Source organism: Opitutia bacterium (genome assembly GCA_016217545.1).
Taxonomy (GTDB): Bacteria; Verrucomicrobiota; Verrucomicrobiia; order Opitutales; family Opitutaceae; genus Didemnitutus.
On sequence record JACRHT010000012.1, the window covers coordinates 230,687 to 288,357 of the forward strand.

Sequence of the window (57,671 nt, forward strand, 5' to 3'; positions counted from 1 at the left end):
CGTGGCGGGGCCTTCCCCTTGATACTTGTCACTTGCTACTTTGAACTTTCTCGCCCGCGGGTCGGGCAGCGCCGTCGCCTCCGGCGCGTCCTCCCAATCCGGCTTCGCGTCGATCAGCCGGAAGACGCGCTCCGCGCCGGCCATCGACACGAGCGCCTGGTTGTATTGGTTGCCGATGATCTGGATCGGCGCGAAGAACGTGTTCGCGAGCAGGAAGAACTTGATGAGCGTGTCCATCGCGAGGTCGCCGTGCAGCGCCCGCCAGCCGCCAAGCAGGAGCAGCGCCGAGATGAAGAACTGCGAGTTCAGCTCGAGCAGCGGCGTGAGGATCGCCGAGGTGCGGGCGAGCGCGATGTTGTAGCGCGCATGGTCGGCGAGCAGGCCGCGAAAGAGGCCGGCGTTCGTCTCCTGTCGCGCGAAGCCCTGCGTGACGCGGATGCCGTTGACCGACTCGGCCAGCGTCGCGGTCACGCGGCTGAAACTCTCCGACGCCGCGCGGCTGAGCAGCGAAAGCTTCGTGCGGAAATGCCGGTTGATGATCCAAATCACCGGCGCGAGCGCGAGGACGACGAGGAACATCTTCCAGTCGGTCCAAATCATCAGCGCCGCCGCGACGAGCATCTGGCCGGCCTGCACGGCGGAGACGAACAACACGTCCTGAATGCCGACGCGCACCGCTTCGACGTCCGACGTCACGCGACCGATGATGCGGCCGGCCTTCACGCGCGTGAAGAAGCTCAGCGGCATCGACATCACGCGTTGGAAAATCTCCGCGCGCAGCTGATTCACGACCGCCTCGCCGAGTTCGAGCGCGAAGCGTTGCCGGTAGTGGAACATCAGGTCGGTCACCAGCGCGAGCAGCACGTAGCCCGCGACCGCCCACAGCAGCGTGCCGCTCTCGTGCCGGGCGATCGGTCCGCCGATGATCACGGCCATCGTCCAAGTCAGCAGCGAGAGCTGCGCGGAGCGAGCGAGCGTGAGGGCGACGAGCCAGTTGCGCTTGGCCCGCTGGACGCGCGTGTAGGTCCAGAGGCGGCGAATGAGTCCCCACTCGAGCGGCTTGAATTGCTCGTCGTTCTCGTCGTCATCCTGGCGCCGGAGCACGAGGAAGTCGGCGGCGGGCGCGGGCTTCGGCGGTTTCATTTTCCGCCTCCCTTCGCCTCGCCGTCGTGCAACGCGCGCGAGTCGACCAGTTGCAGGTCGGCCACGCGCACATACGGGCCAGGCTGGCGCATCAACTCCTCGTGCGTGCCTCGCTGCACGATGCGGCCATTCTCGAGCACGATGATGAAGTCCGCGCGCCGCAGCGTGCTGAGCCGGTGCGCCACGATGAACGTCGTGCGCCCCGCGATGGCGCGGTCGAGCGCGGCGAAGATCTCGTGCTCCGTCTCCGGGTCGATCGCGGCTGTCGGGTCGTCGAGCAACAGGATCGCCGGCTCAAGCAGGATCGCGCGCGCGAGCGCGAGCCGCTGGCGCTGGCCGCCGGAGAGCGTGTTGCCGCTCTCGCCGAGCACGGTGTCGTAGCCTTGGGGCAAGGCGCTGATGAAGTCGTGCGCCGACGCGATGCGCGCCGCACGCTCGATCTGCTCGCGCGTCGCCTGCGGCTGGCCGAAGGCGATGTTGGCGGCCACGGTGTGGCTGAAGAGAAAGCTCTCCTGGAAAACGAGGCCGATGTTGCGCCGCAGTTCCTGCACGTCGAAGCGGCGCACGTCGGTGCCGTCGATCGTGACGCGTCCGGCGGTCGGATCGTAGAAGCGCGGGAGCAGGCTCATCAGCACGCTCTTGCCTGCGCCGGTGGCACCGAGGATCGCGACGCATTGGCCCGGCTGCACGTCGAGTTCGATGCCGTGCAGCACGAGGCGGCCGGGCTCGTAGCCGAAATAGACGTCCTCGAAACGCACGTGGCCGCGCACGCGCGTGGGTTTCACGGCGTCGGCGGGCGACTTGATTTCCACCGGCGCGTCGAGGATCTCGAACACGCGGCGCGCGCCGATGAGCGAGTTCTGCATCGAGTTCACGATGCCCGCGACGTTGTTCACCTGACCGGAAAACTGTTCGAGCAAGCCGGCGAACACGACGAGGCCGGTGCCGAACGCGAGATCGCCGCGGATGACGAGCCAGCCGCCGTAGCCGAGCAGGACGGCGATGTTCACGCGCGTCAGGAAACCGACCGCCGGCGAGAAGAGGCTCACGCGCCAGAAGATCGCGCGCTGCTGGTCGAGCACGGCGGTGTTGCGTCGCAGGAAGTCCGCACGGTTTTCCGCTTCGCGGCCGAAGGCTTTCACCACCGGCGCGCCCTGCACGCTTTCGGCGAGCGCGCGCACCATGTCGTCGGCGAGGTCGCGGTTCTTCGCGTAGAGCGGCAGCATGCGGCGCGTGAACACGGCCGAGAGCGTCCAGAGCAGCGGCGTGGTCGCGAGGCACGCGAGCGTGAGACCCGGCGCGAGATTCGCCATGTAGACGATGTAGACGCCGAGCGACACGAGCATGATCACGCTTTGCACCAACACCTGATCGAGGAACATGCGCACCGCCTGCACGTCGCCCGTGACGCGATTGATGATCGAGCCGGTGGAATTCTCGTCGAAGAAACGGAAGCTGAGCTGCTGGAGCTTGTCGTAGACGCGGCCGCGCAGCCACGGGACGATCTCCTGCTGCGTGAGATGGTTCACGCGCAGGGCGTAGGTGTAGTTGAGCAGCGAGCGAAGTCCGGCGAGCACGAGGATCGCGCCGGCGATGAGCGCGAGCACCGCCATCGGTTCCCACGGCGGCAGCGGCAGCCCAAACGGCAGGCTCGGCACCGGCGTGCCTTGCAGCACGTGGCGGATGTAGTCGATGCCGACGCCAGTCAGACTGAGGCCCGACACGCCGAGCGTCAGCAACACCAGCTGGATAGCCACGACGCCGAGCCACGGCGTGCGATAGTGCCACGCGAGGCCGAACAGGCGTCGCACAACGCGCCCGCTGCTCAGCGAGGGGCCGAGCGTCGGCGGCGATGATTCGGCAGTCGGAGGCATGGCGTGGACCTGCCAGCGTTGCCACGACGCGGCCGGGCGCAAACGCGGAGTGTGTTCAGTCCGCGCGCCAATTTTCCGGCCACAGGCGGGCGATGAAGTTGCCGATCACGCGGTCGAGTCGCGTGGCGAACACGAGCCAGACGACCGCGACGCCCACGATGCACCAAAAACCGAGCGAGGTGTAGACGTGCGTGATCTGCGTCTCGCGCCAGCCGTGTTCGCGCAGGATGTTCATGTCGCCGCCCGCGTCCTCCTCGCCGTTGACCATCGAGCCGTAGGGAATCGTCTCCTCGAAGCGCGCGATCTTCCGCCAGAGCAGCCAGACGTTCAGAAACGTGCTCGCGCCGAGAAACGCGCAGACATAGCGGCACACGCCCCAGCGGAACTTTTCGGGCAACTGCACGAAGAACAACCCCAGCATCGCCGCGCTGAGATAGAATTCCCCGCCGACGCCACCGAACGCCAGCCACAGCTCCCGACGATGCTCGGGCAACCGCCACGTCAGCCACGCCTGCAACGACACGAGCGCGACCGCGAGGAGCACCGGCCAGATCTTCCGCTCGCGCCAGCCCGCCCACGCGAGAACGCCGAGCAGGAACAACACGCCGAAGTAGACGAACGCCGAGCGCTCCTCGCCGTAATTCGTCCAACCTATCGGCAGCGGCAGCGCGCGATGACCGCTCAGCCACGCGACCGTCGCATGCCCGAATTCATGCACCCACACGTGGAACCCGCGCAGGAAAAAGCCGAGCGGGCTCGCGTTGACCGTCCAAGCCAGCGCGACGATCAGCGGCAGCGCGCCGACGTTGACGACCCACGAGTCGAACGAGAGGGGGTTGAACAGCGCGGCGCGTTCGTCGGGCGGCGGAGGAACATAAACCGGTCCCACAGGCGCGCGAGTCGCGGGAGGCTCCGCGTTCGGGGCCGGAGAGGCGGCAGCGGCGCGCCGGCGCAACTCGGTCGCGACCGCCTCATAGGCCGCGCGCAACTCCGCTTTCTGTTCCGGCGTGCCGGATTTGATCAGCGCGAACGAGCGCTGCAGGTGCGCTTTCTCCAGCGCGGAGAGCGTCGCGTCGGCGCCCACGCCCAGCAGGGCGCAACAGCGTTGGAATTCGCGCTCGTCCACGGCGCGCGACACCAACAGCGGCACGCGCGCGCGGCGAGAATTTTTCCGCGGGTTCGCAGTTCACAACGCCGCCGGAATCCTTCATCGCTGATGGTCCGTGAGAGACCCTGCGCACACCCGATCCGTCATGTTGCTGCTGCTCGCCGCGCTCTGCTGGAGCCTCGGCGGCGTGCTGCTGAAGTCCGTCAACTGGCCGCCGCTCGCGGTCGGCGGCGGGCGCGGGCTCGTCGCGGCGGTCTTCCTGCTCCTCGTGGTTGGCCACCGGAAACCGTTTCGTTGGGGCTGGCTGCCGCTCGTCACCGCCGTCGCCTATACCGCCTGCACCCTGCTGTTCGCCGCCGCGACCAAGCTCACCACCGCCGCGAACGCTATCCTGATCCAATATACCGCGCCGGCCTACGTCGCGTTGCTCGGTGCATGGCTGCTCAAGGAACGGCCGACGCGCTACGATTGGCTGACGATCGCCGTCGTGTTCGTCGGGCTGGCGATCTTCCTCTACGATGGCCTGCGCCTGAACGACGTGGCCGGCATCCTGCTCGCGATCGGGAGCGGCGTGGCCTTCTCGGTGATGATCGTGCTGCTGCGGCTGCAAAAGGACGGCTCGCCGATCGGCTCGATCATCCTCGGCAACTTCTTCGCCTTCCTCTGCGGCTTGCCCAGCATTCTCGGGGCGCCGTTGCCCGACACGCAGAGCTGGATCGCGCTGCTGCTCCTCGGCGTCGTGCAACTCGGCGTCGCCTACCTCATCTACACGAAGGCCATCAAGCACGTCACCGCGCTCGAAGCCGTCCTCATTCCCGTGATCGAACCGATCCTCAATCCCATCTGGGTCATGCTCGTGCTCGGCGAAAAACCCAGCGCTCTCGCCCTGTTCGGCGGCGCGATCGTGATCGGCGCCGTGACGTGGCGCGCGGTGTATTCGATCCGGCAGCCGCCGCCGGCGGTGCTGCCGGGTTGAGTGAACATGCCGCGCGGCATCCTCATTCTGTTGCTGCTCGCCATGGCCACCTCGTCGTCCGGCATGGAAAAGGAACGCGAGTGCGTCGTGTTGCTTCACGGCGTCGGCCTGTCGGGCTGGGTGATGCGTCCGCTCGAGCGCGCGCTCACGAAAGCCGGTTATCGCGTCATCAACCTCAGCTATCCCTCGCGAAGCATGCCGCTCGAGCAGATCGCGGGCGGGTTCCTGCCGGCGGAGTTGGAACGACACGGCGCGCTCGCCGCGCCACGACTGCACTTCGTCACGCACTCGATGGGCAGCATCGTCACGCGGCTCTATTTGCGCGATCGACGCCCGGGCAATCTCGGGCGCGTCGTCATGCTCGGCCCGCCGAACCACGGCAGCCCCGCGGCGGACCGCGCGGGCGGTAGTCGCTCGGCGCGCGCGGTCATGGGCGTGAACATGCCGCGCCTCGGCACGGGGCCCGACGGCGTCGTGCGCACGCTCGGTCCGGCCGACTACGAAGTCGGCATCATCGCCGGCACGCGGCTGATCAACCCACTTTTCCGCGGCGTGATGCCGCGTCCGCACGACGGCGTGGTCACGGTCGAATCGGCCAAGCTCGAAGGCATGCGGGACTTTCGCGCCGTGCCGTATTCGCACACCGGCATGCTCTGGCGGCGCGCCGTCATCGACGACGTCGTGGCCTTCCTCCAAGCCGGCCGGTTCCAGTCGCCGCCGACGGACAAACTGTCACCTAATAGGTGACAGTTTCCTCGGTCTCCAAAGCGTGGAACGCGCGCAGCCTGAGAGAAGTGTAACCTATTAGGTTACACTTCCGTTTTCGCCGGCGGGCGGAATTGGAGGAGCAGGTTCGCCGCCGTGATCAGGCCGCCACCGAGCAGCAGGCGCCACGTGAGCGTCTCGTTCGGATAGTCGAAGCCGCCCCACCGCGCGAACAGCGCGGGGAGAAACAGGGCCAGAACCGACGTGAAGATCGGTTCCGTGCAGTAGATCAGCCCGGCCTCCGTCGCCGTGATCGCGGGCTGGAAGCGGTTCATCAGGAGGAACGCCGCAATCGTGCACAGCGCCGTGAGAATCACGGTGAACGTCAGCCACGCGCCCGAGGTCCACGGCACGAGCAGCGCCCCGGCGGACGGCGCGGTGGCCGCCGTGAAAATGCCGAGGGCGACGGCTTGGGTCGCGAACATCAGCGTCGTGACCGGCCGCACGCGGTTGCCCGCGTAGCGCTTGTCCTCGAGCAGCAGGATCTGCCACATGAAGAACACCGACGAGAGCAGCGTCTCCGCCTCGCCACGCCCGAGGTGGAATTCGCGCAGGTTGAACTGCGCCAGCACCGCCACGCCCGCGAGCACGAGCGCGCACGCCGCCCACACGCTCGCGCCCGGCGAGCGCCGCGAACGGACGGCGAGCAGCACCGGAATCATGATCGCGTAGAATTGCGTGAGGAACGCCGACGTGGACGCACTGATGAATTGCAGGCCGTCGATCTGGAAGAACATCCCGAGCGACGCGGCGACCCCGAGTCGCAGGCCCTGCGCGCGCTCGCGCGCGGTCAGCGTGCGCAGCTGGCTCCACGAGATCAGCACCATGAACACCGCCCCGAGCAGGAAGCGCGGGGCGAGCGACATGCCGGTGATGAACCAGTTGCCGCTGCCGGGCAGGAGTTGCTCGTGTTGGAACGCGATCGCCTTGAGCAGCGGAAAGCTGAAGCCCCACAGAAAATTCGTGAGGAGCAGCATCAACAGCGCGGTCGTATGCGTGGCACGGGCGTTCATCGAGCGGAGCCGCGGAGCGTAGGCGCGGTCACCGGCACTCCAAGCGCAAAGCCGCGCTCAGGCTTTCAACACGCTCTGGAGCACCGCGTGGAAGAGCGGATCGCGCAGCGGCTTCTTCAACAGTGCGCGGAAACTCGTCCGCAACCCGTCGCGCACGGCGGCCGGCACGCTCACGGAGATGAGCCCGATGATCGGCGCATCGGCCAGGCCCGGGTGCGCCTCGAGCAGCGCGGGCCAGAGCGAGGCGTCGCGCGCGAGCACGTCGATCAACAACACGTCGTGCGCACGTTCGGCGGGGAGTTTCGTGAGATTCTCGAATGAGGTGACCTTGAGCCCCCAACCCTCCAGCAACGCCGCGTAATGCGCGCGGGCGCGGGAGTTCGCCGAGATCACCGTGATGCGTCGCGAGGGCAACTTGGGCAGCCCCTCGGTCTTTTCGAGCACGCGCACCTCGATGTGGAAGCGAAACTCCGACCCGGCGCCGGCGGCGCTCGAGACCTCGATGTCGCCGTCCATCAGACGCACCAAACTGCGGCTGATGGCGAGGCCGAGGCCCGCGCCGCCGTGTTTCCGCGTGGTGGACGCGTCCACTTGACTGAACGGCTGGAAGAGGCGGTCCTGCTTCTCCACCGCGATGCCGATGCCGGTGTCGCGCACCGCAAAATCGAGGCGCACGCGCTGGTCGCCGCCCGCCGCGACCGGCAGCGGCACGGCGCCGACCTCCACTTCCACTTCGCCGGCCGGCGTGAACTTGATGGCGTTGCCAATGAGGTTGACGAGGACCTGACGCAGCCGACCGGGATCGGCGAGCACGTGCGCCGGCACTTGCGGCGACACGGCGACGAGGAGTTCGAGGTGCTTGTCTGCCGCGCGCGTCGAAAGCAATTCGACCGCCTCCTCGACGATTTGCCGCGGCGCGCAGGCTTGCGGGTCGAGCTGCATGCGGCCGGCGTCAATGCGGGAGTAGTCGAGGAGCTCGTTGGTGAGGGCGAGGAGCGCCTCGCCGCTCTTGCGCACGGTCTCGACGTAGTCGCTTTGCTCGGTGGTGAGCGAGGTGTCCTGGAGGAGCGTGGCGAAACCGATGATGCCGTTCAGCGGCGTGCGCAACTCGTGGCTCATCATGGCGAGGAACTCGCCCTTGGCGCGATCCGCCGCCTCGGCTTGATCGCGAGCGACGCGCAACTCGTCCTCCACGCGCTTGCGATCGCTGATGTCGTCGAAGACCGCCACGAGGTTCGTCACGCCTCGCTCGCCGTCGCGGACCGGAGAGACCACCAGGCGCACGGTGAAGACCTCGCCATTGCGCCGGCGCATCAGCATTTCGCCCTGCCAGCGTTCGCCGGCGTGGAGGCGTCGCAGCAGTTCGTCGCGCTGGTGCTCGTCGGCGTCATTCGGCAACAGCAGCCGCGAGGGCTGACCGATCAGTTCCTCGCGCTGGTAACCGGTGATGGCGAGCAGGCCGTCGTTGGCGTATTCGATGATTCGGTCCGGGGTCGTGATGATCACCGCGGAGCTGCTCTGCTGAATCGCCGTCGAGAAGCGGCGGATCTCGCGGTTGAAATTCCGCTCGCGCACGCGGAACAGCCAGCCGCCGAGAGGCACGCCGAGCACGAGCACCACCAAGCCGAACGCGGAGAGCCGCGCCGTCCACAATTCGCGCTGCCAGCTCGACGCATCGACATCGATGCCGAGGATCGTCCGCGGTGCGCCGGGCGGCGGACGATCGCCGACGGGCGCGTAGGCCGTGACCCATTCGCCGAACGAATCGCGCAACGGCCCCTCGGTGGCTGGCTCGTAGTTGCGCAGGATTGCCTGCAGGCCCGGCGAATTCGGCGCCTCGGGATAGTCGTCGCCGGGTTTGGACATTTCCGGCGAGGTCTCCGGCTCGGAATCGGCGAGGAACACGACGCGGCCGGGACGATCCGTCGAACGGAAGAGATAGACGAAGCGGATGCCGGGACTGACTCCGCGCAACCGCATCAGCCGGTCCTTCACGGCGCGATACTCCGGGTGGTTCAAGTCCGCCGGCGTGCCGGAGAGCGCCGCCGTGTCCTCCGCAACGAACGCCACGGCGCAGTGCTGCGCGCGATCGACCATTTGCTGAAGCAGCGCGGAGCGGCGGCGTTCCGCGCCCCACCAAGCCACGCAAAGACCGAGCACCACGATCAGCAGCCATGCGGCGAGGACGCGGAAATTGGGCGGGGTGACGCGCACGGGAGGTCGGCGCGGAGCAAACTTCGCCGTCGCCGAGCTCGCAAAACAAAACCGCCGCGGATTGCTCCGCGGCGGTCGTGAAAGCGAGTTTCGCTCGAGGTTAGGACGAGACGTGCTTCGACACGAGCTTGGTCATGTCGAACATCGAGACCTGCGCCTTGCCACCGAAGACCGCCTTGAGGGCGTCGTCAGCGTTGATCATGCGCTTGTTCTTCTTGTCCTGGAGGCCGTTCTTCTTGATGTAGGCCCAGAGCTTCTTGGTCATTTCGGTGCGGGGAAGCGGCTTCGAGCCGACGACCGCGGCGAGGGTGGCGTCCGGAGTGACCGGGGCCATGAACTTAGCGTTGGGTTTGCGAGCAGATTTCTTTGCCATAGTGCCTCTCGTATTAGAACGCGTGCGGGGCGATGCAATGATTTTCTAGAGGGGAAATTGAGTTTTTTCAGAGGAGAACCCGCTTGAAATTCGACTGGCGGCCCGGCAAAGCGCCCGGCAATTTCGCGCGCCGATGCACTTCCCCGCCGAGCTTCCGTTCATCGAGACGCCGCGTCTCGCGCTGCGCCCGTTCGACCTGACCGACGCACCGCACGTGCAGCGTCTCGCCGGCGCGAAGGAGGTCGCGAACGCCACCGCGCTCATTCCTCATCCCTATCCGGACGGCGTGGCGGAGCAGTGGATCGCGACCCACACCGCCGAATGGGCGGCGCATCGCGGACTCTCGCTCGCTCTCACGCTGAAGCCGACTGGCGAACTCATCGGCGCGATCGGCCTCACCTTCGTGGAGACGCACGCGCGCGCCGAACTCGGCTACTGGATCGGCCTGCCGTTCTGGCATCACGGTTTCGCCACCGAGGCGGCGAGCGCGTTGGCGGATTTCGGCTTCCGCGTGATCGGCCTCAATCGGGTGCAGGCGCACCACTACGCGAGCAATCCCGCGTCCGGCCGCGTGCTGCTCAAGATCGGCATGCGGCGCGAGGGCACGAGCCCGAAGATGATGCTGAAGAACGGCCGCTACGAGGACGTGGTCTTCTACGGCGTGCTCCGGCGCGATTGGCCGGGCCTCGGCAGCGCCGCACCGTTCGGGACGGGTTGAGCCGGCGCCCGCCGACGTCCAGTTCCGCTCTTGCGGCGCTGCGGCGAAGGCGGCACTTTCGCCGCCGTTGGGTCAGTTGTTTGTGAGACTCCCCCGCCACGCAGAATCGTCACGCGCGCGCCCGCAGCGGGCTCCGGTGACGGTTTGAATCCCGGTCGTCGGGAACGAGCGGCAGCCAGCAGCACAGCCCGCAGCACACATGGAAAACACCAAACTCTACGTGGGGAACATCCCGTTCGCCACCACGGCGCAGGATCTCGAAGGCCTCCTCGGCCAAGCCGGCGCGGTCAGCGTGGTCGAGATCGTCTTCGATAAGTTCACTGGCCGCTCGCGCGGCTTCGCGTTCGTCACCATGGGCAGCGCGGAGGAAGCCCAGAAGGCGGTCGACCAGTTCAACAACTACGATCTCGGCGGTCGCAAACTCGCCGTGAACATCGCCCGCCCGCGCGAGGAACGCGCCCCGCGTGAAGGCGGCTTCGGCGGTGGTGGCGGTGGACGCGGTGGCTTCGGCGGCGGACGCGGCGGCCCGCGCCGCTTCGGTGGTGGTGGCGGCGGCTTTCGCGGTGGACGCGGGGGCGACCGCGGCGGTTTCCGCGAGCGCGAGTAAGCTCCGACCTGCCTCCACGATTTCGAGCCGAACCTCACTGGGGTTCGGCTTTTTTGCGCATCGGTCCGGGCCCGCGCCCCGACTGGCGGCGGCGGCACGGGCCGGTCGGCCAATCCGAAAAACTAAAACCAAGCTTGCGTGGAAACTCCCGATACGTTTCGAGTTTCCGCAGATTCCAATGCCTCCCCGTCTCCCCGAGCCTCCCGCCGCCCCCGTCGCCAACGCCTCCGAAGCGCGCGCCCGCATCGTGCGCACGGCCCGCGCGCACCTCTTCGCCCACGGCTACAGCACCTGGACGATGGACGACCTCGCCGCCGAACTCGGCATGAGCAAGAAGACGCTCTACCAGCATTTCCCCGCCAAGGAGGACCTCGGGCGCGCCGCGCTCGAGCAGTTCGCCGCCGAGGTCCGCGCCGAGGCCGACGCCATCATCGCCGACCGCAACCTTACCTTCGCGGAAAAGCTCCGCGGCTTCACCGGCGGCATGCACCAGCGGCTTTCGCAGCTCACGCCGCACATCATGCGCGACCTGCAACGCTCCGCGCCGGCGCTGCACGAGTTCACCTTCGAGATGCGCCGCAAAAACGTGCCCTACATCTTCGGCCGCCTCCTCGAGCAAGGGCAGCTCACCGGCAAGGTGCGCCCCGAACTCGACGCGCCCTTCGCCGCCGAATTTCTCCTCCACGCGATGCAGGGCATCATGCACCCCGCCACGCTCGAGCATCTTCACCTCGCACCCCACCAGGCGTTCGAGAAAGCCATGAGCCTCTACTTCGGCGGCCTCCTCACGCCCGCCGGCCGCAAAGACTATGAAAAATCGTTTTCCCGCTAAACTCGCCGTCCTCGCCCTCGGCGCGCTCCTGCTCGGCGCCTGCTCCCGCTCGGGTTCCGGCCGCTCCGGCGAACTCGTGTTGTCCGGCAACTTCGAGGTCGACGACGCCCAGCTCGGCTTCAAGACGCCGGGCCGCGTCATCGAGCGCTCCGTGCGCGAAGGCGACCGCGTCACCGCCGGTCAGCCGATCGCACGCCTCGACGACGCCGAGCAGCAATCCCAGCTCGCCCTCCGCCGCGCCGAACTCGCCGCCGCCGAAGCGCAGCTGGCCGAACTCGAAGCCGGCTCGCGTCCGCAGGAAATCGCCGCCGCCGCCGCCACCGTGCGCAGCGCCGAAGCTGACCGCGACCGCGTGCGCCTCGACTTCGCGCGCCAGGATGAACTGCGCAAGAAGCAGGTGATCTCCGATCGCGATTTCGAAGCCGCACAGGCGCAGCTGAAAGTCGCCGAGGCCAAGGCCGCCGAAGCCGCCGAACGCCTCAAGCTCATCCAGGAAGGCCCCCGCGCCGAGACGATCCGCCAGGCGCGCGCCCGCGCCGATCAGGCCCGCGCCGCCGTCGCGCTCGCCACGACGCAACTCGAGAACACGCGCCTCGTCTCGCCGCTCGCCGGCGTGGTGCTCTCGCACAACATCGAGCCGGGCGAGTTCGTTTCCGCCGGCACGCCGGTCGTCACCGTCGCCGAGACCGCGCACCTCTGGGTTCGCGCCTACGTGAATCAGCCCGACCTCGGCCGCGTCCGCCACGGTCAAAAAGTCGTCGTGCGCACCGACAGTTTTCCGGGCCGCGACTTCGAAGGCGTTGTCGGTTTCATCGCCTCCGAAGCCGAATTCACTCCGAAGACCGTGCAGACGCCGAAGGAGCGCGTGAAGCTCGTGTTCCGCCTCAAGGTCGACGTCGCGAATCCCAAGGACGAACTCAAGCCCGGCATGCCCGCGGACGTCATCCTGCCGCCCGCCAGCTGATCCGCTGTCTCGTCGCCGCATGTCCACCGCCGCCATCCACGCCCAAGGCCTGCGCCGCACGTTCGGCGAGCTCGTGGCCGTCGACGCCCTCGATCTCGAGGTCGCCGAAGGCGAGATCTTCGGCCTCGTCGGCCCCGACGGCGCAGGCAAGACCACGACGATGCGCATGCTCACCGGCATCCTCGCGCCCAGCGCGGGCGGAGCGACGGTCGCCGGCTGCGACGTCGTGCGCGAACGCGAACCGCTCAAGGAGCACATCGGTTACATGAGCCAGCGCTTCGGGCTCTACCCGGACCTGACGGTGGCCGAGAACATCGATTTCTACGCCGACATTTACACCGTGCCACAGGCCGCGCGCGCCGAGCGCACGGAGCGGCTGCTGGCCTTCAGCAATCTCACGCCGTTCAAGCACCGCCTCGCCGGCAATCTCTCCGGCGGCATGAAGCAAAAACTCGGGCTCGCCTGCGCGCTCATCCACACGCCGCGCGTGCTGTTCCTCGACGAGCCGACCAACGGCGTCGATCCGGTCTCGCGCCGCGATTTCTGGCGCATCCTTTACCAGCTCGTGCGCGACGGCGTGACGATCTTCGTCTCCACCGCCTACCTCGACGAGGCGGAGCGGTGCAACCGGCTCGCGCTCCTCCACGAGGGTCGCCTGCTCGGGCTCGGCACGCCGGACGAGATCAAGGCGATGATGCCCGGCGCGCTGCTGGAAATCCGCACCGCCGTCCCGCGCCGCGCCGCCGCGGTGCTGCGCGAGCAATTGCGCGAGGCCTCCGTCGGCCTCTTCGGCGACCGCGTGCATGTGGCCGCCCGCGATGCCACCGCGACCGAGGCGCACAGCCGGGAGTTGCTCGCCGCCGCCGGCCTCGCGGTGGAATCGATCCGCCCGATCGAGCCGTCGCTCGAAGACGTGTTCGTCGCCGTTCTGGCCCAGCGCACCGCCGCCGCGAAGCCATGACCGCCGCTCTCATCATCATTCTCCTGCTCACCCTGCTCGTCGCGACCGAGTCCGACGCCGATTGATCCGCATGCGCACCGCTCCCTCCAACGTTTCCGAGCCGATCGTCGAGGTCCAGAATCTCGAGAAGCACTTCGGCGCGTTCAAGGCGGTCGCGGGCGTGAGCTTCTCGGTCCGTCGCGGCGAGATCTTCGGCTTCCTCGGGCCCAACGGTGCGGGCAAATCCACCACCATCCGCCTGCTCTGCGGCCTGCTCACGCCGACGAAGGGCACGGGCACGGTCGCAGGCTTCGACATCGTGCGCGACACGGAGAAAATCCGCACGCGCATCGGCTACATGAGTCAGAAGTTTTCCCTCTACGACGAACTCACCGTCGAGGAGAACATCGACTTCTACAGCGGCATCTATCGTCTGCCGCGCGAGAAGAAGGCCGCGCGCAAGGACTGGGTGCTCGCGATGGCCGGCCTGCGCGAGCACCGCCACGCGCGCACCGCCGAGTTGTCCGGCGGCTGGAAACAACGCCTCGCGCTCGGCTGCGCCGTGTTGCACGAGCCGCCGATCCTGTTCCTCGACGAACCGACCTCCGGCGTCGATCCGAACAGCCGCCGCGCGTTCTGGGACCTGATCTACGCGCTCTCGGAGCAAGGCGTCACCGTGTTCGTGACGACGCATTACATGGAGGAATCGGAGTATTGCGACCGGCTCGGCGTCATCTACCGCGGCGAACTCATCGCGCTCGGCACGCCGCGCGAACTGAAGACGCGACACATGCCCGAAGCCGTGCTCGAGCTCGATTGCGACCGGCCAAACGACGCCATGCTCGTGCTCGAGCGTCTGCCGGCGGTGAAGGAAGTCGCGCTCTTCGGCAAAGGCCTGCACGCCGTCGCGCCCGACCCGCTCGCCGCCGAAGCCGCCATCCGCGAGGCGCTCGCGACGCACGGCTTCCGTCTCGGCCGACTGGAGCGCATCGTGCCGACGCTGGAGGACGTGTTCGTCTCGCTCATCGAGGCGCGCGACGCCGAGGCGGGCCGTCAACAGGAGGTCGCCCGATGAACCTGCGTCGTCTCTGGGCCGTCGCGCGGAAGGAAACGCTGCACATCCGCCGCGATCCGCGCAGCCTCATCCTCGCCGTCGGCATCCCGATGCTGATGCTGCTCATGTTCGGCTACGCGCTGACCCTCGACGTAGACCGCGTGCCGTTCGTCGTTTGGGACCAAGGACGCAGCGTGGAGAGCCGGGAGTTCACCGTGCGTTTCACCGCGACGCGCTACTTCGATTTCCGCGGCACGGTGAGCAGCTACGCGGAAGTCGAACGCGCGATCGACACCCGCGAAGCGATGCTCGCGCTCGTGCTGCCGCCGGATTTCGGCCAGAAAATTGCCGCCGGCCGCGCCGCGGGCGTGCAGGCCATCGTCGACGGCTCCGATTCGAACACGGCGGGCATCGTGCTCGGCTACACCTCCGCGATCACGACGACCTACAACCAGCAGGTCGCACTCGACCAGATCCGGCGCAGCACCGGCCTCGCGCCGACCGCCGCGCTCGATCTGCGCCCGCGCGTCTGGTTCAACGCCGACCTCGAGAGCCGCAATTTCATCGTGCCCGGCATCATGGCCGTGATCATGGGCTTGATCGCCGCGCTGCTCACGTCCCTGACCATCGCGCGCGAGTGGGAGCGCGGCACGATGGAGCAACTCATCTCCACGCCGGTGAAGCCCGCGGAGCTGATCCTCGGCAAACTCCTGCCCTACTCCGCCATCGGCCTGGCCAATCTCGCCATCTCGGTCGTGATGGCGGTGTTCCTCTTCCACGTGCCGCTGCGCGGCAGCGTCGTGCTGTTGTTCAGCGTCGGCATGGTGTTCGTCGTCGGCACGCTCGCGCAGGGCGTGCTCATCAGCACGATCGCGCGTCAGCAGCTGCTCGCCAGCCAGATGGCGATGATCTCGACGTTCCTGCCGGCGTTCCTGCTCTCGGGTTTCGCCTTCGCCATCGCGAACATGCCGCTGCCGGTGCAGGGCATCACTTACATCGTGCCCGCCCGGTATTTCGTGGCGCTCGTGAAAGGCATTTTCCTCCGCGGCGTCGGGCTGGAAATCCTCTGGGCCGACGCGGTTTTCCTGATCGTGTTCGCGGCGGTCGTCATCGGCGTCTCGATCCGCAAGACGCGCAAGGTCCTCGGCTGATATGTGGGAACGCATCCTCACCATCCTTCGCAAGGAGTTCCGCTCCGTGCTCCGCGATCCCAGGATGCGGCTCGTCATCATCGGCGTGCCGTTGATTCAGACACTGATCTTCGGCTACGCCGTGTCGCTCGACGTCCGGCACGTGAAACTCGTGGTCATCGACCGTGATGCGACGCCGGCGAGCCGCGAACTCGTGGCGCGCTTCACCGGCTCAGCCTACTTCGATGCGATCCGGCACACGCTCGACGAGAACGAAGGCCGCGCCTTGATCGACGCCGCCGACGCGTCCGCGATCCTGCAAATCAACGCCGGCTACCAGGAAAATCTCCGCGGTGGCCGGCTCGCGCCCGTGCAGTTGATCGTCGACGGCTCGGATTCCAACACCGCGCGCTTCGTCGTGAACTACGCGACGCAGATCGCCGCGGCCGCGAACACCGAGGTCGTCCTCGACCAAGCCCGCCGCCTCACCGGCCGCACGCTGACGACCGGCAAGGTCGACCTGCAGCCGCGCGCGTGGTTCAACGCCGACCTCGAGAGCCGCAACTTCTACGTCCCGGGCATCATCGCCATGCTCGTCATGCTCGTGGGCCTGATGCTCACCAGCATGGCCATCGTGCGCGAGAAGGAGGTCGGCACGATCGAGCAGGTCATGGTCACGCCGATCCGCCCGGTGGAGTTCATCCTCGGCAAGTGCGCGCCATTCGCCGTCGTCGGCTTCGTGAACACCGCGATGGTCACCGCCATCGCGCTGCTGTGGTTCGGGATTCCGTTCCGCGGGAGCTTCCTGCTGCTCTTGCTCGGCGTCGCGCTGTTCCTGCTCAGCACGCTCGGCATCGGGCTGTTCATCTCGACGGTCAGCCACACGCAGCAACAGGCGATGATGACGACGTTCTTCTTCTTTTTCCCGGCGATGCTGTTCTCGGGTTTCATCTTCCCGATCGCGAACATGCCCGCGTTCTTCCAGTGGCTCAGCCTGCTCGACCCGCTGCGCTACATGCTCGTGATCATCCGCGGCGTGTTCCTCAAGGGCGTGGGCTTCGACGTGCTTTGGCCGCAGCTCGCCGCGCTGCTCGCGCTCGGCGTGGCCGTGATGACCTTCGCCGTGCGGCGCTTTCACAAGAACCTCGCCTAGAGGAAACGCTCCCGCCATTCGGCGCGGGCGAGCGGCCGCGGCCGATACTCGCCGAACAACCGGTAACGCCAGCGCGCGACCAGGCGGTAAACGCCATCCCGCAGACCGCGCGGCACGACGCGCAATTCCGCGAGCGCGCCCATCCCGCCGCCGACCGTCGCGCACGCGGCGAGCACCGCATCCGTGCGGACCAGAAACCGCCCCGGCTGCTGGCGTCGCCAATCGGGCACGAAGATCAACGTGTCGAAATCCGCCGTCGGCAGGCCTTGCGCCCGCAGGAACGCCTGCGCGACCGCGCCCTGCAACGGCGCATAGCGCAACGCCGCGGCGCGATCCGCGTGTAGCAACGCGCGCACGCAGGCCTGACACAGGCCGCATTCGCCATCGAACAACAGCACGGGCATCGGTGCGCTCTCGTCGTTCGCGTCCATGCAGATTCTAGAGCAGCGTCCCGCGTAGGATGAGGAACGCCACGGTGAAGTAGATCACGAGGCCCGTGACGTCGACCAGCGTGGCCACGAAGGGCGCGCTCGAAGTCGCGGGATCGAAGCCGATCTTTTTCAGGATCAGCGGCAGCATCGAACCCATCAGCGAGCCCCACAGCACGATGCCGACGAGCGACGCGCCGACCGTGGACGCGACGAGCAGGTAGTGCGGACCGTAGATGTCGCTGAATTGCGCCCAGATCAGGATGCGCAGGAAGCCGATCGCTCCGAGGATCACGCCGAGCATGAGACCCGCCGCGAGTTCGCGCCGCATCACGCGCCACCAATCGCGCAGACGAAACTCGCCGAGCGCGAGCGCGCGGATGACGAGCGTGGCGGCCTGCGAGCCAGCGTTGCCGCCCGAGCTGATGATGAGCGGCACGAAGAGCGCGAGCACGACGGCCTTCGCGATCTCGTCCTCGAAATAGCTCATCGCGGTCGCGGTGAGCATTTCGCCGAGGAAGAGCACGACGAGCCAGCCGGCGCGTTTCTTCACCATCTTGGTGAGCGCGATGGTGGTGTAGGGTTCGTCGAGCGCTTCGCTACCACCGAGCTTCTGGATGTCCTCGGTGGCCTCCTCAGCGGCGACGTCGAGCATGTCGTCGGCCGTGACGATGCCGATGAGTTTGCCGTCGCCGTTGGTGACGGGCAGCGCGACGCGGTCGTATTGCCGGAAAATCTGCAGCGCGCGCTCACGGTCGTCCTCGGGGTGGAGCGTCGCGTAATTGCCGTCCATCAGCGCGCTGACCTTCGTGTCGGGTCCGGCGAGCAGGAAGCGGCGGACGCGGATGTCGTCGAGCAGGATGCCGCCCTCGTCGGTCACGTAGACCATGTTGAGCGTCTCGCGGTCGTAGCCGTGCTCGCGGATGTATTCGAGCGCCTCGCGCACGGTCCACTCGGGTCGCACGGCGACAAAATCGAGCGTCATCATGCGGCCGACGCTGTGCTCGGGATACGCGAGGAGATCCTGCGCGATCTTGCGCTCCTCGGGCGAGAGCCAGCAGAGCATCTGCATGGCGAGGTCGAGCGGCAGCTCGTGGAGAAACGCGGTGCGGTCGTCCGGCGGCAGCTCGTTCAAGAGCGCGGCGGCCTGCGGCTGCGTGAGCGTCTTCAGCAACTTGTATTTCGCCGGGTGCTCGAGGTAGGCGAAGGTCGCGCCCGCGAGCTGCGGCGTGCAGTGGCGGAAGAGGATGCCGATCTGCTCGACGGGCAGCTCCGACAGGATCGGCGCGAGGTCGGCTGGCAGCCACGGCGCGAGCTTCGCCTTCAATCCGGCGAAGTTCTTGTTGTCGATCAGCGCCGAAATCTCGGTGCGGAGTTGGCTGGCGTGCGACGGCACGGCGGCAACCTACGTGCCATGCCCCGACTGGCAATGCGCAACGCGCGTCGGGGCGCGAACGTTGCGCAGGCGTCAGGCTTTGACCGACGGGATGGGCAGCGAGGCGACGTGCACGGTCTGCGTCGGGAACGCAAAGGAGAGACCGCGCGCCTCGACGACGCGCATGATGCCGAAGTTGATTCGCTGGCGCACCTGCATGTGTTTCGCGAAGTCAGCGTCCTTGATCACGTAGACGATCCAGACGTCGAGCGATGACGCGCCGTAGTCGCGGAAGTAGACGTGCGTATCGGGTGCGTTGACCGCCGGGTCACTCTCGATGAGGCGGCGGATGTCGGCGACGACGCCCTCGAGCTGCTCCGGGTGCGCTTCGTAGGCGACGCCGATGATCTGCTCGACGCGGCGGGCGGTGAAGCGCGAGAGGTTGACGATGGATTCGTTCGCGACGGTGCGGTTCGGGACGGTGACGAGCGAGCGGTCGACCTTGCGGATCTTCGTCGAACGCAGGCCGATGTCCTCGACCGTGCCGGTGTGCGCGCCGACGGTGACCGTTTCGCCAATGCGGAACGGTTGATCGGTCGCGACGACGACGGAGCCGAAGATGTTGGCGATGGTGTCCTGCGCGGCGAGGGCGAAGGCCAAGCCACCGATGCCGAGGGCGCCGAGAGCAGCCTTCACGTCGTAGCCGAGGCTCTGGATCGTCACGAGGATGCCGATCAGCACGAAGATCGTGATCAGGAATTTCTTGATCCACGGCATGAACGCCGCGACGCCCATCTGCTTTTCGCGCGCGACTTCATGCGCGTGCTCCAGCACGGCGTCGAAGGCGCGATAGAGGCCCCAGAAGATCGCGGCGGAGAACGCGATCGTCGACCCCATCGCGATGTAGTGGTCGGTGTTCTCGGAGAGCTTCAGCACCTTCAACGAAGCGAAAATGCCGAGCAGCATGACGAACGTCGCCGTCGGCTGCTCCATGGCCGGGAAGAGTTTGTCGTCGAGCGTCGTCTCGGTCTTCGAGGCCAGCTTCTTCAGGTAGTGGAAGATGATGTTCGTGACGACGTGGCGGAGGAGCACGCCGCAAACGAGGAACGCCGCCGCGATGCCGTAGTGCGTGAGCGTGTTGGATCCGTCGCTCGGCACATGGAGCGCGTGCAGAATCACGTCGACGAGATGTTCGAGGAGATCGGGGGCACGCTCGGCGGGGGCGACGACGACAGCGGTCGTCGCGGCGGCCGCGGTCTTTTGCGCGGCGTCGGGGTTGGCGGCGGCTTGGGCGAGCGCCAGCACGGGCGCGGCGAACGGAGCGAGGCCAGCGAGAAGTTTGCGGGAGAAATTCATGGTGGGGTTCCCTAGAAAGCCCCGCGCCGGCTCTTGTCAAAGCGGAAGCCCGGGCGCGCGCGGCATGTTTCGCCGCTTGCCGAGCCGGGGGTCTGTCCCACACTTTGCGGCCCAATGTCACTGCCGCTCGCGCTTTTCGATTCGATGCCTTGGTGGGCCTGGACCGGCTTTCTCGGCTTTGTTGCCGCGATGCTCGCGCTGGATCTCGGCGTGTTCAACCGCAAGAGCCACGAGGTCACGCTCAAGGAGGCGCTTGTGTGGTGCGTCGTGTGGTTCGCGCTCGCGATGGGTTTCTACGGCCTGATCGCGACCGGCACCCTCGGCAACGGTCTCGGCCGGAAAGAGGGGCTGGAGTTCCTGACCGGCTACATCGTCGAGCTGTGCCTGAGCGTCGACAACGTCTTCGTCTTCATCGTCATTTTCCAATACTTCAAGGTCGAGCCGCGCTACCAGCATCGCGTGCTCTTCTGGGGCATCCTCGGCGCCGTGATCATGCGCGCGCTGTTCATCTTCGCCGGCATCAGCCTGATCAACGCCTTCCACTGGGTCATCTACGTCTTCGGCGCGTTCCTCGTCTACACGGGCGTCAAGCTGGCGATGCCCAAGAACGAGGAGGGGCTCGAGCCCGAGAAAAATCCCGCCGTGAAACTCGCGCGGCGCTTCCTGCCCGTCACGCCGAACTACCACGAGGGTCACTTCTTCGCGCGCATCAACCACCGGCGCTACGCCACGCCGATGTTTCTCGTGCTGCTCGTGGTCGAGACGACCGACGTGATGTTCGCGCTCGATTCGATCCCCGCGGTCATCGCGATCACGCGCAATGAGTTCATCGTTTTCACGTCGAACATCTTCGCGATCCTTGGCCTGCGCTCGCTCTATTTCGCGGTGTCAGGCGTGATGCAGCTCTTCCGCTACCTGAACATCGGCCTCGCGGTCATCCTCGTCTTCGTCGGCCTGAAGATGCTCGCGTCGCACTACGTCGACGTCTCGATCCAACTCTCGCTCGGCATCATCGGCACCGTGCTGGCCGCCTCGATCCTCGCCTCGGTGCTCATCCCGCAGGCGCGCAAGGAGGACTGATCAGCGCGGCGTCCGGGCCGCGCAAACGTCCGCCACGTCGGCCAAGTCGATCAGGACCGGCAGCGCCGATTCCAGATGGGCGACCGCCATCGAGCGCGAAAACGAACCCGGCTCCACGAAGGTAACCCAGCCGTCTTTCCGGGCAAACACGCCATGTGCTCCGGCCGCGCGCGCGGCGTTGAGCTTCAGTTGGATTTCCGGCAGCAACGCGGCCGCGAATTCGACCGGCCGGTTCGTCACGATGAACCACTCGGCATCGAAGCGCGGCTCGCCGATCCGGATTTCCTTCGCACCGAACAGCTCGCTGAGCTTCGTCAGCACGCCCTGCGCGCGGAGCTCGAACACCACGTCGCTCGCAGCCGGTGTCGCGACGCCCGCGGCGATCCATTGCTTCCGGCTCTTGCCTGTGCCGGTGGTGTAGGTCCAGACGCGCACCTGTCGACCTTGCAGGCGGCCCTCGAGCCGGTGCTGCTCCCAGCCGAGCACGCGCTTGCCCCGCACCACCTGCAGACCGATGCGATCGGCGAGCGCAGCGAGATTCGCCAGTCCCTGCCGGTGCGCGCGAATGCTCAGCATGATGAAACCCGCCATTACGCCAAGGCCGAGAACGACGATCACGAGCGCTTCCATGCCGGCAGCAAATCCCCGCGCCTCCCGCCGCGCGAGCGCGAACCCGTTCCTCTCTCCCCCGAAAAATAAAGCCGCCGGGCCCGCTAAGCGGACTCCGGCGGCAACTCGGACGCGCACACACGCACGTGCCGAGCGTTACCCCTAAAAGGTGGTTCAGTTCACCGCGATCTTGCGCGGCTTCACGGCCTCGGCCTTCGGCAGCGAGACGCGGAGCACGCCGTCCTTCAGCTCCGCGTGGATCTTGTCCACGTCGACCGAGTTGTCGTGCTCGAACGACAGCGCGTAGGGCGCGTCGACCGTTTCGCGATAGAGCTGCGTCCAGCCTTCCGGCTTCTGCCAGGCGCGGCGGCCGTGGATGCTGAGCACGCCGTCCTCGGCCGACAGCTCGAGGCCGTCCTTCGCGACGCCGGGGAGCTGCACCGTCAGGCCCCACGCCTCGTCGGTCTCCTTCAGCTCGTAGACGGGCTTCAGGGTGAATTCCGATTCGGAGCTGGCGGTGCTGTCGTTTGCCTCGCGGCGCGCGAGAGCGCGCGAGAGACGCGGAACGATTTGATTGAAGAGAGTCATGGTGGGTTTTTCTCCGTGCTGAAAGGTGATCAGTTGACGTTGATGGCGATCTTGCGCGGCTTCGCCTGCTCCTGCTTCGGGAGCGTGACGGTGAGCACGCCGTTCTCGAGCGCGGCGCTGACCTTGTCGGCCTGCACGCTCTCGGGGATCGAGATCGAGCGGCTGAAGTTGAACGACTGCTCGCCCTCCTTGCGCGTGGCGTTGATCGTCAGGTAGTCCTCGATCATCTCGACGGCGATATCCTCGCGCTTCACGCCCGGGAGCTCCGCGCGGACGTAGGTGTTGTCCTTGTCCTCGTAGAGATCGACCGCGAAGCGCGGCGCCGCCGGCGTCGCGGCGTCCGCCAGAGCGGTCGCGAAGAGACGATCGATTTCCGACTCCAGACCGGTCCAGGGATTCTGAAACGCGGACCCACGAAAGAGGGTCGCGCGGGGATGGGCATAACGAACGATGCGATACATGGTGGTGGTTCTCCTTTTAAAACTGGGTTGTGCCACCGCAGTGCATCCCACGTGCCGCCCCTTCGCCGCGCGCAAATCGCGACCGCGCCGCCACTTGTTTTCCGCGCGCGAAATCCATTGGGAAATTCCGCCCCACCCTGTGACGCCCCACCTGCGCAACTCCGTCGCGCTTACCCCGCCGCCATCACATCGAACACCAACAGCGGCAGTTCGCGCGGGTGTTTTCCAAGGAGGAGATAGCGCTCCTCCCCCACCCGGCGCGCGCCCATGCGGAGATAAAAGCCTTCCGCGTTCGGGTCGGATTTAATCTCCAGCCGCCGAACGCCAAGTTTGCGCGCGATAGCCACCGCGGCGCGAAACAACTCGCGCCCGCTGCCCTGTCCCATGTGGGCCGGCGCGATCCAAAAATGCTCCAGCCACCAAAGATCGCCGTCCCGCCGCAGGCTGAAAAAGCCGACGCGCACGGCGTCCTCCACGCGCACCGCGACGAAAACCTCTTCGCGCGCCAGCGTCCCCGATGTGATCCGCAACGAATCCGCCCACGCCTCGATCCACTCGGGAGGATAGCCCCAGTGCGCCTTCGCCGCGCGACACAGTTCGGTCAACTCGCCGACCTCGGCTGGCACGGCGCGTCGAATCGAAAAGGTGGGCGGCAACGTCACCGGCACAGTGCACGCACGTTGTGACACGCCGTCAATTTTCCCGTGGCCAGCGCCGCACCGCCTGCCTCACCCTGCGATTTTCCGATGAGCTTCGACTTCGACACTCCGATCGACCGCGCCCGCAGCGACAGCCAGAAATGGCAAAAATACGCCGGCAAGGACATCCTGCCGCTCTGGGTCGCAGATATGGACTTCGCCGCGCCGCCGGTCGTCGTCGATGCGCTGCACGCACGCGTCGCGCACGGCGTGCTCGGTTACGCAAAGCCGTTGCCCGCGCTCGCGGAGGCGACGGTCGCCTATTGCGCGCGCCGCTACGGCTGGCAGGTCGACCCGGCGTGGCTCGTCTGGTTGCCCGGCCTCGTCACCGGCCTGAACGTCGCCGCTCGCACGCTCGGTGAAGAAGGCGACGAAATCCTCTGCACCACGCCGGTCTATCCGCCGTTCATGAGTTCGCCGGCCAACCAGCGCCGACGCACCGTGGCCGTGCCGATGACGAAGAACGGCGCGCGCTGGGAAATGGACTTCGCCGCGCTCGAGCGGGCAATCACACCGCGCAGCCGCGCGTTCTTCCTCTGCAGCCCGCACAACCCCGTCGGCCGCACCTTCACGCGCGCGGAGCTGGCGCAACTCGCCGACTTTTGCGTGCGGCACAATCTCACGCTCGTCTCCGACGAGATCCATTGCGACCTGATCCTCGACGACGTCGCGCACATCCCCACGGCGACGCTCTCGCCCGAAATCGCCGCGCGCAGCATCACGCTGATGGCGCCGAGCAAAACTTACAACGTGCCCGGCCTCGGCACTTCGCTCGCGATCATCCCCGACCCCGCGCTCCGCGCCGCCTTCACGCGCGCCGCCAGCGGCATCGTGCCCGACGCCAACGTCCTCGGCCTCGTCGCGTGCGAGGCGGCCTTCCGCCATGGCGAACCGTGGCGCCAGGAATTGCTCGCCTATCTCCGCGGCAACCGAGACCTGATCGAGCAGACCGTCGCCAGCGGCCAGTTGCCCGGCGTGACGATGACGCACGTGGAGGCGACCTACCTCGCGTGGCTGGACATCTCCGCGCTGCGCCTGCCTAACGCGCACGCGTTCTTCGAGCAACACGGCCTCGGCTTCTCCGACGGCGCCCCTTTCGGCGCCGCCCCGAACACGCACGTCCGCCTGAACTTCGGCTGCACCCGCGCCACGCTCCGCGAAGCCCTCACCCGCCTCACCCGCGCCGTCGGTGCCGCCCCACGCTAAGACGCTCGGCCCCCGCAGCACCGGTCGCTCCGCCCCTTTTCGCCTCCCGGCACGGTCACCTAATAGGTGACTTCCTTCTCATCTTTTTAGAGGACACAGACTCAGTGCCTCCGCGCGCTGGGTCACCTATTGGGTTACTCATGAGTATCCCAAATCATCCACGACTCAGAATCTGGCTCGATATCGGAGGCGAAATGTTCGAGCTGGGCGAGCAACTGGTTGACGAAGCGCGCAAGCACGCCCGACGCCGACGCACCGCCTCCTATTCGACGGTCCGGCCCGGGCCGGCCACTCCGTTGTGGAACTTGCTCGCAGAGCATCTCCGCCGGGAGCTGCACCCCATCGGCGCGAAAGTGCGACTCGCACGTTACCTCGGGGTCCCGAAGCAGCGCTTGCACAATTTTCTGAAGGGCGGAGATCGCATGCCCGACGCGGAGTTGACGCTGCGGCTGCTCCACTGGTTGGCCGAGAAGCGCGGCGGTCGCGACCTTTCCCTCTGAGTAACCTAATAGGTTACTCGGGCGCGGAGTTTCCGAGGAAACGGAGAGCAGGAAGTCGGATTCGTGTAACCTATTAGGTTACTCGAATCCGAGGTGGTGGCGATGGAAGCGATGGGGGCGAGCGCGGCGTTCTGATTTGCGCTCGGGCTCGACCGGCCAACCATCGCGGCGTGCGCATCGGGCCGTATGAATTTCCGTCGAATCTGTGTCTCTCGCCGCTGGCGGGTTACACGAACCTGCCGTTCCGGCTCGTCGTGCGCGAGATCGGCGGGCTCGACTGGGTCACGACCGACCTGATCAACGCCCGCTCGCTGCTCGAGCGAAACCACAAGGCGCTCCAGCTCGCTCAGACTGCACCGGCCGAGAAACTCCTCTCCGTCCAGCTCTTCGGCTCGGTGCCGGAGGAGATGCGCGACGCGGCGGCGATGGTCGAGGCGATGGGCATCGCCGCCGTCGACATCAACATGGGTTGCCCCGTCCGCAAGGTCGTGGGCGTGGGCGGCGGCTCGGCGATGATGACCGAACTCAAGAAAACCCAAGCGCTGGTCCGCGGCATGGTCGAGGCGGTGAAAATTCCGATCACCGCCAAGATGCGGCTCGGCTGGGACGAGAACAATCTCACCGCGCCCGACCTCGCGCGCGCGCTCGAGGACGTGGGCGTCGCCGCGATCTTCGTGCACGGCCGCACGCGGGCGCAGGGGTTTTCCGGCACGGTCAACCTCGCGGGCATCCGCAGCGTGGTGCAGGCGGTGAAGACAGTTCCGGTGATCGGCAACGGCGACGTCACGACGCCCGACGCCGCGAAGAAGATGTTCGACGAAACCGGCTGCGCGGGCGTGAGCATCGGTCGCGGCGCGTTCTACAATCCGTGGATTTTCCGGCACACGCTCGACTTCATCCGCACCGGCGCGATGCCACCGGAGGCGAGTTACGCCGAGCGCGTGCAGGTGATGCGACGACACCTCGAGCTGGCGTGTGAGGTCTTCGGCGAGGAGTTGGGCTGCCGGCTGTTTCGCAAGCCGGCGGCGTGGTATGCGAAGCGGCTCGGTCCGGCGAAGGAGTTCAAGAAATCCGTCGTGGGCCTGCGCACGCGCGCGGAGTTCGACGAGATTCTGGCGCGCTACGAGAAGTGGCGCGCGCAGTTCTGCGACGAGCGCGGCGAATTGCTCCCGCGCTTCCAACCCGACCCGATGGTGGCGTCGTTCATGCGCGAGGAGGACGATCCGGCCGTCACGCGCCGCGAATCGATTCCCGTGCCCAAGGGTCCGGTGGACACCTGGTGATGCAGGCTCGCGTCACGCCGCGCCCGACCGCAACCTCCGTCCGCTTCCCGCATGTCCAACCTCATCCATCTTTGGGGCATCTTCCTCGGCACCGTCGTCGGCCTGCTGCCGCTGATCAATCCGCTGGCGGCGGCGCCGACATTCCTCGCGATCACCGAAGGCGACACGGAGCAACGGCGCCGCGAGCAGGCGTTCAAGGGCTGCCTCTACATGGTGGGCATCCTCGTGAGCTTCCTCGTGGGTGGCACGTTCATCATGAATTTCTTCGGCATCTCGATCCCGGGCCTGCGCATCGCGGGCGGGATCATGCTGACCGGCATCGGCATGAACATGCTGGCGACGCACCGCACGACCGACGACGAGAAGGAGGAGCGGGAAGCCGCCCGCAAGAAAATGGACGTGTCCTTCTCGCCACTGGCGATGCCCATGCTCGCGGGCCCGGGCTCGATCGCGGTGACGCTCGGGTTCACGTCGCTCGCGACGCATCCGATCGACTACGTGGCGATCATCGCCGGCATCGGTGTGGTGGCGTTCATCACGTGGGTGACGCTGCGGCTTTCGGGCAAGATCGTGACGTTCATCGGCGTCGTCGGCGTGAACGCGATGACGAAGATCATGGGTTTCCTGATCATGTGCATCGGCGTGCAATTCGTGGTGAACGGCATCCTTGGCATCGCGACGGATCCGGAAGTGTTGCGCGGGATCAAGCATACGCTGTCGCACTGAAGCGCGCCGGCGAACGACGCGCGCGGTGCGCAAAAGAAAAGCCCCGGCGTGCGGCCGGGGCTTGAAGGAGGAGGAGGCGCAAGGCGCGCCGGCGGTCAGAATTTTTTTGTGAGCTGGGCGTAGACGAAGCGGCCGCGGTTGCTGTGCGTCGTGACGTCATAGCTGTCGTTGAAGGCGCCCGCGGCGAAGGGCGCGGACTCGTCGGTGACGTTGGCGGCGCCGAGGCGGAGCGTGGTATCGGCCAGCCACTTTCTCCAACCAGCGCCACCGGTGAAATCGTGCTGCACCTGGACGTCGAGGGTGGTCCAAGGCTCGATGTAGCGGATGGCGTTGCCCTGAGTGAAGGCGGGGTTGTCCTGGAGTTTGCTGATGTGGTTGGCCGTGACGACCGCGGCCCAGGAGCCTTTTTCCCAGAGCAGCGAGAAGTAGCCTTTGTGGCGCGGGATGGAGCCGGGGGAGATGGCGTTCTGTTGGACGTCGATGAAGGTGCCGAGGAAGCTCTGCTTCGGAGCGCCCGGATTGGGCGTGAGCGTCCAGGTGAGCGCGGTGTTCCATTCGGCTTTGGTGGTGAACTTGCCCCAATCGCCGCGGGGCCAGACGTAGGTGACGGCCCACTCCACGCCGGTGGTCTCGCGCGCAGAGATGTTGAACTGGGTGGAGTTGATGGTGGTGACGCTGCCGGTGACGGGATCGCGCACGATGAGGTTGGCGAAGGGCGCGTTCGGGTTGATCGTGGCGGCGTTGCCGCGGACGAAGCCGGAGCCCTGGCCGGCGGCATTGACGTTGAGGATGAACTGCGAGCCCTCGCCGACGAGGCCGTTGATGGTGCCGTAGTAGTAGTCGACGGTCACGCTGAGGCCGTGGATCTTCTTCGGCGACCAGACGAAGCCGGCGGAGTAGGTGGTGGATTCCTCGGGGGAGAGCTGGGCGTTGCCGCCGGTGGTGATCTGCGTCTGGTTCGGGATGGCGAAGCCGAGAGGATCGACGAGCGAGGGGAACGAAGTGCCGGGCGCGCCGAAGAGCTGGCTGAGACTCGGCAGGCGGAAGCCGGTGCCCCAGGTGCCGCGAACGAGCAACTCGTCGGTGGGCTGCCATTGGAGGCCGAGCTTGGGATTGTGCGCGGTGAAGCTGCGGCCGATCTGGGCGCCGGTGGTGCCGTTCTGGAAGCCCTCGACGGTCTGGTAGTCGTAGCGGCCTTCGAGCTGGAGCTTGAGCGAGCGCACGAGGGGGATTTTCTGGTGCTCGCCCACGATGGGAACGTGCAGCGCGGCGAAGGCGCCGGTGCCGTAGGCGCGGGAGATGGAGGGGTTGGAGCCGTTCAGGCCGAGCAGGTCGCCGGTGAAGAAGATGGGCTCGGGAAGGTTGGCGAGGTCCACGCGATAGTAGTCGGCGCCGAAGCCGAGTTTCACGTCGCCGCTGGGGAGGGAAAAGGCGGAGCCGTTGGCGGAGAAATCGAAGCCGCGATTCTGGCTGTTGATATCGGTGCGGCCTTTGGCGGCGGATTCGGCGAGGGCCTTGCGGTTGTCGAAGGCGACTCCGGTCGGACCGACTCCGGCGACGTCGTCGAGCGCCCAGGGGTTGTAGGCACCGCTGAGGATGCGCTGCACGAGGGCGGCGCGGCTGGGGGCGCCGCTCTGGTCAACATCGCGGGCGAAGGCGTCGTAGATGTAGTTGAGGCTCCAGTTCCAATCCTGGCCGAAGTGGCCGTTGAAGCCGCCGTGGGCTTCGTAGGAGTCGCGGATGTTGGTCTGGAGTCTGGGTCCGAGGGTGATGGTGCGGAAGGGCACGGTGCCGTTGGTGAGCGCGCCGGGCGAGGTGGCGTTGTCCGCGATGAAGAAGCCGACCGGGATGTGCGGGCTGAGGCGGGCGGCGGTGCGCAGCGCGGTGCCGGCGGAGCCGCCGGTGGGCATGGGCGAGGGCGCGAGACCGTTGAGGAACTCGTCGTGGGCGTAGAGCAGGTAGGCGTAGAATTCGACCTGCTCGTTGAAGAGCTTCTGGTTGAGGCGCGCGTAGAGGTTGCGGCGTTTCTGCTCGGGGATGGAGGGCGTGAAGCGGCGGAAATTCAGCATCTGGTTCGACGTGGCCGAGTTCGTGTCCATGGGGATGAAGTCGGCGGCGCTGAGGCCGATGGTCTTGCCGGGGGCGAGGACGAGGTCCTGCACGGGGGCGGTGGCGCTGCCGACACGGGCGGTGGCGCGACCGGAGAAGGAGGGGCTGCCGCCGTTGACGCCGCCGCGGAAACGCTGGTCGGCCTGGTCGGAGGGCTCGCGATCGATGCCGTGGAGGGCGTTGCGCGAGTAGGATTCGACGGCGACGACGACGTTGGTCTTGCCGAGCGTGTAGCCGGCGATGGCGCTGGCACGAATGACGCCGGCGTCCTTGTCGGTCGTGTTGCCGTAGTAGAAGTCGGCTTTGGCGCCCTCGTAGCGGTCGGTGAGCATGACGTTGAACACACCGGAGAGGGCGTCGGAACCGTAGATGGAGCCGGCACCGTCCTTCACGACCTCGATGCGCTTGATGGCGATCTGGGGGATGAGATTGAAGTTCTGGTAGCTCTGCGTCTTTTTGCCGTCGAGGAGAGTGAGGGTGCCGGCGAGGCCGCGGAGATTGACGCCGGAGGAGCCGGTGCCGCCGTTGGTGCGCTGCTCGGTGGCGACGGAGCCGGTGTAGCCGGGCAGGTGACGCACGACTTCGATGGGGGTGGCAGCACCGAGGCGGGCCATCTCGGCTGGCGCATAGATGGTGACGGGGGAAAAGGTCTCGCCCTCGGCCGTGGGAATGGCGGAACCGGTGACGACGAATTTATCGAGCTTGAAGGTTTCTTCCTCGGGGGCGGAGTTGTTTTGGGCGAGGAGGAGCCCGGGAAGGGCGAGCAGGGCGGCGAGCGCGCGGGTCCAACGGCGCGGGCGATCCGCATGCGAGGTGCTGGTGGATTGAGGGATCATGGGTGATCTTAGGTTTGTCTGGTGTGATGCGCGGCGCGGTCGCCGGCGCATCGGAGTCGCGCGAGCAGGCCGGAAGGGACGGGCGCGGCAAGGGAGCGGCGACGTCTTCCTAGTCGCGCGCGCCGAGCTTCTAGCCCGCTACTTGATCCCGCCCGGTCGGGCGCACCGGTCGGGATTTCGCGGCTCTCAGCGGGATCTTGCGCCTCGGCTCGTCGCTTTGCTCCACGCTGTTTTTCAGATGCGCCTTCGCCGACACACCCGCGTGGCTCGCCACCCTTCGCCTTGATCGAGCTGGGACTCAGGCTTCCACGGTGCCGAGGGGATGACTTGCCCTGCCTACAACAAAACGGCCCTGCCGGGAAAGTGGCAGGGCCGTGAAACGGTTCAGGTTTCCGTCAGGAGATCAGAATTCCTTGCGGAGCTGGAGATACACGAAGCGCCCGATGTTATTGTGGGTGCGCGTGTCGTAGCTGTCGTTGAACGCGCCCGCGGCGAATGGGGCGAGTTTGTCGAACACGTTCGTGGCGCCGAGGGTGACGGTCAGGCCTTTGAGCACGAGGTTGTCGCTCTTGAAGGCGTAGCTCGTCTGCATGTCCACGGTGTTGAACGAGCCGATGCGGCGGTAGCCGCCGACCTTGGGCTCGACCGAAGCGGGCGCGCTAAGGAAGGCTTGATAGATGGGATCGGTGAAGCGGTTGGCTCCGGCGTTGAAGAAGGCCTGCATCTTCGGGGTGAGCACGAAGAGCGGATCATCTTGGTAGGACTGGATGTAGTTGAACGTGACGTTGGTCGTCCAGTTGTGCCACTGCCAGTTGGTGGAGAAATTGCCTTTCCAGCGCGGAATCGAGCCGGGGGAGAGCGGGTCGCCGACGGTGCTGACGAACTTGCCGAGGTAGCTCTCGGTCGGGAGGCCGGGGCCGGCGTTCTGGTCGAACTTGAGGAACTGGTTGGCTGCGGCGGTGAACTTAAAGCGACCCCAGTTCTGCGCGTTGTAGGCGTAGGTGGCGGTGTATTCCATGCCCTGGACCTTGCGGGAGCCGATATTGAGGAAGTCGGACAGGACGGCGCCGCGCTGCGAGATACCGAAGGCGGAGGAGAACGAGCCGTTGCTGTTGAGGCCGCCGGCACCGTTGCGGCGGATCAGGCTGGCGAAGGGCGCATTCGGGTTGATGGTGGCGGCATTGCCGGGCACGAAGCCGGGCCCTTGGCCGGCGGCATTGGCTGCGAGGATGGCTCGGGCGTTGTTCGCCACGATGCCGGAGACGTCGATGGCGTAGAAGTCCGCCGAGAAGCTGAAGTTCTTCACGAGTCCCTTGGGCGTGCCAACCAGGCCGACAGAGAAGGCCTTGGAGGTGGCGGGCTGCAGGTCGGGATTCGCACGCACGACGACGGTCGTCTGGGCGCTGTAGGGGAAGCCGAGCGGGTCCACCAGCGTCGGGTTGTTCTGGGCGGGCGAACCGAAGGCAGAGTTCGGATTGGGAGCGAGGAAGCCCTTGCTCCAGCTGGCGCGCACGAGGTAATCGGCCGTTGGCGCCCAGTGCAGGTTCACGCTGGGGTTCACCTTCTTGTAGGTGCGGAAGCTGGTGCCGTTGCCGGCCTCCTGATCTTCGCGGCGGGCGATGGCGCCGAGCGAGAGGCTGTGGAGCCAATCGCGGCGGTTGCTGTCGCCGAAAATCGGAACCTTCACTTCGACAAACTCCGACTTGCTGGTGAGCTGGTTGTAGCTGTCCGTGAGGGAATTCAGGCCGAGCGCGCTACCGGAGGCGTAGAGGTCGTCGTAGTCGCTGGTGTTCTTGTTGGTGTAGACCTCGTAGCCCGCGGCGATGCCGAGATCTCCCGCCGGCAGCTCCGCGAGCGAACCGGTGACGCGGAAATCGTAGAAGCGATTGCGCACGGGCGCGTAGAGACGGGCGTGGGTCTCGGCGAGCTTGAGCGCCGTGGCGTTGTCCCAAGCGTAGGTGGTGCCGCCGATGGTGGCGGTGCCCTTGGAAAAGGCGGAGGCGAAGGGATTGAAGCGCCCGGCCTGGATCTCGGCGTCGAGGATCGGGAGCGACGGCACGCCGGCGTCGGTCTGGACGTAGTCCTCGCGCTCGACGGTCATCGCGGCTTCCCAAGACCACTTGCTGGTAATCGCGCCGCGCAGGCCGACCTGCCACCGGTAGTCGGTGTAAACCTGCTCGTTGGTGCGGTTGCCCAGCTCGACGGAACGGTAGCGGAAGAAGTCTCCGGCCGCCGCATCGAGGATCCCTTGATTGAAAGGGCCAAAGGTCGTGACGGCACCGGCGGCGGCGCCGGCCGGATCGGCGGAGAGCGCGAAGGGTGACGGGGCGAGGCCGTTCTCCGTGCGCAGGCGCGAGTAGAGGAAGCCGCCGAAGAGCTTCAGCTTGTCGCCCATGATATCGTGCTCGATGTTGACCATGAAAGATTCGCGGGACTGGCCCGGAGCGGAGGGCGAGAATTGCCGGAAATTGAACAGCTGGTTCGAGCTGAAGGTATTCGTGTCGAACGGAATGAAGTCCGCCGCCGTGGCCAGGCCTCCGGCGGGAAAATCCGGCCGCAACACGCGCGGCGTGCCGCCGCCGTTGATCGCGACCGCGCCGGCGAAGGTGGGCGAGCCTCCGTTGGTGCCGCCACGGACGCGGTTGTCCGACACGGCGCTGTTGGGGCGCTGGGAGGAGTAGATGGTGCGGTTCTTGAAGATCGAGCCGGTGGCGATGATGCTCGTCTTCTCCGTGGCAGCACCGGTGGCGAAGGAAACCTGATAGGTCTCACGGGAGCCGGGCGTGCGGGTGGCGCCGCCGAAGGTAGCGTTGAGCACCGAGCCGGTGTAGTTCTTCTTCAGGATCACGTTCACGGCGCCGCCGATGGCCGCGGAGCCGTAGATGACGCCCGCGCCATCGCGGAGCACCTCGATGCGCTCAACGGCCTCGATGGGAAGCAGCTGGATGTTGGCGAACTGGAGCGTGACGCGGCCGTTGATGAGCACGAGCGTCTGGCCGTTGCCGAGGCCGCGGAGGCTGACTGCGGTCGCGCCGGTGCCGCCGTTGGAGTCGTTCTCGTTCGAGCCTGGATTGCCGACGAAAGACGGCAAACTACGGAGCGCTTGAATGGGCGTGAAGGCGCCGGTCGCGCGAATCTCGGCTTCGGTGAAGACGGCCACGGGGCCGACCGGTTCGGAGCTGGCCTGCGGGATGAAAGAACCGGTGACGACGAATTTATCGAGCTTGAGGGTCTCCTCTTTTTTGGCGGCTGAGTCGTCGCCGGAGGTGTTTTGAGCGAGGAGCAGTCCGGGGAGGGCGAGCAGGGCGGCGAGCGCGCCGGTCCAACGGCGCGGGCGATCCGCTTGCGGGGTGCTGGTGGATTGAGGGATCATGGGTGATCTTGGGTTTGTCTGGTGTGATGCGTGGCGCGGCCGCCAGCGTATCGGAATCGCGCGAGCAGGACGAAAGGGGGGGGCGCGACAAGGGAGCGGCGACGTCTTCCTAGTCGCGCGCGCCAAGCTTCTAGCCTGCGCCGGCCAGCCGGACGGCGTGGTTGAGCAGGCCGGGCAGACCGAGCAACGCCAAGGCGAGCCGCAGTCCCCGCCGCGCGGGCGTGTGGGTGTTGTGCATGGGTTGCTGTGGGTGGGCACCTCGGCGTGGGCAGCCGGGGCGCGGCACCAGCAACGTGAGTCCAGCCGCGGCGGCAAAAGCGCGGCGACGCACGTCTAGCCGGATCGGGCGAACAACCAGCCGCCCGCCGCGAGACGGGTGCGGCCTACAGCAAGCGTTCCATGGCGCCGCGGTAACTGCGGCTGATGTTGAGCTTGGTGCCGTCGTCGAGTTCGAGCGGACGTCCCCACGCGGTCGTCGGCCACAGGCGCCGGACGAAGCTGAGGTTGACGATGCAGGATTTATGGATGCGGACGAACTGGTCGGAGGACAGCTGCGCGAGGGCGTGGACGAGCGTCATGCGGGAGAGCAGCTTGCGCTGCGTGGTGTGCACGAGGATGTAGTCGCCCTGCGCCTCGATCCAGCGGATGTCGTGGTGGGCGACAAAGTGGTGCTCGCCGTCGACCTTGAGCACAAACATGGCGTCCTTGGCGGCCGGCGATCGGGCGCGCGTCATGGCTTGGTCGAAATGATCGAGCAGCGTGGCGACGGCGCGTTGGGCGGATTGCAGGAGGTCGCCCTGCAGGCGGCGTTTGGCGCGCTCGAGCGCCTGCGCGAAGCGCGAGTCGGAGAAGGGCTTCACGACGTAGTCCACGGCGTAGAGATCGAAGGCGCTGATCGCGTGCTCGTCGTAGGCGGTGACGAAAACCACCTCGGGGCGCTCGGCGGGCTTGAGCCGCTGCAGCGCCTCGAAGCCGGACATGATCGGCATGTGCACGTCGAGGAACACAAGCGCGGGGCGAAGGAGTTCGATCTGCTGGAGCGCGAGTTCGCCGTCGCTGGCTTCGCCAACCACTTCGATTTCCGGGTCGAGGGCGAGAAGATCGCGCACGGTGCGTCGTGCGATGGTTTCATCGTCGACCACGAGGGTTCTGATCTTGTTCATGGGAGAATCATGGGGTGGGTGCCGGTGGCAGCGGCTGGCGCTGGAAGGGAAGCTCGAAGCGCACGACGGTGGCGGCCGGCGCGCGCACCTCGAAATCGAGGCGGAAGTCGGTGCCGTAGGTTCGGAGCATCCGCTCGCGCGTGGTGGTGAGTCCGACGCCGTGGCTCTCCGGGGCGGCGGTGCCGGCGGCGCCCTCCGCGGGATCGTTGCTCACGACGACTACGAGCCGATCGTCGCGGAGCGTCGCCTCGACGCGCACCCAGCCGGGATTCCGGCGCCGCGCTATGCCATGCTTGATGGCGTTCTCGACCACGGGCTGGAGCAGCAGGGTCGGCACCTCGGCGGCCAGCGTCTCCGGGGCGGCGTCGATGGAGAAATGCAGCCGCTGATCGAAGCGCAGTTTCTCAATCTCGAGATAGGTGCGGCAATAGCCCAGCTCCTCCCCCAGGAGGACGACCGGCCGGCCCGAACTGCCGATCAGCGCGCGCAGCAACGAGGAGACGCGGGCCAGCGCCTCGACCGCCTGCGTGTTCTCGCCGATGCGCACGAGCCCCGCCACGGCATTGAGCGCGTTGAACAGGAAATGAGGATGGAGCTGCTGCTTCAGCGCCTTCAGCTCCGCCTGCGTCACAGCCGCGCGCAGTTGCTCGCGCTGGAGTTCGGTCACGGCGAGTTGCGCGCGCAACTCGACCTCGCGCCGCATCACCTCCGTCCTCTCATGGTAGAGATCGAAGATGTATCCGCCCCCCAGCGTGCCAAAGTAGAGCGCGACGTCGATGAGCAGACGCGGGGCGATGCGCTGAAAAACCTGCTCGTGGCCCATGAACGGCAGGCTCCACGGCTCCGGCAGCGGCAACAGCGCCCAGATCCACGAGCGAACCAATATCACCCAGGCGAGAAGTGCCCCGCAAAACGCGAGGTGCAGCACGATCCCCGCCGGGAGCCAGACCCCGCGCGCGGGAATGCGGCGACGTAGTTCGAACACGAGTGGCGTGAGCAACGCCCAAAGCCAGGCCCGCGCCATTTGGGAGTAGACCAGCCAGGCCTGATAGTAGTTCGAGACGTCGGCATCATCCCCGGTCTGCGGGTGGGTCGCCATGGTCTGCACCGCCAGAATCGCGCCGATCGCCGTCCAAATGGCGAACAGGGGGAGCATTCGAATTGTGGCGCGCGCGGGCACGAAATGGGCGTGTTCGACCGGGCGGAAAATGCAAGCCCGGGCGTCGAGCGCCGACCACTGCCAATCGCACCCCGCCACCGGGCCATCGAAACCACTTCACCCCTGGTCGGACGCGACTAGACGTTGGTCGCTTTTCGGCCGGTGACACGAAAAAGCGGCCGCGTCGCCGCGGCCGCCGGATTGCCCTTCCAATTCCGTTTCCTCCACCTGGTCCGTCATCGCGAGGGGCGCGCGAGCGCACCGTGGCGATCCAGCCGAAACTCCGCTGGATCGCTTCGGCGCTCCGCAACCCGGGGCTCTTCGCGATGACGGGTCCGGGAGTGGCGACTCAGAACTTGTAGGTCGCGTCGATGAAGAAGAAGCGTCCGAACGCGCCGTAGAGACCGGTGTCGGCCGGCGGATCGGTGAAGACGTTCGGATCGGTCGGCGGGTAGCGGTCGAGGATGTTGTTCACGCCGACCGTGACCTTGAGCCCGGCGAGGCGCGGCCACACGGCGGCGAGATCGACGCCGAATTGCGCGTCGAAGGAAACGTAGCCGGGAATGTGCGAGCCGTCGCCGGCGCTCGTGACGCCGCGAATGTAGGTGTTCGCAAGCATGGCGTTGTAAGCGCCCTTCTGCCATGTGAGCGTTGTCCGTCCGTGCCACTTCGGGAGCGTGCCGAAGCCGTTGGTCGCGGAGTATTCCACGGGGTCGATGTCGGGCGAGGCGACGATCACGAAGCTCTTGAGGTAATTCCACGAGGTGGTCGCGCTCCACGCACCGAGCGTGTCGGTCCAGTCGTAGCGGACCATGACGTCGATGCCGCTTTGGTTTTGTTTGCCGATGTTCACGGCGAACTGATCGACGTAGACGTTCGATGGGTTCGGATGCAGCTGGCCGGGCGCGGTGACCTGCGTGCCGCCGAGCTGGCCGAAGTTGCCGAGGTGAACGTAGGGCGAGTAGATCGACGCGGCGCCGAACTGCTCAACGTCCTGGATCATCACCGTCGTGGCGGCGAGCGTGCCGACGATGTCGGTTTCCTTGATGTTCACATAGTCGACGGAGAGGGAGAGACCCTTCACCGCCTTGGGCGAGTAGACGAAACCGACGGTGTAGTTCTTCGAGCGCGAGGGCGAGAGGTTGGGATTCGAGCCGCCCTGTTGGTTGCCTTGGATGTTCACGAACGGACCGATGGGCTGGCCGGCGGAGTTGTAGGCGGTGAGCCCGGCGAGCGTCGGCGTGGCGCCGGAGTTGGTGGGACCGTAAAGGCCGTAGAGCGTCGGCGCGGCGAAGGACTTCGAGTAGGTCGAGCGGATCACGAACTCGTCGTTGAACGGCAACCAGCGCAGCGCGACCTTCGGCACGGTCGGCTTCTCCTCGCTCGACTTGTAGATCTCGTGACGGAACGCGACGTCGAGATCGGCGGTGTGCAGGCCCGGGAGATTGTTGCTCGGCTGCGTGAGGGGAATTTTCACCTCGGCGAACTGCGACGTCACGGAGCGCGTGGCGTCGAAGGGATTCAGCGTGACGCCGTTGTTCCACGCCGAGCCGCCGGTGGCGGGATCGATGATGCTGTTCTTGTCGGCGCGGGCGTTGAGCGCCTCGTGGCGGTAGCCGACGCCGAACGCAGTGTAGACGCTGCCGCCGGGCAGGTCGAAGAGCCGGCCGTTCACGCGGGCGTTGTAGGAGATCAGCTTGCTCTCGAAGAGGCCGAGCGAGTCGCCGAAGATGTTCGCTTCGGCGATTTTTGCCGCGTCCTGCTTGATCGCGGTGAGGTTGATGAGGCCGGAGGCGATGCCGGCTTGCAGCGCGGAATCGAGGATCTGGTTCGACGCGATCGAGTCCTGCTGCGCGCGGTTGAAGAGCGCATCGACGGTCCAGCCCCAGTCGGCGTTGAGCTTGCCGTTGAGCGCGAGCGTGCCGCGGATCGAGTGGCCGTCGGTGATGTAGACGCGGTTGCCGGCGTCGACGAAACGGTTGCGCACCTGCGCGCGGACGTCGGTGAACGGGATGCCGGGCAGGCCGGTGTTGCCGGCGGTGGAGTTGATGCGGAAGACGATCGGCTGCGGGTTGAGGTTATACTGGCTGCGCGTGCGCGCGTAGAGGATCGTGGTCTGCAGATCGAGGGCGTCGGAGAACTTGTGCTGCAACGCGAGCGTCGCGATCTGCTTGCTCAGCGCGGCGGAGAACGTCGGGCGCGACGACAGGTCGAAGCCGAGCGGCACGTCGTTGGCGCTGACGGGAACGTAGACACCTTGCGCGGCCCATTGCGCGAGGGTCTGCGCGGGACCGGCGGGCGCGGCGTTCAGGCCGGGCTTGAGTTTGTAGAAGTTGCCCGCCGCATCGTTGACGATGCCGGCGTAGCTCGCGGTGAGGAAGACCGGCGACGTGTAGTTGTAGTCGCGCTCGTAGAGCGGGTCGGTCTTCGTCCACTCGGCGGAGAGCGTGAGGCTGGTCTTGTCGGTCGCGGCGCCGCCGACGAGCCGCAGGGATCGGTCGCGGTAGTAGGCGCCGGTTTTGTCGGCTTTGGAGAAGCCGAAGTAGCCGCCGATCTCGAAGCCCTGGTAGTTCTTTTTCAGGATGATGTTGATCACGCCCGACACGGCGTCGGAGCCGTAGATGGCGGACGCGCCGTCGGTGAGGACTTCGATGCGCTCGATGGCGGAGACGGGCACGACGTTGAGGTCGACGAACTGGAAGCCGCCCGAGCTGGCGACGGGCGAGAAGGCCACGCGCATGCCGTCGATCAGCACGAGCGTCGCGGTGTTGCGCAACGCGAGCTGCGAGCCGCCGTTGGTGGCGCCGCCGTTGATGTTGCCGTTCTCGATGCCGATGTTGTTGCCGCCGACGATCTGCGGCACGGATTTGCGGAGGACGTCGAGGACGCTGGACTTGAGGCCGGACGCCTCGATGTCCTTGGCGGTGACGACGACGACGGGCGAGGCGTTCGCCTCGTCGGCCGCGGCGGGGATGTAGGAGCCAGTGACGACGTATTTCTCGAGTTTGACCGCTTCGTCGGCGGCGGCGCCGGTCGACGAGGGGGATTGGGCGGCGGCCGGGAGGCCGAGCAGGCAAGGCAGGACGAGCAGCGCGCCGGCGCGCGCCAGCGCCCGCCGCGAGGACGTGTGTGGGTGGTTCATGGTTTGCGTGTCGAATGCAGCGGCGAGATGCCGCCTGGTTCGCCCAGCGGTGGTTCAGGCCCCGGGCTTGCGCGCATCGAAGCCGCAGCTGCCGCTCCGTCGCAAAACGAGCACGACCGGCCCGCATGAGGTCGCGCCGGGACGCTGAAAAAGCCGCCCGGGCGCCAGCGCGGCGAGGTGCGGCGCGGCGCGTGAAAACGCCGGTCCGCTCCGCGGGCTACATCAGTTGCGACGCTCGACGATGGCGCCGGTCGCGTCCTTGAACACGAGCATGCGCGTGTCGGCGTTGTAATTCTCGAACCGGATGCCGAGCTGCGGATTCACGAGGTCGCCCGGCGCGTAGGCCGTGCGATCGATGAACACGCGGGGACTCGCGCCGCCGCGCACGCCACTGATCTTGAGATTCTGCACCCACGAACGGAACATCGCGCTCGCCACGAGCGCGGGCCGGGGCGCGGCAGGCGTCGGGTCAACAGAAGTGTTGGCGGGGGAAACGGACGCCGGCGCGGGCGCAGCGGAGACGGCGTTCGCGGGAGTCGGCGACGCGGTGTTCGTCGGAGTTTTCGTCGCGGCGGCGGACGGCTGGTCGGCGTCCAGAACTTCATTCGTCGCGGCGGTTTGGCCGGCGGCGACTGCCGCGGAGACACTCTTCGCCTTCGCGACGGCCTTGCCGTAACCGGTGGTCGGCTCCGCGGGCTTCGGCTGCGGCGGCGCGTCGGCTTTCGGGGTCGCTGCGGCGGGCTTCGCCGGCGTGGCGACCGGGCGGGGCTTGGGCGGCGGCGGTGGCTCCGGCCGGGTGAGGAAGAAGAACGCGACCGCGCCGAGCGCGAGCACGCCGCCACCGATGCCGGCGAGGAGGAAGATTTTTTTGCGCGGGTTGGTCGCCGTGGCGGCGGCTTTCAGCTCCTTGGCTTCGGCGTCGCTCGGCGGCTCGATGGGAGGGGCCGATTTTTTGAGTCCCGGCGGGGGCGGAAACTTGGCAACGCCCGGCGGCGGCGGAAACGCGGCGACCGGAGGCACGGGCGCGGCGGACGCGGGAGGCGCGACCGGTGGCTCGATCGACGGCAAGGGCGGTGGCGTGTCCGGCAACGCGGCGGCAGGCGCGGCGGCATCGGCGACCGACGGAGTCGAGGGCGCGGAGACAGGCTCGCGCGGCTTGAAGGCGATTTTGGGGCGCGTCGGTTCTGCGGCGGGCGCAACGGGAGCCGGTGCCGTCGGCTCCGGCGGCGGCGCGATCAGCGGTGGATTTTCGGCCAGCGGCGGAGCGGCGGGCGGCTCCGCCGGGGCGTCGATCGGCGACGGCGCCGATGCGGAGGCGGGTGCAGGTGCAGAAGATTCGGTGCTGACGGGCGTCGCTTCCGCCGAGGTCACCGTCAGTCGGGGCTTGAGTCGAACGGGAGCCGCCTCGGTGGCTTGCGATGCTGCGGACGCAGGCGGCGGTTCCGAGGCCTCGGGCGGCGGAGTCCCCGCTGCGGGTGCCGCCGGAGTTTCGCCGGCCAGACGCGGCTTCAGGCGGAGCTTCGGGGCGTTTTCTTCGCTCATCACCGTTGGGGTTAACGATTTTGCCTGCCGGCGAAACACAAAAGATTTCCGGGAGCGTGACAAAATCCGCTGAACTTCGTTGGCTGGGGCCATGGCGACCGGGCCGCATTTTCCTTCGCGTGTGGATCGGTGGTATGCCGGCCTCGTGTTCGCGGCCGCCGCGGCCCCACTCGTCGGCGCGGGCTGGCTGGCGGCGCAGGGTCGGTTCTCGGGAGTGGCGCTGCTCGCTGCGTGGGGGGTGGCGATGGTGATCTTGACGGCGTGGCTGGGGTTTCCCTGCGGCTACACGTTCGGCGCGGATGGCATCGAGGTGCGCAGCGGCGCGCTGAAGTGGACCGTGCCATACCGGGCCATCCGGGGCGCGACACCGACCTGGGTGCCGCTGCCGGGGCCGGCTTGGTCGCTCCGGCGCGTGCGGCTGGATTTTGCAGATGGCTTCATCCTCGTCTCGCCAGACGCCCGGGAAGTGTTCATATCGGAACTCGCCGAGCGCTGCCCGCACTTGCTGCGACGCGGCGCCGGTTTGGCGACGAGACTACCCCTGCCTCATGAAAAAGCTGCCCGCTAAGATCGCCGGCATCACCACTCTCGCGGTGGAGAAGGCGACGGGACGTTCGTGGGTGGGATGGATCGAGTTGCTCGACAAGGCCGGCGCGAAATCCTGGCCGCACGCCGAGATCGCGCAGTGGTTGCAGAAAAAACACCTGGTCAACGACTGGTGGTCGCAGATGGTCACGGTCGGCTACGAGCAAACCACCGGCCGCCGCGTGAAGAACCAGAAGAACGACGGCTTCGAGATCAGCGTCAGCAAGACCATCGCCGCGCCCGTCGCCGTCGCCTTCGAAGCATGGAAGGACGCCGCCATCCGCGAGCGCTGGCTCCCGCGCACTCCCCTCTCCGTCCGCAAGGCCACGCCGCACAAATCCATCCGCATCCTCTGGCCCGACGAGACGACGCTCTCCGTGAACTTCTGGCCGAAAGGCCCGCTCAAGTGCCAAGTCGTGCCCGAGCACAGCAAGCTCCCCGACGCCGCCACCGCCGAGCGCATGAAGACCTACTGGACCGTGCAACTCGACGCGCTCTGCGCGTTCCTCGAGCAAAAAGCCTGACGCGCCCTCGCGCTTGCGCGGAAACCTCGCGCGCCGCGGCGCGTTTTCCCGCTTGCTGGCCCCGCGTCGACGCGGCGCAGTAAAAGGATGCGTCTCAGGCACCGCATCCTCGTCGCCGCTCTCGCGGCGCTGCTCCTCCCCGTCGTCGTTCACGCGCAGGAAGTGCAGGCCCACGGACTCGCCTTCGAACGCTGGGTGCGCGACACGTTTTTCGACGGCTACAAGCCCGCCAGCTACACGCAGCGCTGGGACATCCCCGCCGACGCGAACAAGGACCACGGCGGCATCCCCGTGAACCCGAAGGCCGTGAAATTCGGCACGCCCGTCGACCTCGGCGACGCGTTCCGCCAATACGAGATCAACGAGCCGTTCATCCTCGTCCTCGGCTTTTGGGAACAGGACGGCGACGAGAAGCGCTTCGTCAACATCGTCGCGCCCCGCATCGATCCGGAAAAATGGAAATCGCTCTGGGGCGACGTCACCTACGCCGACCTCCTCAAACTCGACGACCTGATCAAGGACCCCGCGCGCCCGATCGAAGAGATCCGCAAACTCGCCCTCAAAACGAAAGCCTCGCCGCCGTTCACCACCGCCGTGATCCAGGTGAACCCGAAGATCGACGCGCGCCAGCGCCGCCTCCAGTGCTCGCTGCGTTTCGCCGACGTGTTCAAGCACCTCGCGCCCGGCATCGAGCCGCGGCCCGCCGACGGAGCCGTCCTCTGGGGCGTCCCCTTCCCCGGTCCGCTCGCCTCGCCCGCGCGCGAATTTCCCGCAAAGCCGTAAGCCCGCTCAAGGCTGCGCTCGCGGCGCCGTTTTCAACGCCGCCGCCACCGCGCCCACCGCGATCTCGCGCGGCACGACCAGCCGCCAGCTCCCCTCCACCCGTCGGAACGCCAGCACCGCGTCCCGCGCCAGCCCGCCGCCGCGCTCCGTGCGCGTGCGCAACGCGACGTCGCCGTTGTTCAACGTCAGCGCCGCCACCGGCCCGATCGCGCTCAAATCCTGCGGCACCTGCACCGCGATGAGCGTCGCCAGCATGTTTTCCGGCGAACCGTAGCTCGCGCGCGCCTCGTCCGACAGCTGCGCGAACGCCGCCGCCAGCTCCTTCCGCCCCGCCGCGTCGATCGCCAGCAGCGTCGCGAGCTTTTCCGTCTCCCCCCGCGTCGCCGCCCACACGAAACTCTCCAGCGCCGCCTCCGGCGCCGCCGCACCCGCATCGCGCCAGTCCGCGCTCTTCACCATCGGCCCGCGGAGCGGCGGCAGGTTCTCCTTCGCGGGCGATTTCCCGGGCGCGGATGCGATCAACTCGCCGCTTTCGCTCGCGAGCGCCCGCTCGATTTTCGCGAGATCCTCCCGCGCTCGCAGCCATTCCTCCTGTTGCCGGCGCAGCTGCGCGAGCTCGTCCGCGGTCGCGGACGAACGCAGCGCCGGTGTCGCGCGCGACCGTGCGAGTTGCCGCGCGATGAGCCGGTCGCGTTCGGCGCGCAGCGCGACCGCACGCGAGTGCTGCCACATCCCCAGCGCGCCGAACACGCCGATGCTGCCAGCCAGGCAAAGCCACATGAATGCGCGCGGATTCATCGCTTCAAAACCAGTCGTCGGTGTCGCGCTGCACCGTGAAGACGAGCGCCATCTCCGCCCGCGTGTTCACCGGCATGCCCGCCTTCTGGCCCGGCGCGAACTTCCACTCCGCCAACGCCGCCAGCGCCGGCTCGTCGAACGCGCCGTGCGTCGACGACAGCACCTTCGCATCCGCGACCGCCCCGTCGGACCCGATGACAAAACTCACCACGGCGTGCCCCGTGATGCCGAACTCGAGCATCACCGCCGGATACGTCGGCGGCACCTGTTTCAGAGGACGCGGCTTCAAGTCCAGCTCCGCCAACGGCAGCACCGGACCGGCGGGCGCCGCCTTGCGCGGCCGCACCGGCACCGTCGCCGCGCGAGACGCCTGCCTTTTCTGCAGCTCGTCGAACCGCTCGCGCACGCGTGCCTGCAATCCCGGCAACTCCGCGGCCGCCGCGCGCAACCGCTCCAGTTCGTCGCTTCCGGCCGGCGGCGCGTGCAGCCGCCGCTGCTCGGCCGCGACGTCGTCGGCCATCGTTCGCAGCTGCGCGACATCTTGCGCCAGCGCCGCGTTGGCGCGGTATTGCACCACGCCGGTCAACGCGCCGGCCGCCAACACCGCCGCGCCCACCGTCCACTGAAGTTTCGTCACAGCCATAAAAAATCCGCTCACTCCGATTGCCGCCGCCGGAGCGCCGGCCGCGATCGCGCCCGCGAGCCCGCTCGGCGCCGCGCCGACCGCATTCGCCGCCAATGCCGCGCCGAGCGCCGTCGCGCTGGAGCCGACACCGCGCCGCGCGAGTGCGGCATGCAGCTTGTCGAGCGCGCGCTCCACGCGCATCCGCGCGCCGTTTTCGCCGATCCGCAACCGGGCACCGATCTCCGCGAAGCCGCGGTTTTCAAAAAACCGGAGCAAAACCGCCTCGCGATCCCGTTCCGCCAGATCCCGCATCGCGTCGTCGATGACGGGCCGCAGCACCGTCCAGTCGGCCGCCGGCTCGTCATTCCGCGTCAGCTCGTCCATCGCATGCGCCTCCTGCTCGCGCCATCGCCGGCGTTGCTCCCCGCGCACCGCCTTGGCCGCCGCGTAGCCCGCGCTCGTGTAGAGCCAGCCGCTGAGCGACTCGCGCCCGGCGAGCACCGCGGCCTTGCGCGCGAGATCGGCGAACACTCCTTGCGCCACGTCGCGCGCGAGATGGACATCGCCGCCGACCTGCCGGAGCGCCGCCGAGTAAACCAGCGGCAGCCGCCGCGCGACCAACTCGGCGAATGCCGCCTGATCGGCGGACTGGGCATAACGGCGGAGCAGATCGGCATCTTCCATCGCGGTTTTCCTCTAGCACCCGCCCGCGCGCAAAGCGCACAAAATTCCCCGCCCACCATACCGCGTCGGCTACCGAGCTGAGTAACCTATTAGGTTACTCGTTCCGAGCGCGCGCATTCCAATCCCCGCTCTGGCCGCGGGTTCTCGCGCGCGTAAACTACGCTTGCGGCGGAGCGCGTCGCCCGTCGCGCAACGTCAACCGTTTCTCCCCCTCGTGCCATGACCCCGCACACCTACCTCGAACACGGCCTCTCCGTCCTCCACGCACGCCTGCGCACGCCGCGCCAACCCGGCCAACCCGGCTCGCGCGCCGGCGTCCGTCCGTTCGTCACGCTCTCGCGCGAGAGCGGTGCCGGCTCCACCACGCTCGGCCGGGAACTCGTGACGCTGCTCGATCGCGAAGCCGCGAACGACGGCACGCGCTGGGTTCTGCTCGACCGCGATTTGCTCGACCAAGCCCTCAAGCACCACAGCCTGCCCGCCACGCTCGCGGAATTCCTGCCCGAGGATCGCGTCTCCGAAATCCGCGCCACCATCGGCGAACTCGTCGGTCTGCACCCGTCACTCTGGCAACTCGAGCAGAAGGTCGCGGAGGCGGTCCTTCAACTCGCGCATGTCGGCCACGTGATTCTCGCCGGCCGTGCGGCTCATCTCATCACCCGCGCGCTTCCCGGCGGCGTGCACGTGCGTCTCGTGGCCTCGCGCGACGTCCGCATCGCCCGCACCGCGCAGAGCCTGCATTGCAATCACGCCGACGCCGCGCGCCACGTGGATCAGCAGGACGAGGCGCGCCGTCGGTTTGTCCGCGCCAACTTCGACGCCGATCTCGACGATCCGCACGCCTACGACTTGGTGCTCAACACCGACCGCCTCAGCGCCCGCGCCGCCGCCGAAATTGTCGTCGCCGCACTGCTCCAGCGCAACGCGCACGAGCACGAGGCGCACGTTCCCGCCATCGAGTAGCGCGGTCCAGGCGCGCCAAGCGGGTTTCTCGCTCCGGGCCTTCGCGAAGGCGCGATTCGCGCGGCATGGTCGCGGCGCACCGCACAAGCCCACCGTCGTTGTGCGCCGAAGGAATCGGGCGATCGGCCGGACTCACGCCACCGGTTCCGACTGCTGCCTGATGCCGCGCATGTCCACTCGCGGGAACGCAGCTTGTCGCATAGCCGTCGCCAAGACCCGGTCTGCTGCGTCCGTTCGCATGTCTCCGCAGCGTCCTATTTCCACGTTCCATGAGGACAAAACTCTTCTTTGTCGGCGGCGCGGCAGCGCTCGCTCTTGTTGTTTTGGCCGGGCTCCGGCTTCGCGCTCCGCAGGTCGTCTCCAAGTTCCCCTCCGCGGCACCTGAACCACCCGCCGTCCACCCGCCGCCGGCTGCAGCGCATCGGCCGCCAGCGCCCCGTCCGCCCTCGCGCCCCGACATCGATCCCGCTGACGTGGCGGTTGCCGGCGCCTCCTTTGCCGCGGTCTTCCCGACTCTTCAGGGGCGGCCCGCCGATTGGCACGAGTTCAATCGCCGCGAAAACTCCCTCACGGTCGCCGTCCACCCCGATCTGTCGCTGACCTTCCAACGGGAATATCTCAAGGAAGACGGCGGCTATGCGACCTGGGTCGGCCGCGTGCCCGGTTGGCGCGACGCCACCGCCATCGCCACCGCCACTCCGCACGGCACCTACGACGTGCTCGTCAATCTGCCCGGCACCGGCGAGTTCACCGTGCACACTGACCGCGCGGGACAAACCTTCATCCGCGAAAGCGAACTCACCGGCGTGGACTGCGGGAGCGACCCCGCCGCCTCGACCCACGCGCTGGCCACACTCGCACATCGCCCGCTCCCGCTCGCGTCCAAGGCCGCGCTGGCGTCCGCCCCCTACGCCGCGCCCGATTCCGGTGCCGCTCCCGCGAGTCCAGACGCCAGCCCCACCACCGCTGCCCAGCCGGAGCCACCCAAGAACGCTTTCGCGGGCCGCTACGTCGACGTGCTGTTTCTCTACGACCCGCAGTCGCTCGACCCGAACGAGCTGCAAACCTCGCTGCTGTTCCGCAACCGCGGCGTGCCGGCCGACATCCCGGTTTTCCTCGACGGCATGTCGCACAACCAAATCGAAATGGGCAACGTCGTCCTCGCCAACAGCGGCGTGCTCGATTTGCAGTGGCGGCACGTGGGATTGATCCAGTGCCCGGATTTTCAGTTCTCCCCCGGCACATCGGGCAACGGACCGCTCACCGCCATCGGACCCCAAGGCGTCCTCGGCGCGTGGACCGCGAGGCGTGCGGCGGAAGCCGGAGCCGATGCCGTGCACCTCTACATCGGTTCGCGCCATGGCACCCAGGACACCTGGGGCGGCCTCGCGTGGGGCGCCGGAAGGCCTCAACCCGTCGGCACCGCGCGATCTGTCAGCGTGGTGAACGCCGCGTGGACGGTGACCATCCATGAATTGGCCCACGTGATCGGGGCGAACCACGACCGCGCGACGGCCCAGAAACTCGAAGGAGACGGCTACGGTTACGGCATGTTCTGGCGTGACCCGACACCGTTTGCGGAGACCGTCACCATCGCGGCGAATTCCAAGCGGGAAGATTTCTTCAACGGTGCCACGGTCTGGACCCAACCCGACGGAAAGACCGTTCTGACCTATTGGCGCTATGCGCCCTACGCGGACCCGTCCGTCATCGTCACCAACGCCGATGGCACCCGCACGGCCACCACCCACAACTATTGGACGGCGATCACGATCATGGCCTATGGGGCGGACATCCTGCCGTATTTCAGCAATCCGGACCTCGTGATCGACGTCGACGCGACCACCCTGACGACCGGCCACCCACACAACGCCAGAAACATTGGACGCCGGGCGCTCGGCGTGCCCGTCAGCGATCCCGCCGCCGCCAACAACGCCCGATTGCTGCGCGAAAACGGCCCCGTGCTGTCCGACAACCACCCTGAGATCCAAGTCGCGCCCACCATCATCAGACATCCCACCGGCGGCTCCTTCGCCGCCGGCCAATCGATGACCCTCACCGTCGCGGTAAACGCAGGTGGCTCCTATCAATGGCTCAAGGACGGCACTCCGATCCGGCATGCCACCTCCGACACCTACACTCGCGAACTGAGCACCGCCGATGCCGGCGCGTATTCCGTGATCGTCAGCAACCGCCACGGTTCTGCGACCAGCAACAGCGCCACCATCAGCGTGCAATCCAACGGCGGCACGCCACCGCCCAGCAATCCTCCGCCGAACAATCCCGCCCCGACACCCGGCTCCGGTGGCGGCGGTGGCGGTGGCGGCGGCGGCGCACCCTCACTCTATTTTCTCGTCCTCACCGCCGCCCTCGTGTCCAGCCGCCTGCTGCGCCCCGCGAAACGATAGACCCACGCTTCGCGACGGAGACGGGCAACGGAAACCGAAGCAGCCTTTCCCGTCGCGCGCGCGCACCAGCGCGCCCCGTTGACTCCGGCGCGTGCGCCGCGCAACTTCGCGCCCGCATGACGAACCCCGCGTCGCCCCCGCTCGTCCGCGCGCTCGGCCGCTGGACCATGACGGCGCTCGTCGTCAACGGCGTGATCGGCTCCGCGATCTTCGGCCTGCCCGACGACATTGTGCGCCTCGTCGGCGACGCCGCGCCGCTCGCCTACCTGCTCGCCGCAGCCGCGATGCTCGTCTTCATCGCGGTGTTCGCCGAACTCAGCTCGCAATTCACCGAGCCCGGCGGCCCCTACCTTTACGCGCGCGAGGCGTTCGGCCGTTTCTGGGGCGTCGAGATGGGCTGGTTCACCTGGCTCGTGCGACTCACCGCCGCCGCGGCGAACGCCAACCTCTTCGTCATCTACCTCGGCGAATTCTGGCCCGAGGCCACGCAACCGCTCCCGCGCACGCTGCTGCTCGCCGGCCTGATCGGCACGCTCACGTTCATCAACTATCTCGGCGTCACCGGCGCCGCGCGGCTCTCGAATCTCTTCACCGTCGCCAAGCTCCTGCCGCTCGCGCTGCTCATCCTCGTCGGCTTCGCCTTCTCGCGCATTGTCCCGGCACCCGCGCCACTGCCGCCGCTCGCCGAGACGAAATGGATGAGCGCGTTCATCATCCTGCTGTTCACCTACGGCGGCTTCGACATGGCGCTGATTCCCGCTGGCGAATGCCGAGACACGCGCCGCGACCTGCCGTTCGCGCTCTTCACCGGCCTCGCGGTCATCACGACCATCTACGTGCTGCTGCAACTCGTCGCGATGCGCACCGTGCCCAATCTCCCCGACAGCGCGCGCCCGCTCGCCGATGCCGCGCGGTCGCTCGTCGGCCCGATCGGCGCCTCGCTCATCGCCATCGGCGCGATGGTGTCCACGTCCGGCTATCTCAGCGCGCAACTCATCGGCGTGCCACGATTGACCTTCGCGCTGGCGCAACGCGGCGATTTCCCGGCGGCGTTCGGCGCCGTGCACGCGCGTTTCCGCACGCCGCATTTCTCGATTCTCGCTTGGGGCGTGCTGACGTTCGCGTTGGCGCTCTACGGCAACTTCGCGTGGAACGTCGGCCTGTCCGGCGCTGCGCGCCTGCTGACCTACGGGCTGTCCTGCGCCGCGCTGATCAATCTCCGCCGGCTGCGGCCCGAGATCTCCGCGCTGCGCCTGCCCGCCGGCAATCTCATCGCCGGCCTCGGCATGCTGCTCTGCGTCGTGATGGCCAGCGGCATGGAGCTCGGCCACGTGTGGGCCATCGCGCTCGTGGCGGCGATCGCCGCGATCAACTGGGCGCTGGCGCGGAGAGTTCCCCGGTAGCGCGCGTCGCGGACGATTGCAGGCGAAGCGTGAGCCCGAACGCCGCCGACAGCATCGCGACCTCGAAGGCGAACAACGCCGAATACGCCGCGAGCGCGCTGCCCGTGGCGAGCCGCATCGCGTCGACCACGATACCGCCCATCAAGCTGCCCGCGGCATGGCCGAGCATGTTGGCCACGCCCCACACGCCCATGAGCAGCCCCGCGCGCACCGGCGTCGTGAATTCCACCACGCTGCCCAACATGCCCGCGCCCGCGAGTCCCGTGCCGAAACCCATCACGAGCACGAGCCAGCGAAACGCCTCGGGCGCACCGGCTAATCCGACCGCCGCCACCGCGCTGAACACCACGATGCTCACGCCGAGCCCGATGCGCATCAGCCGCAACGCCCCGAGCACGCGCAACAGCCACAGCCCCGACAGCAACATCGCCGCGAGCACGCCGAGTCCCCAGAACATCGTCAGCCGCGTCGTCGCACCGACGCTCATTCCCAGCACGAGCGCCCCGTAAGGCTCGAGCAACACATCCTGCGCGAGCGTCCCGATGAACGTGCAAATCACCACGACGAACAGTCGCCGCACCTGCGGATCAGCCCAGACGTAGTCGCGCACGACTTCGCCGAACGGCTTGCCGCGCGCCGTCTCGGCGTTCGCTGCTCCAGTCGCGTGCGCCTCCTGTCCGGGCACCGCGACGCACGCGAGCGCCACGACAATGAGCGCGACCGCGTTCGCCACCGTCACGAGTCGCGCCGGATCGTAGTGTTCCAACGCCTTGCCGAGCGCGCCCGCGCCCATCACAGAGCCGAGCAGCGTCACGACTTCGTAGAGCGTCACCGCGCGCGCCCGCGTCGTGCCGCTGAACTTCTCCGCGAGCAGTGCCTGATAACTGTTGTGCGCGAGATTGCGCCCGACGCCGTAGAGCAGGAACGCCAGCACTGCTCCCGGCACGAACACCGCCGGAGTCGCCGCCGCGCGCACCGTCCAGTTGGCGATCGCTGCCACGCCGCCGCCGATCAACAGCGCGCCGAGGATCAGGTAAGGTTCGCGCCGCCGCCTGAAGATCGGAAAACCGTCCGAGCGGTAGCCGAACCACAGCCGCAGCGGCGAGACGAGCAACGGCAGGGCGAACAGCAGCGCCACGAGCGTCGCGGGGAGCTTCAGCTCCGCGATCATCACGCGGTTCAACGTCCCGCCGATGAGCACGCCGCTCAGCCCATAGGCGACCGGAAACGCGCCGAGCCGGACGTGATTCGCGATGCGATTTAGCGAGAATGAGTTCACAGTGGGATTCTCCTCCTTAGCGCAATCCTTACTCGATCCACAGCGTCACGTAGAGCGGTTCGCCCTGGAGCCGATGCAGCGATCCAAACGAACGCGGACAAGCCATCGGCTCTCGCGAGAGGAAACATCCGGAGCGCGTGCTTCCGAACTGCACGCCGATCAATCGATCCTCGGCATCGTAATAGGCGAATACATCGGGCGGCCGCACCATCAGCTCTGATGAGTCGGTGCCCCAATCTTTGGCAAAACGTGGCGGAAGCCACGCGCGAGGAATGCGGCGGGATTTCCCACGGACCGGCGGAAAATGCGTCACGGCGCGGAGAGCGTCGTCATGCGGGGCGGCTTCGATCTTTGAGTAGAACGCAGCCAGATCCGTCAGCGCTTCAGGTGTGCCGAATACTTCCCGTTCCGTTGTCTCGTAGGTAAGAGCCAATTTCACCGCAGCGAGGACGATCGGGACAAAAACCACCGCCAGCGCGCCAATCACCGCCATCAAGGCGGTCAAAATTTCCCGCGGGTCGCCGTCGCGAAACGGCTTCACGTCGCCACAACGGCCGCGTTCTTACGACCGAAACCCAGCGCCTCCTTCAGCCAGCTCCAGGCCTTGCGCAGGCCGACTTCGCAGGTGCCGTTGATGTGATACGTGCGGGCGAAAAGTTCCTCGTGGCCGAGGTAACGCGGAGGGAGCAGCAGCAAGGTTTCGTTTTTGTCGGTCGCCGGATTATGGCCGAGCACCTCGGAGTAAAACACGCCGCGCCCGACCACCATGCCGTCGCGCGGAACCGCGATCTCGCGCTCCGCGAGCACGAGCCACGGCTTGAACTTGAAGGTCAGCGCGCCGTCCTTCGCCTGATAGAGCCGGCCGTAGGTGCGCAGCGGCACGCCCTCAAGCTTGCGCCCGAGGAAGAGCTTGTTGCCGTCCGCGAGCAGCTCGAAGCGCTTGCGACGCCCGGTGAAGAAATCCCAGCAGAAAATCGTGCCGAAGGTCGTCAGCCGGAACGCCCAGCCGGAGAGGAAATACGCGAGGATGATGATCGCGACCGACAGCGTCGCGCCCACGACTGGATCGATGAACGCCAGCCCCGTCACGAGCCCGAGCAGCGCCGTGCGCGCGCCCTTCAGCGCCGCGTCGACCGCGCCCCACGGGCTGAGGAGAATGAGAACATTGATCGCGTGCGACGCGATCCACACCACCGCGTGCACTGCGATCGCGAGCGGCACCATGAGGATCGTGAGCAGCCACGAGAAATCCATCGCGCCGAGGTGCACCATCGCGAGGTTGCCGAGATGCAGGTCGAGCCCGGCCGTCGGCGTGCCGCGCGCGGCCATGACTTTCGAAGCGGCGGCCACGAGCACCGGCACGACCGCACCGGTGGCGACGAGGCCGCTGACCTTGTTCTCCACGGTCTCAAGCACATCGAGAGGCTTCTTCATGCCCGGCGGCACGGCGGCGCCAAAGGCGTCCTTGGCCGCGCAACCGCCCACGAGCAGGAAGCCGCAAACCCACACCAGCGGGTTCGCGAACCACGGCAGCGCCGCCTTCTCGGCCGGCGTGCTCGCGCGGAACCAGTCGTAGGCACCGATCGCGCTCACGCCCAGCAGCGGTGAAATGGCGACGCCGGTGATCTGCGTGGCGGTCTTCGCCAACTCGAGGCCGGCGCTCGGCACGTCGCCGTCCTTGCCCTTCGGCGCGGAGTTCGAAGCCGCCCAGAGTGGCACGGCAAAAACGCACAGCACGCACACCAACGCAACGAGAGGGGCGAAACGTTTCATGGTGCGGGCAACATACCCGCTGCCACCCGCATGAAAAGCCCGCAGATGCACGTGGTAGGGCGGGACCGCTGGGCCCGCCGGGAGCGTGTTGCCGCCTTCGCGGCGGGCCCAGCGGGACCGCCCTACCTTAAATCCGCGCCGGCTATCTGCTCCCAGCCGTAGAGATGGAACACTTGGCCGTTGGACATCGCGACGAAGAGGCCGTGGGGAAATTGCTCGCCGAGCGGTTGCGCGGTCACGTCGCTGCCGTCGCTTTCGATCGTGGCGACGTCGACGATCTTCACCACGCGGTGCTCGTGCGGATGGCCGGGCGCGCCCTCGCGCGGGAAGAGCCAGAACTTGTTCGCCTGCTGATCCGACACGAGCAAGTAGCCGGTGCCATCAGGGCGTTTCCAGATCGAGATGCCTTCGTGGTCGCCGGCGAATCCGCTCTTCGCAAAACACGCGAGCTCGCGGTCGGCGTCGGGCGCGTCGGAGTCGGCGGCGTATTTGCGGACGCCGAATTGCTCGTCGGAATAGTAGACGTAGCCGAGCTCGGCATCGACGGCGATGGCCTCGATCTCCTTCTTGCCGCTGTAGGCGCCGAACTGCCGCACGAGCGTCATCTTCACGTGGCCGGTGCCGTCGTCCTCCAGCCGGTATTGGCCGATGTAGCCTTGCGCGGGGCCCGACTTGCCGCCGACGAAAGCGAAGAGCGCGCCATCGCGCGGACGGCGATAGAGCGCGACGCCCATCGGAGCGCGGTTCGGGTCGCCGTCGAAGACCACGAGGTCGCCCTTATCGACGCAGATCATCTCGGGCAGCGTGAACACGCGCAGGCGTTTCTCCTCGCGCTCGGTCGTGACCGCGATCGCGACGTCGCGGCCGCCGAGGCGAAAGCCCGTGGCGATGTCGACGTTGTTGGGTCGTTTCAAGCCGGGGACGGTGCGCACGATCTTGCCGTGCAGATCGAAGACGTAGAGCGCGCCGTCGGTATCCTTGTCGGTGCCGACGATGAGGCTTTGGGCGGGATCTGCGGGATTGATCCAGATCGCGGGGTCGTCGGTGTCGTGCTTGACGGGCTCGGTGACGACGCGCGGCTGGAGCACGCCGGCCTTCCAACCGGGCAGCGCGGCAGCCGCCGGCGTGGCGGCGAGTTGCTTGGCCTCGGCGAGCGCGCGGGCGAAGTCGGCCTCGGCGGCGTCGTTCCATTTCACGCGATCGCGCAGGAAGTCGGCCCAGCTGAACTCCTGGAAGAACACGCCTTTCAGTTCGGTGAACGCGCCGGCGTTCATCAGCGCCCAGGCGAGGCCGCGGCAGGGATCGAGTTGCATCTCTGCGAGCGTGGCGGGCAGCTGCGCGGGTGCGGCGGGCTGGCCGGCGGCGTCCTTCAGGTAGGCATAATTGCTCGCCGACATGCGCGCCCAAAATTCGGCGGGCGCGAGCGCGGACCAGTTGGCGAAGACGTGCCCGTAGACGGTCTTGTCGGCGTGCTTCGACTCGAGCAGCGCGCGGATCGTGTGATGACCGTCGGTCATGAACGGCACGCCGCCGGGTCCGATGACGACAGGCACGTCCTTGTCCTGCAGGTAGGCGGCGAGCGCGGCGGGGGTCATGGCGTCGATCTTCGCGCGCTTGAAAAGCACCTCGCGCCAGCCGAGCGCGAATTGCGTCGGGTGCAGCGCGCGCGCGTCGACGGTGAGTGCGTCGCCCGCCTGCATGTCGGCGCGGAACGGCGCATAGGTCGTCGCGGCGTGCGCGGCGGCGCCAATGCCCAACGCGACGAACAGGAGACGGAGAATGGTGATTTTCATCGGTGAAAGGACCAGGCTGCCCCACTCGGGGCAGCCTGGCGTCAGCTCACTTTACAGACACAATTGGTTCAGTCGCGCGGCGGCTCAGAGCTTCCAGCGGACGCCGAAGTTCGCGCTCCAGCCGTATTCCTCGAACTGGCGGAACCGGGCGCGCGCCGACGTGAAGGCGACGCGGAACGGCTCGTTGGTGAGATTCAGAACCTCGCCGAACAGCTCCCAGTTGTGGTTCAGCCGGTAGCTGGCGTTGAGGTCCCACTGCTTGAAGTTGTCGATGTAGATGTCGTTCGCCGCGATGTCGCCGATCGCCTCGTCTTCGCGCAGGTGCGAGCTGCGGTAGTTGAACGACAGGCGCAGGAACAAGCCGTGCGCCTCGTAGCTGAGCGCGGCGTTGGCGTTGCGCGGCGACTGGCCGATGAACGGCGCCTTCTCGAACGTGTTCGTCGCGGTCCGCCAATAGGTCGCGCTGCTGTGCGTGAGCGTGTAGTTGGTGAGGAACGTCACGTTGCCGAGTTCGCCGGGCAGGAAATCGAGGCGGCGCGTGAAGGCGAACTCGAGCCCGCTGACGTCGCCGTCGTTGCCGTTCACGTAGGTCGTGAGCAGGTAGCCGGGATTCGCCGGATCGCCGTTGGGCACCGAGGTGCGATAGGTGAAGTTGGAGATTTTCTTGTAGAAACCGGCGAGCGAGACAACGCCGAGGCCCTTGAAGTAGTGCTCGGCCGAGGCGTCCCAGTTGACGGACTCGAGCGCCTTCAGGCTGGGATTGCTCTCGGTGACGGTCTTCGCGTCGTCGTTGACGGAGCGGATGAGCGCGCTCTCGGAAAATGCCGGGCGGGCGACGCTGTTCGTCCACGAGGCGCGCAGCACGGTCTGCTTGTCGAGGTCGTAGCGGACGTAGGCGCCGGGGAGAAAATTGTTGTAGCTGCGCTCGCGCGTCGCGCGCGTGAAGCTCGTGACGCCGCCGACGACGCGTTGCTCGTTGCCGCTGGCGGCGAACTCCGTGCGCTCGTAGCGCGCGCCGCCGGAGAGGTTGAGCGCGCCGTAGGTCACGCCGCCCATCGCGTAGCCGGCGAGCACATCCTCGTCGGAGGACCAATCCTCCTGCTCGCTCGACACGACGTCGCGCGTCTCGGTGAACGCGCCCTTGTTGTTCACGAACTGCTGCGTGAAGGCCTCGGCGTTGACGCGCGGGCCGCGGAAGAAGGCGTAGTCGCCCTCGCCCTGTGTCTCGGCGAGCGAAGCGAACGTGAAGGTCGCGGGCGCGGCGAAGTTCGACTGCTCGCGGTTCTGCGCCTTGGTCTTCTGGCGGAGCTGGGCGCCGAACTTCGCGAACGCGCGGTTGCCGGCGCCGGTGGCGAAATCACGGCGGGCGTTGAACGCGTAGTTCTGCTCGCGGTCGGAGCCCCACGCGGGCGCGGAGCGAAGGCGGTTGAGTTCATTGAACTGCGTCGGATCGCTGATATCGGTGCCGGCGGTCTGCGTGACGACCGGCGAGTAGAGGCCGGGAAACGCGTAGGTCCAGTTCGTGCCGCGAGCGCTCTTGCGGAAGATGACGGTGTCCTCGCGACGGTTTTCGTTGCCGCGGCTGAAGGCGGCGCGGCCGTCGAGGCGCCAGTCGGCGACGGTCTTCTCAAAACCGGCCGAATACGACGTGAGGTCCTGCTGCTTTTCGCGGTTGCGGAGCTGTTTGTTTTCGCGGCGGACGCCGGTGAAGGACGCGGAAGTTTCGTTCGTCACGACGGCGCTCGACGCCTCGGAAAACGGGATCGTCGTCACGTAGCGATTCTCGCGATCGGTGAAATACGAGTAGAGCCCGCGCAGGTAGAAGATCGTCGACGGATCGGGGCGGAACTCGAGGCCGGCGTTGGCGCCGTAGCGCGTGCGGGTGATCTCGTATTCGCGGTAATTGATGTCGGGGAGCGCGAGCGCGGTGTTGCCCGACGGAACAGTCCAGTTGCCGGAAGTCTCGATGTTGTCGGAGCCGAAGCGGCGCTCCTGCCAGGTGGGCGAAAAGATGAAGCCGAGTTTGCCGTCGTTGAGGATGTCGGAGTAGGTGCCGTTGAACTTGCTGCTCAGGCGCTCGCGGAGGTTGTTCCACTGACCCTGCGCGACGAGTTGCGCCTGACGGCCATCCGCGTCGAACGGGCTGCGCGTTTTCAGATTCACGCGACCGCCGAGGCCGTCGATGTCGAGGTCGGGGCGCGGGACCTTCGTCACCTCGAGCGCACCGAGCGCGTCGGACGGAATGACGTCGAGCGGCACGGTCCGCGCGCCGCGATCGGGCGAGGTCATCGCGACACCGTTGAGTTGCATGCCATTCAAGTCGGGCCGGATGCCGCGCACGACGAGGAAGCGGCCTTCGCCCTGGTCGCGGTAGAGCGCGACACCGGGGATGCGCTGCGCGGACTCCGCGGCGTTCTGATCGGGAAAACGGCCGATCTCGTCCGCGGCGACGACGTTCGTGAGCGTCTCGGCGGCGCGCTGCTCGTTCAGCGAGCGCGCGGTGCCGACGGTCGAGCCGGTGATGACGAACTGCGAAAGCTTCACCACGTCGCGATTGAACACGGGATCGAGCCGCGTCGTGCCCGCGGCAGCCACTTCGATCGAAAGCTGGAGCGGCGCATAGCCGACGTAGTTGATCTCGACGAGCTGCTGGCCGGCCGGCACGCCGGGCAGCGTGAACTCACCGGTGGTTTCGGAATAGGTCTCGACCCCACCGGCGGTGACGCGAGCGCCGCCGAGGGCGAGCTTCGTGTAGCCGTCGGTGACGCGACCGGAAATCGTGCCGGCATGCAGGCCGACAAGCGCTGCGCAGGCGAGGCAGAGAACGCTGAGGAGGCGAAGAAGGTGACGTGAGATCATGGCGTGCGAGAGCGAGGTCGCGTGCACCCGAGCGGTCGCACCCAGCGCGGTCAACGGGCGACCGGTCGCGTTGCCGAGATGTTACCGGCGCGACACATCGCCGTCACAAAACGCGCCGAAAACGCGGATTTGCGCCCCGCGCACGCAGCCGCTCTGCTCCCGCCATGCCGCTCACCAAGGCCGACATCGCCCGCCTCCGCTCGCTGCAGGACAAGAAGCACCGCGAGGCGCTCGGCTTGTTCGTCGTCGAGGGAGAGAAGGTCGTCGGCGAATTGCTGGCGGCGAGATTCCCCTTCGTCGAACTCTACGCAACCGACGCGTGGCGTGGTAGGGCGAGTCGTCCCGACGAGCCACGGCTCACCGAGGACGGTTCGCCCCACCTTTCGATCACCACCATTTCCGCGGCCGAGATGGAGCGCATCAGCCACTACCCGACCCCGTCCGCGGTGCTCGCCGTCGGCAGGATCGCGCGTGCGCCGCTCGCGCCGGGCGCCCTCGATCGCGGCCTCACGCTCGCGCTCGACGGCATTCAGGACCCGGGCAACGTCGGCACGCTGCTGCGCGTCGCGGACTGGTTCGCGTTCGACCGCGTCGTGCTCTCGCCGGATTGCGCCGACCTGTTTTCGCAGAAGGTCATCAACGCCAGCATGGGCTCGTTCGCGCGCGTCGCGGCGCACACCGCTCCGCTCGCCGACG

Annotated in this window: 48 protein-coding genes and 1 pseudogene (2 of these 49 running past the window's edge); 22 read left to right on the forward strand and 27 right to left on the reverse strand. The window is 67.3% G+C overall.

Annotated elements, in window-relative coordinates; all coding sequences use genetic code 11:
- The 3 genes in view from HZA32_07975 to HZA32_07985 are tightly spaced (at most 55 nt apart) and all read right to left on the reverse strand, a layout consistent with a single transcriptional unit that may run on beyond the window.
- A protein-coding gene (locus tag HZA32_07975) for an ABC transporter ATP-binding protein (protein MBI5424012.1) crosses the window boundary here: on the reverse strand, positions 1 to 1,143 show its 5' portion. 807 nt of this gene lie to the left of the window's left edge; only the first 1,143 of its 1,950 coding nucleotides appear in the window; it begins with the start codon at positions 1,141 to 1,143; the stop codon falls past the left edge of the window.
- On the reverse strand, positions 1,140 to 3,017 hold the full coding sequence (locus tag HZA32_07980) for an ABC transporter ATP-binding protein (GenBank protein ID MBI5424013.1): 1,878 nt from the start codon (positions 3,015 to 3,017) through the stop codon (positions 1,140 to 1,142). The genes HZA32_07975 and HZA32_07980 overlap by 4 nt, the downstream gene beginning before the upstream one ends.
- A gap of 55 nt (positions 3,018 to 3,072) precedes the next feature.
- A complete protein-coding gene (locus HZA32_07985; protein ID MBI5424014.1) occupies positions 3,073 to 4,167 on the reverse strand; it encodes a hypothetical protein in 1,095 nt (364 codons plus the stop codon).
- Positions 4,168 to 4,270: 103 nt separating this feature from the next.
- Here HZA32_07985 and HZA32_07990 point away from each other — a divergent pair, with 103 nt between their 5' ends.
- Together HZA32_07990 and HZA32_07995 are read left to right on the forward strand one after the other, a co-directional pair.
- Complete coding sequence (locus HZA32_07990) at positions 4,271 to 5,101, forward strand: DMT family transporter (GenBank protein MBI5424015.1); 831 nt, start codon at positions 4,271 to 4,273, stop codon at positions 5,099 to 5,101.
- Positions 5,102 to 5,848: an alpha/beta fold hydrolase gene (locus tag HZA32_07995; protein MBI5424016.1), complete on the forward strand. Its 747-nt coding sequence runs from the start codon at positions 5,102 to 5,104 to the stop codon at positions 5,846 to 5,848.
- 62 nt (positions 5,849 to 5,910) lie between these two features.
- On the opposite strand, the gene HZA32_08000 is transcribed toward HZA32_07995, so the two are convergent.
- The 3 genes from HZA32_08000 to HZA32_08010 form a co-directional block, all read right to left on the reverse strand.
- On the reverse strand, positions 5,911 to 6,879 hold the full coding sequence (locus HZA32_08000; protein ID MBI5424017.1) for a hypothetical protein: 969 nt from the start codon (positions 6,877 to 6,879) through the stop codon (positions 5,911 to 5,913).
- Between the two features lie 57 nt (positions 6,880 to 6,936).
- Positions 6,937 to 9,093, reverse strand: coding sequence for a PAS domain S-box protein (locus tag HZA32_08005; GenBank protein MBI5424018.1), 2,157 nt, complete (start codon positions 9,091 to 9,093; stop codon positions 6,937 to 6,939).
- A 100-nt stretch (positions 9,094 to 9,193) separates the two neighbouring features.
- Positions 9,194 to 9,466 carry a hypothetical protein gene (locus HZA32_08010; GenBank protein MBI5424019.1) on the reverse strand — a complete coding sequence of 91 codons (273 nt, stop codon included), beginning with the start codon at positions 9,464 to 9,466 and terminating at the stop codon, positions 9,194 to 9,196.
- Positions 9,467 to 9,599: 133 nt separating this feature from the next.
- Between HZA32_08010 and HZA32_08015 the strand changes: the two genes are divergently transcribed.
- The 8 genes from HZA32_08015 (at position 9,600) to HZA32_08050 (ending at position 16,864) form a co-directional block, all read left to right on the forward strand.
- The gene (locus HZA32_08015) at positions 9,600 to 10,184 is read left to right on the forward strand and encodes a GNAT family N-acetyltransferase (protein ID MBI5424020.1); all 585 of its coding nucleotides are present in this window, start codon (positions 9,600 to 9,602) and stop codon (positions 10,182 to 10,184) included.
- A 199-nt stretch (positions 10,185 to 10,383) separates the two neighbouring features.
- Positions 10,384 to 10,791, forward strand: coding sequence for an RNA-binding protein (locus tag HZA32_08020; protein ID MBI5424021.1), 408 nt, complete (start codon positions 10,384 to 10,386; stop codon positions 10,789 to 10,791).
- A 178-nt stretch (positions 10,792 to 10,969) separates the two neighbouring features.
- Positions 10,970 to 11,623, forward strand: a complete 654-nt coding sequence (locus tag HZA32_08025) for a TetR/AcrR family transcriptional regulator (protein MBI5424022.1) — start codon at positions 10,970 to 10,972, stop codon at positions 11,621 to 11,623.
- Positions 11,601 to 12,587 (forward strand): HlyD family efflux transporter periplasmic adaptor subunit, encoded by a 987-nt coding sequence (locus HZA32_08030; protein MBI5424023.1) that lies wholly within the window; start codon positions 11,601 to 11,603, stop codon positions 12,585 to 12,587. Before HZA32_08025 ends, HZA32_08030 begins: the two co-directional genes overlap by 23 nt.
- 19 nt (positions 12,588 to 12,606) lie before the next feature.
- Positions 12,607 to 13,548: an ABC transporter ATP-binding protein gene (locus tag HZA32_08035; GenBank protein MBI5424024.1), complete on the forward strand. Its 942-nt coding sequence runs from the start codon at positions 12,607 to 12,609 to the stop codon at positions 13,546 to 13,548.
- 70 nt (positions 13,549 to 13,618) lie between these two features.
- Positions 13,619 to 14,602, forward strand: a complete 984-nt coding sequence (locus HZA32_08040) for an ABC transporter ATP-binding protein (protein MBI5424025.1) — start codon at positions 13,619 to 13,621, stop codon at positions 14,600 to 14,602.
- On the forward strand, positions 14,599 to 15,732 hold the full coding sequence (locus tag HZA32_08045; GenBank protein MBI5424026.1) for an ABC transporter permease: 1,134 nt from the start codon (positions 14,599 to 14,601) through the stop codon (positions 15,730 to 15,732). The genes HZA32_08040 and HZA32_08045 overlap by 4 nt, the downstream gene beginning before the upstream one ends.
- A 1-nt stretch (position 15,733) precedes the next feature.
- Positions 15,734 to 16,864, forward strand: a complete 1,131-nt coding sequence (locus HZA32_08050; GenBank protein MBI5424027.1) for an ABC transporter permease — start codon at positions 15,734 to 15,736, stop codon at positions 16,862 to 16,864.
- Here HZA32_08050 and HZA32_08055 read toward each other — a convergent pair.
- The 3 genes from HZA32_08055 to HZA32_08065 form a co-directional block, all read right to left on the reverse strand.
- The gene (locus HZA32_08055) at positions 16,861 to 17,295 is read right to left on the reverse strand and encodes a DUF393 domain-containing protein (protein ID MBI5424028.1); all 435 of its coding nucleotides are present in this window, start codon (positions 17,293 to 17,295) and stop codon (positions 16,861 to 16,863) included. The two genes, HZA32_08050 and HZA32_08055, sit on opposite strands and share 4 nt — an antisense overlap.
- 7 nt (positions 17,296 to 17,302) lie before the next feature.
- A complete protein-coding gene (mgtE, locus tag HZA32_08060) occupies positions 17,303 to 18,688 on the reverse strand; it encodes a magnesium transporter (GenBank protein MBI5424029.1) in 1,386 nt (461 codons plus the stop codon).
- A gap of 72 nt (positions 18,689 to 18,760) precedes the next feature.
- Positions 18,761 to 20,023 carry a mechanosensitive ion channel family protein gene (locus HZA32_08065; protein ID MBI5424030.1) on the reverse strand — a complete coding sequence of 421 codons (1,263 nt, stop codon included), beginning with the start codon at positions 20,021 to 20,023 and terminating at the stop codon, positions 18,761 to 18,763.
- A gap of 144 nt (positions 20,024 to 20,167) precedes the next feature.
- Here HZA32_08065 and HZA32_08070 point away from each other — a divergent pair, with 144 nt between their 5' ends.
- Entirely contained in the window at positions 20,168 to 21,103 is a 936-nt protein-coding gene (locus tag HZA32_08070; protein ID MBI5424031.1) for a TerC family protein, read from the forward strand.
- Here HZA32_08070 and HZA32_08075 read toward each other — a convergent pair whose 3' ends face one another.
- From HZA32_08075 to HZA32_08090, 4 genes are all read right to left on the reverse strand, one after another.
- A complete protein-coding gene (locus HZA32_08075) occupies positions 21,104 to 21,850 on the reverse strand; it encodes a hypothetical protein (GenBank protein ID MBI5424032.1) in 747 nt (248 codons plus the stop codon).
- 36 nt (positions 21,851 to 21,886) lie between these two features.
- Positions 21,887 to 22,300, reverse strand: coding sequence for an Hsp20/alpha crystallin family protein (locus tag HZA32_08080; GenBank protein ID MBI5424033.1), 414 nt, complete (start codon positions 22,298 to 22,300; stop codon positions 21,887 to 21,889).
- Between the two features lie 29 nt (positions 22,301 to 22,329).
- Positions 22,330 to 22,761, reverse strand: a complete 432-nt coding sequence (locus tag HZA32_08085; GenBank protein ID MBI5424034.1) for an Hsp20/alpha crystallin family protein — start codon at positions 22,759 to 22,761, stop codon at positions 22,330 to 22,332.
- Positions 22,762 to 22,931: 170 nt separating this feature from the next.
- A complete protein-coding gene (locus HZA32_08090) occupies positions 22,932 to 23,399 on the reverse strand; it encodes a GNAT family N-acetyltransferase (protein ID MBI5424035.1) in 468 nt (155 codons plus the stop codon).
- Positions 23,400 to 23,507: 108 nt separating this feature from the next.
- Between HZA32_08090 and HZA32_08095 the strand changes: the two genes are divergently transcribed.
- From HZA32_08095 to HZA32_08110, 4 genes are all read left to right on the forward strand, one after another.
- Entirely contained in the window at positions 23,508 to 24,665 is a 1,158-nt protein-coding gene (locus tag HZA32_08095; protein ID MBI5424036.1) for a putative C-S lyase, read from the forward strand.
- A gap of 194 nt (positions 24,666 to 24,859) precedes the next feature.
- Positions 24,860 to 25,165 (forward strand): hypothetical protein, encoded by a 306-nt coding sequence (locus tag HZA32_08100; protein MBI5424037.1) that lies wholly within the window; start codon positions 24,860 to 24,862, stop codon positions 25,163 to 25,165.
- A 170-nt stretch (positions 25,166 to 25,335) separates the two neighbouring features.
- Positions 25,336 to 26,448 (forward strand): tRNA dihydrouridine synthase DusB, encoded by a 1,113-nt coding sequence (gene dusB, locus HZA32_08105; GenBank protein ID MBI5424038.1) that lies wholly within the window; start codon positions 25,336 to 25,338, stop codon positions 26,446 to 26,448.
- A 51-nt stretch (positions 26,449 to 26,499) separates the two neighbouring features.
- Positions 26,500 to 27,174 (forward strand): MarC family NAAT transporter, encoded by a 675-nt coding sequence (locus HZA32_08110; protein ID MBI5424039.1) that lies wholly within the window; start codon positions 26,500 to 26,502, stop codon positions 27,172 to 27,174.
- Positions 27,175 to 27,269: 95 nt separating this feature from the next.
- On the opposite strand, the gene HZA32_08115 is transcribed toward HZA32_08110, so the two are convergent.
- From HZA32_08115 to HZA32_08140, 6 genes are all read right to left on the reverse strand, one after another.
- The gene (locus tag HZA32_08115; GenBank protein MBI5424040.1) at positions 27,270 to 30,119 is read right to left on the reverse strand and encodes a TonB-dependent receptor; all 2,850 of its coding nucleotides are present in this window, start codon (positions 30,117 to 30,119) and stop codon (positions 27,270 to 27,272) included.
- Positions 30,120 to 30,522: 403 nt separating this feature from the next.
- Positions 30,523 to 33,492: a TonB-dependent receptor gene (locus HZA32_08120; protein ID MBI5424041.1), complete on the reverse strand. Its 2,970-nt coding sequence runs from the start codon at positions 33,490 to 33,492 to the stop codon at positions 30,523 to 30,525.
- A gap of 383 nt (positions 33,493 to 33,875) precedes the next feature.
- On the reverse strand, positions 33,876 to 34,655 hold the full coding sequence (locus HZA32_08125; GenBank protein MBI5424042.1) for a response regulator transcription factor: 780 nt from the start codon (positions 34,653 to 34,655) through the stop codon (positions 33,876 to 33,878).
- 7 nt (positions 34,656 to 34,662) lie between these two features.
- Entirely contained in the window at positions 34,663 to 35,811 is a 1,149-nt protein-coding gene (locus HZA32_08130) for a histidine kinase (GenBank protein ID MBI5424043.1), read from the reverse strand.
- 352 nt (positions 35,812 to 36,163) lie between these two features.
- Entirely contained in the window at positions 36,164 to 38,956 is a 2,793-nt protein-coding gene (locus HZA32_08135; protein ID MBI5424044.1) for a TonB-dependent receptor, read from the reverse strand.
- A gap of 222 nt (positions 38,957 to 39,178) precedes the next feature.
- Positions 39,179 to 40,498 carry a hypothetical protein gene (locus HZA32_08140; protein ID MBI5424045.1) on the reverse strand — a complete coding sequence of 440 codons (1,320 nt, stop codon included), beginning with the start codon at positions 40,496 to 40,498 and terminating at the stop codon, positions 39,179 to 39,181.
- Between the two features lie 91 nt (positions 40,499 to 40,589).
- On the opposite strand from HZA32_08140, the gene HZA32_08145 reads away from it, so the two are divergent.
- The 3 genes from HZA32_08145 to HZA32_08155 all read left to right on the forward strand — a co-directional run bounded on the left by HZA32_08145 (position 40,590) and on the right by HZA32_08155 (position 42,390).
- The gene (locus HZA32_08145; protein ID MBI5424046.1) at positions 40,590 to 41,066 is read left to right on the forward strand and encodes a PH domain-containing protein; all 477 of its coding nucleotides are present in this window, start codon (positions 40,590 to 40,592) and stop codon (positions 41,064 to 41,066) included.
- Entirely contained in the window at positions 41,047 to 41,607 is a 561-nt protein-coding gene (locus HZA32_08150; GenBank protein MBI5424047.1) for a hypothetical protein, read from the forward strand. Before HZA32_08145 ends, HZA32_08150 begins: the two co-directional genes overlap by 20 nt.
- Before the next feature lie 87 nt (positions 41,608 to 41,694).
- A complete protein-coding gene (locus tag HZA32_08155; GenBank protein MBI5424048.1) occupies positions 41,695 to 42,390 on the forward strand; it encodes a hypothetical protein in 696 nt (231 codons plus the stop codon).
- Positions 42,391 to 42,396: 6 nt separating this feature from the next.
- Here the strand turns inward: HZA32_08155 and HZA32_08160 are convergent, their stop codons facing one another.
- Both HZA32_08160 and HZA32_08165 read right to left on the reverse strand, forming a co-directional pair.
- Positions 42,397 to 43,188 carry a hypothetical protein gene (locus HZA32_08160; GenBank protein ID MBI5424049.1) on the reverse strand — a complete coding sequence of 264 codons (792 nt, stop codon included), beginning with the start codon at positions 43,186 to 43,188 and terminating at the stop codon, positions 42,397 to 42,399.
- Between the two features lie 4 nt (positions 43,189 to 43,192).
- Positions 43,193 to 44,434, reverse strand: a complete 1,242-nt coding sequence (locus HZA32_08165; GenBank protein ID MBI5424050.1) for a TonB family protein — start codon at positions 44,432 to 44,434, stop codon at positions 43,193 to 43,195.
- A gap of 282 nt (positions 44,435 to 44,716) precedes the next feature.
- On the opposite strand from HZA32_08165, the gene HZA32_08170 reads away from it, so the two are divergent.
- From HZA32_08170 to HZA32_08180, 3 genes are all read left to right on the forward strand, one after another.
- Positions 44,717 to 45,460 carry a cytidylate kinase-like family protein gene (locus tag HZA32_08170; GenBank protein MBI5424051.1) on the forward strand — a complete coding sequence of 248 codons (744 nt, stop codon included), beginning with the start codon at positions 44,717 to 44,719 and terminating at the stop codon, positions 45,458 to 45,460.
- A gap of 473 nt (positions 45,461 to 45,933) precedes the next feature.
- The gene (locus HZA32_08175) at positions 45,934 to 47,868 is read left to right on the forward strand and encodes a hypothetical protein (GenBank protein MBI5424052.1); all 1,935 of its coding nucleotides are present in this window, start codon (positions 45,934 to 45,936) and stop codon (positions 47,866 to 47,868) included.
- Positions 47,869 to 47,984: 116 nt separating this feature from the next.
- Complete coding sequence (locus tag HZA32_08180; GenBank protein MBI5424053.1) at positions 47,985 to 49,271, forward strand: amino acid permease; 1,287 nt, start codon at positions 47,985 to 47,987, stop codon at positions 49,269 to 49,271.
- Here HZA32_08180 and HZA32_08185 read toward each other — a convergent pair.
- From HZA32_08185 to HZA32_08210, 6 genes and pseudogenes are all read right to left on the reverse strand, one after another.
- On the reverse strand, positions 49,237 to 50,550 hold the full coding sequence (locus tag HZA32_08185) for a BCD family MFS transporter (protein ID MBI5424054.1): 1,314 nt from the start codon (positions 50,548 to 50,550) through the stop codon (positions 49,237 to 49,239). The two genes, HZA32_08180 and HZA32_08185, sit on opposite strands and share 35 nt — an antisense overlap.
- A 28-nt stretch (positions 50,551 to 50,578) precedes the next feature.
- The gene (locus HZA32_08190; GenBank protein MBI5424055.1) at positions 50,579 to 51,091 is read right to left on the reverse strand and encodes a hypothetical protein; all 513 of its coding nucleotides are present in this window, start codon (positions 51,089 to 51,091) and stop codon (positions 50,579 to 50,581) included.
- Positions 51,088 to 52,323, reverse strand: coding sequence for a hypothetical protein (locus HZA32_08195; GenBank protein ID MBI5424056.1), 1,236 nt, complete (start codon positions 52,321 to 52,323; stop codon positions 51,088 to 51,090). The genes HZA32_08190 and HZA32_08195 overlap by 4 nt, the downstream gene beginning before the upstream one ends.
- Before the next feature lie 122 nt (positions 52,324 to 52,445).
- Positions 52,446 to 53,432: a phytase gene (locus HZA32_08200; GenBank protein MBI5424057.1), complete on the reverse strand. Its 987-nt coding sequence runs from the start codon at positions 53,430 to 53,432 to the stop codon at positions 52,446 to 52,448.
- Positions 53,418 to 54,116: pseudogene (locus HZA32_08205) on the reverse strand (chromosome partitioning protein ParB). Before HZA32_08205 ends, HZA32_08200 begins: the two are co-directional and overlap by 15 nt.
- Before the next feature lie 84 nt (positions 54,117 to 54,200).
- A complete protein-coding gene (locus tag HZA32_08210) occupies positions 54,201 to 56,975 on the reverse strand; it encodes a TonB-dependent receptor (GenBank protein MBI5424058.1) in 2,775 nt (924 codons plus the stop codon).
- Between the two features lie 164 nt (positions 56,976 to 57,139).
- Between HZA32_08210 and HZA32_08215 the strand changes: the two genes are divergently transcribed.
- On the forward strand, positions 57,140 to 57,671 hold the 5' portion of the coding sequence (locus HZA32_08215; protein ID MBI5424059.1) for an RNA methyltransferase. The gene runs 245 nt beyond the window's last position; 532 of the gene's 777 nt are visible here — the first part of the coding sequence; the start codon lies at positions 57,140 to 57,142; its stop codon lies off the right edge, out of view.

Excerpts from the sequence above, each read along its gene's own strand:
- HZA32_07980 (MBI5424013.1), bottom strand. The coding sequence starts at position 3,017 with ATGCCTCCGACTGCCGAATCATCGCCGCCGACGCTCGGCCCCTCGCTG.
- HZA32_07990 (MBI5424015.1), top strand. The coding sequence starts at position 4,271 with ATGTTGCTGCTGCTCGCCGCGCTCTGCTGGAGCCTCGGCGGCGTGCTG.
- HZA32_08000 (MBI5424017.1), bottom strand. The coding sequence starts at position 6,879 with ATGAACGCCCGTGCCACGCATACGACCGCGCTGTTGATGCTGCTCCTC.
- HZA32_08010 (MBI5424019.1), bottom strand. The coding sequence starts at position 9,466 with ATGGCAAAGAAATCTGCTCGCAAACCCAACGCTAAGTTCATGGCCCCG.
- HZA32_08015 (MBI5424020.1), top strand. The coding sequence starts at position 9,600 with ATGCACTTCCCCGCCGAGCTTCCGTTCATCGAGACGCCGCGTCTCGCG.
- HZA32_08020 (MBI5424021.1), top strand. The coding sequence starts at position 10,384 with ATGGAAAACACCAAACTCTACGTGGGGAACATCCCGTTCGCCACCACG.
- HZA32_08025 (MBI5424022.1), top strand. The coding sequence starts at position 10,970 with ATGCCTCCCCGTCTCCCCGAGCCTCCCGCCGCCCCCGTCGCCAACGCC.
- HZA32_08030 (MBI5424023.1), top strand. The coding sequence starts at position 11,601 with ATGAAAAATCGTTTTCCCGCTAAACTCGCCGTCCTCGCCCTCGGCGCG.
- HZA32_08035 (MBI5424024.1), top strand. The coding sequence starts at position 12,607 with ATGTCCACCGCCGCCATCCACGCCCAAGGCCTGCGCCGCACGTTCGGC.
- HZA32_08040 (MBI5424025.1), top strand. The coding sequence starts at position 13,619 with ATGCGCACCGCTCCCTCCAACGTTTCCGAGCCGATCGTCGAGGTCCAG.
- HZA32_08045 (MBI5424026.1), top strand. The coding sequence starts at position 14,599 with ATGAACCTGCGTCGTCTCTGGGCCGTCGCGCGGAAGGAAACGCTGCAC.
- HZA32_08050 (MBI5424027.1), top strand. The coding sequence starts at position 15,734 with ATGTGGGAACGCATCCTCACCATCCTTCGCAAGGAGTTCCGCTCCGTG.
- HZA32_08055 (MBI5424028.1), bottom strand. The coding sequence starts at position 17,295 with ATGGACGCGAACGACGAGAGCGCACCGATGCCCGTGCTGTTGTTCGAT.
- HZA32_08065 (MBI5424030.1), bottom strand. The coding sequence starts at position 20,023 with ATGAATTTCTCCCGCAAACTTCTCGCTGGCCTCGCTCCGTTCGCCGCG.
- HZA32_08070 (MBI5424031.1), top strand. The coding sequence starts at position 20,168 with ATGCCTTGGTGGGCCTGGACCGGCTTTCTCGGCTTTGTTGCCGCGATG.
- HZA32_08080 (MBI5424033.1), bottom strand. The coding sequence starts at position 22,300 with ATGACTCTCTTCAATCAAATCGTTCCGCGTCTCTCGCGCGCTCTCGCG.
- HZA32_08085 (MBI5424034.1), bottom strand. The coding sequence starts at position 22,761 with ATGTATCGCATCGTTCGTTATGCCCATCCCCGCGCGACCCTCTTTCGT.
- HZA32_08095 (MBI5424036.1), top strand. The coding sequence starts at position 23,508 with ATGAGCTTCGACTTCGACACTCCGATCGACCGCGCCCGCAGCGACAGC.
- HZA32_08100 (MBI5424037.1), top strand. The coding sequence starts at position 24,860 with ATGTTCGAGCTGGGCGAGCAACTGGTTGACGAAGCGCGCAAGCACGCC.
- HZA32_08110 (MBI5424039.1), top strand. The coding sequence starts at position 26,500 with ATGTCCAACCTCATCCATCTTTGGGGCATCTTCCTCGGCACCGTCGTC.
- HZA32_08115 (MBI5424040.1), bottom strand. The coding sequence starts at position 30,119 with ATGATCCCTCAATCCACCAGCACCTCGCATGCGGATCGCCCGCGCCGT.
- HZA32_08120 (MBI5424041.1), bottom strand. The coding sequence starts at position 33,492 with ATGATCCCTCAATCCACCAGCACCCCGCAAGCGGATCGCCCGCGCCGT.
- HZA32_08125 (MBI5424042.1), bottom strand. The coding sequence starts at position 34,655 with ATGAACAAGATCAGAACCCTCGTGGTCGACGATGAAACCATCGCACGA.
- HZA32_08130 (MBI5424043.1), bottom strand. The coding sequence starts at position 35,811 with ATGCTCCCCCTGTTCGCCATTTGGACGGCGATCGGCGCGATTCTGGCG.
- HZA32_08135 (MBI5424044.1), bottom strand. The coding sequence starts at position 38,956 with ATGAACCACCCACACACGTCCTCGCGGCGGGCGCTGGCGCGCGCCGGC.
- HZA32_08140 (MBI5424045.1), bottom strand. The coding sequence starts at position 40,498 with ATGAGCGAAGAAAACGCCCCGAAGCTCCGCCTGAAGCCGCGTCTGGCC.
- HZA32_08145 (MBI5424046.1), top strand. The coding sequence starts at position 40,590 with ATGGCGACCGGGCCGCATTTTCCTTCGCGTGTGGATCGGTGGTATGCC.
- HZA32_08150 (MBI5424047.1), top strand. The coding sequence starts at position 41,047 with ATGAAAAAGCTGCCCGCTAAGATCGCCGGCATCACCACTCTCGCGGTG.
- HZA32_08155 (MBI5424048.1), top strand. The coding sequence starts at position 41,695 with ATGCGTCTCAGGCACCGCATCCTCGTCGCCGCTCTCGCGGCGCTGCTC.
- HZA32_08160 (MBI5424049.1), bottom strand. The coding sequence starts at position 43,188 with ATGAATCCGCGCGCATTCATGTGGCTTTGCCTGGCTGGCAGCATCGGC.
- HZA32_08170 (MBI5424051.1), top strand. The coding sequence starts at position 44,717 with ATGACCCCGCACACCTACCTCGAACACGGCCTCTCCGTCCTCCACGCA.
- HZA32_08180 (MBI5424053.1), top strand. The coding sequence starts at position 47,985 with ATGACGAACCCCGCGTCGCCCCCGCTCGTCCGCGCGCTCGGCCGCTGG.
- HZA32_08195 (MBI5424056.1), bottom strand. The coding sequence starts at position 52,323 with ATGAAACGTTTCGCCCCTCTCGTTGCGTTGGTGTGCGTGCTGTGCGTT.
- HZA32_08210 (MBI5424058.1), bottom strand. The coding sequence starts at position 56,975 with ATGATCTCACGTCACCTTCTTCGCCTCCTCAGCGTTCTCTGCCTCGCC.